Origin of the sequence: Rhizobium sp. BR 362, from assembly GCF_036528765.1 — a bacterium.
Classification (GTDB): Bacteria; Pseudomonadota; Alphaproteobacteria; order Rhizobiales; family Rhizobiaceae; genus Rhizobium.
Genome location: NZ_JARWGH010000002.1, coordinates 1 through 56,771, shown reverse-complemented (window position 1 = coordinate 56,771; position 56,771 = coordinate 1). Strand labels below are relative to the sequence as shown.

Annotated in this window: 53 protein-coding genes, 2 tRNA genes and 1 pseudogene (1 of these 56 running past the window's edge); 37 read left to right on the top strand and 19 right to left on the bottom strand. The window is 59.7% G+C overall.

What is annotated here, in order from left to right; all coding sequences use genetic code 11:
- Both ilvA and QDY28_RS02410 read left to right on the top strand, forming a co-directional pair.
- On the top strand, positions 1-477 hold the 3' end of the coding sequence (gene ilvA / locus QDY28_RS02415; RefSeq protein ID WP_331380123.1) for a threonine ammonia-lyase. Its footprint begins 774 nt before the window's first position; only the last 477 of its 1,251 coding nucleotides appear in the window; its start codon lies beyond the left edge, outside the window; it ends in the stop codon at positions 475-477.
- Between the two features lie 38 nt (positions 478-515).
- On the top strand, positions 516-857 hold the full coding sequence (locus tag QDY28_RS02410; protein WP_331380122.1) for an HlyU family transcriptional regulator: 342 nt from the start codon (positions 516-518) through the stop codon (positions 855-857).
- Positions 858-934: 77 nt separating this feature from the next.
- On the opposite strand, the gene QDY28_RS02405 is transcribed toward QDY28_RS02410, so the two are convergent.
- Positions 935-1,711, bottom strand: a complete 777-nt coding sequence (locus QDY28_RS02405; protein WP_331380121.1) for an SDR family NAD(P)-dependent oxidoreductase — start codon at positions 1,709-1,711, stop codon at positions 935-937.
- A 106-nt stretch (positions 1,712-1,817) separates the two neighbouring features.
- Here QDY28_RS02405 and QDY28_RS02400 point away from each other — a divergent pair, with 106 nt between their 5' ends.
- Complete coding sequence (locus tag QDY28_RS02400; protein ID WP_331380120.1) at positions 1,818-2,405, top strand: TetR/AcrR family transcriptional regulator; 588 nt, start codon at positions 1,818-1,820, stop codon at positions 2,403-2,405.
- A 53-nt stretch (positions 2,406-2,458) separates the two neighbouring features.
- Here QDY28_RS02400 and QDY28_RS02395 read toward each other — a convergent pair whose 3' ends face one another.
- Positions 2,459-3,073 (bottom strand): FMN-dependent NADH-azoreductase, encoded by a 615-nt coding sequence (locus QDY28_RS02395; protein WP_331380119.1) that lies wholly within the window; start codon positions 3,071-3,073, stop codon positions 2,459-2,461.
- Between the two features lie 138 nt (positions 3,074-3,211).
- On the opposite strand from QDY28_RS02395, the gene QDY28_RS02390 reads away from it, so the two are divergent.
- Positions 3,212-4,180: a LysR family transcriptional regulator gene (locus tag QDY28_RS02390; protein ID WP_331380118.1), complete on the top strand. Its 969-nt coding sequence runs from the start codon at positions 3,212-3,214 to the stop codon at positions 4,178-4,180.
- Positions 4,181-4,270: 90 nt separating this feature from the next.
- Here the strand turns inward: QDY28_RS02390 and QDY28_RS02385 are convergent, their stop codons facing one another.
- Together QDY28_RS02385 and QDY28_RS02380 are read right to left on the bottom strand one after the other, a co-directional pair.
- Positions 4,271-6,259 carry a bifunctional 2',3'-cyclic-nucleotide 2'-phosphodiesterase/3'-nucleotidase gene (locus QDY28_RS02385; RefSeq protein ID WP_331380117.1) on the bottom strand — a complete coding sequence of 663 codons (1,989 nt, stop codon included), beginning with the start codon at positions 6,257-6,259 and terminating at the stop codon, positions 4,271-4,273.
- Between the two features lie 138 nt (positions 6,260-6,397).
- Positions 6,398-6,757, bottom strand: coding sequence for a PilZ domain-containing protein (locus QDY28_RS02380; protein WP_331380116.1), 360 nt, complete (start codon positions 6,755-6,757; stop codon positions 6,398-6,400).
- A gap of 174 nt (positions 6,758-6,931) precedes the next feature.
- Between QDY28_RS02380 and QDY28_RS02375 the strand changes: the two genes are divergently transcribed.
- Complete coding sequence (locus QDY28_RS02375; RefSeq protein WP_331380115.1) at positions 6,932-7,741, top strand: endonuclease/exonuclease/phosphatase family protein; 810 nt, start codon at positions 6,932-6,934, stop codon at positions 7,739-7,741.
- 15 nt (positions 7,742-7,756) lie between these two features.
- On the opposite strand, the gene QDY28_RS02370 is transcribed toward QDY28_RS02375, so the two are convergent.
- Positions 7,757-8,218 (bottom strand): Lrp/AsnC family transcriptional regulator, encoded by a 462-nt coding sequence (locus QDY28_RS02370; protein ID WP_107107856.1) that lies wholly within the window; start codon positions 8,216-8,218, stop codon positions 7,757-7,759.
- A gap of 152 nt (positions 8,219-8,370) precedes the next feature.
- Between QDY28_RS02370 and ald the strand changes: the two genes are divergently transcribed.
- Positions 8,371-9,489, top strand: coding sequence for an alanine dehydrogenase (ald, locus tag QDY28_RS02365; protein ID WP_331380114.1), 1,119 nt, complete (start codon positions 8,371-8,373; stop codon positions 9,487-9,489).
- Positions 9,490-9,554: 65 nt separating this feature from the next.
- On the opposite strand, the gene QDY28_RS02360 is transcribed toward ald, so the two are convergent.
- The 5 genes from QDY28_RS02360 to QDY28_RS02340 all read right to left on the bottom strand — a co-directional run bounded on the left by QDY28_RS02360 (position 9,555) and on the right by QDY28_RS02340 (position 13,361).
- The gene (locus QDY28_RS02360; RefSeq protein ID WP_331380113.1) at positions 9,555-10,025 is read right to left on the bottom strand and encodes a DUF1203 domain-containing protein; all 471 of its coding nucleotides are present in this window, start codon (positions 10,023-10,025) and stop codon (positions 9,555-9,557) included.
- Positions 10,026-10,097: 72 nt separating this feature from the next.
- Complete coding sequence (locus QDY28_RS02355) at positions 10,098-10,610, bottom strand: GNAT family N-acetyltransferase (protein WP_331380429.1); 513 nt, start codon at positions 10,608-10,610, stop codon at positions 10,098-10,100.
- A 59-nt stretch (positions 10,611-10,669) separates the two neighbouring features.
- A complete protein-coding gene (gene sseA / locus QDY28_RS02350; RefSeq protein ID WP_331380112.1) occupies positions 10,670-11,527 on the bottom strand; it encodes a 3-mercaptopyruvate sulfurtransferase in 858 nt (285 codons plus the stop codon).
- A 52-nt stretch (positions 11,528-11,579) separates the two neighbouring features.
- Complete coding sequence (locus tag QDY28_RS02345) at positions 11,580-12,317, bottom strand: alanyl-tRNA editing protein (RefSeq protein WP_331380111.1); 738 nt, start codon at positions 12,315-12,317, stop codon at positions 11,580-11,582.
- Positions 12,318-12,320: 3 nt separating this feature from the next.
- Positions 12,321-13,361 (bottom strand): cysteine synthase A, encoded by a 1,041-nt coding sequence (locus QDY28_RS02340; RefSeq protein ID WP_331380110.1) that lies wholly within the window; start codon positions 13,359-13,361, stop codon positions 12,321-12,323.
- Between the two features lie 296 nt (positions 13,362-13,657).
- On the opposite strand from QDY28_RS02340, the gene QDY28_RS02335 reads away from it, so the two are divergent.
- Both QDY28_RS02335 and ugpC read left to right on the top strand, forming a co-directional pair.
- A complete protein-coding gene (locus tag QDY28_RS02335; RefSeq protein WP_331380109.1) occupies positions 13,658-14,488 on the top strand; it encodes an SDR family NAD(P)-dependent oxidoreductase in 831 nt (276 codons plus the stop codon).
- A 133-nt stretch (positions 14,489-14,621) separates the two neighbouring features.
- On the top strand, positions 14,622-15,734 hold the full coding sequence (gene ugpC / locus QDY28_RS02330) for a sn-glycerol-3-phosphate ABC transporter ATP-binding protein UgpC (protein ID WP_331380108.1): 1,113 nt from the start codon (positions 14,622-14,624) through the stop codon (positions 15,732-15,734).
- Between the two features lie 230 nt (positions 15,735-15,964).
- On the opposite strand, the gene QDY28_RS02325 is transcribed toward ugpC, so the two are convergent.
- From QDY28_RS02325 to QDY28_RS02315, 3 genes are all read right to left on the bottom strand, one after another.
- Complete coding sequence (locus QDY28_RS02325; protein WP_331380107.1) at positions 15,965-16,879, bottom strand: ABC transporter permease subunit; 915 nt, start codon at positions 16,877-16,879, stop codon at positions 15,965-15,967.
- A gap of 7 nt (positions 16,880-16,886) precedes the next feature.
- On the bottom strand, positions 16,887-17,771 hold the full coding sequence (locus tag QDY28_RS02320) for an ABC transporter permease subunit (protein WP_331380106.1): 885 nt from the start codon (positions 17,769-17,771) through the stop codon (positions 16,887-16,889).
- Positions 17,772-17,968: 197 nt separating this feature from the next.
- Positions 17,969-19,321 carry an extracellular solute-binding protein gene (locus QDY28_RS02315; protein ID WP_331380105.1) on the bottom strand — a complete coding sequence of 451 codons (1,353 nt, stop codon included), beginning with the start codon at positions 19,319-19,321 and terminating at the stop codon, positions 17,969-17,971.
- 240 nt (positions 19,322-19,561) lie between these two features.
- Between QDY28_RS02315 and QDY28_RS02310 the strand changes: the two genes are divergently transcribed.
- On the top strand, positions 19,562-19,687 hold the full coding sequence (locus QDY28_RS02310; RefSeq protein WP_331380104.1) for a hypothetical protein: 126 nt from the start codon (positions 19,562-19,564) through the stop codon (positions 19,685-19,687).
- Positions 19,688-19,783: 96 nt separating this feature from the next.
- Positions 19,784-20,341: a sugar O-acetyltransferase gene (locus QDY28_RS02305; RefSeq protein ID WP_331380103.1), complete on the top strand. Its 558-nt coding sequence runs from the start codon at positions 19,784-19,786 to the stop codon at positions 20,339-20,341.
- Positions 20,342-20,351: 10 nt separating this feature from the next.
- On the opposite strand, the gene QDY28_RS02300 is transcribed toward QDY28_RS02305, so the two are convergent.
- Positions 20,352-20,666 (bottom strand): hypothetical protein, encoded by a 315-nt coding sequence (locus QDY28_RS02300; protein ID WP_331380102.1) that lies wholly within the window; start codon positions 20,664-20,666, stop codon positions 20,352-20,354.
- 117 nt (positions 20,667-20,783) lie between these two features.
- Here QDY28_RS02300 and QDY28_RS02295 point away from each other — a divergent pair.
- Both QDY28_RS02295 and QDY28_RS02290 read left to right on the top strand, forming a co-directional pair.
- Positions 20,784-20,858, top strand: a tRNA-Asn gene (locus QDY28_RS02295).
- Between the two features lie 259 nt (positions 20,859-21,117).
- Positions 21,118-21,300, top strand: coding sequence for a hypothetical protein (locus tag QDY28_RS02290; RefSeq protein WP_331380101.1), 183 nt, complete (start codon positions 21,118-21,120; stop codon positions 21,298-21,300).
- 744 nt (positions 21,301-22,044) lie between these two features.
- On the opposite strand, the gene QDY28_RS02285 is transcribed toward QDY28_RS02290, so the two are convergent.
- Positions 22,045-23,148: a porin gene (locus QDY28_RS02285; RefSeq protein ID WP_331380100.1), complete on the bottom strand. Its 1,104-nt coding sequence runs from the start codon at positions 23,146-23,148 to the stop codon at positions 22,045-22,047.
- A gap of 393 nt (positions 23,149-23,541) precedes the next feature.
- Between QDY28_RS02285 and QDY28_RS02280 the strand changes: the two genes are divergently transcribed.
- The 6 genes from QDY28_RS02280 to exoR all read left to right on the top strand — a co-directional run bounded on the left by QDY28_RS02280 (position 23,542) and on the right by exoR (position 31,884).
- Positions 23,542-23,615: transfer RNA gene (locus tag QDY28_RS02280), tRNA-Cys, on the top strand.
- A 287-nt stretch (positions 23,616-23,902) separates the two neighbouring features.
- On the top strand, positions 23,903-24,574 hold the full coding sequence (locus QDY28_RS02275; protein WP_331380099.1) for a protein-L-isoaspartate O-methyltransferase family protein: 672 nt from the start codon (positions 23,903-23,905) through the stop codon (positions 24,572-24,574).
- Positions 24,575-24,815: 241 nt separating this feature from the next.
- On the top strand, positions 24,816-25,751 hold the full coding sequence (locus tag QDY28_RS02270) for a DUF2497 domain-containing protein (RefSeq protein WP_331380428.1): 936 nt from the start codon (positions 24,816-24,818) through the stop codon (positions 25,749-25,751).
- A 121-nt stretch (positions 25,752-25,872) separates the two neighbouring features.
- Positions 25,873-28,716, top strand: coding sequence for a valine--tRNA ligase (locus QDY28_RS02265; protein WP_331380098.1), 2,844 nt, complete (start codon positions 25,873-25,875; stop codon positions 28,714-28,716).
- A gap of 410 nt (positions 28,717-29,126) precedes the next feature.
- Positions 29,127-30,380 (top strand): OmpP1/FadL family transporter, encoded by a 1,254-nt coding sequence (locus QDY28_RS02260; protein WP_331380097.1) that lies wholly within the window; start codon positions 29,127-29,129, stop codon positions 30,378-30,380.
- Between the two features lie 700 nt (positions 30,381-31,080).
- Positions 31,081-31,884, top strand: a complete 804-nt coding sequence (exoR, locus tag QDY28_RS02255) for an exopolysaccharide production regulator ExoR (RefSeq protein ID WP_331380096.1) — start codon at positions 31,081-31,083, stop codon at positions 31,882-31,884.
- Positions 31,885-31,893: 9 nt separating this feature from the next.
- Here exoR and xth read toward each other — a convergent pair whose 3' ends face one another.
- Positions 31,894-32,685 carry an exodeoxyribonuclease III gene (xth, locus tag QDY28_RS02250; protein ID WP_331380095.1) on the bottom strand — a complete coding sequence of 264 codons (792 nt, stop codon included), beginning with the start codon at positions 32,683-32,685 and terminating at the stop codon, positions 31,894-31,896.
- 130 nt (positions 32,686-32,815) lie between these two features.
- Positions 32,816-33,148, bottom strand: a complete 333-nt coding sequence (gene erpA, locus QDY28_RS02245; protein ID WP_331380094.1) for an iron-sulfur cluster insertion protein ErpA — start codon at positions 33,146-33,148, stop codon at positions 32,816-32,818.
- Positions 33,149-33,452: 304 nt separating this feature from the next.
- Here erpA and QDY28_RS02240 point away from each other — a divergent pair, with 304 nt between their 5' ends.
- From QDY28_RS02240 to QDY28_RS02180, 13 genes are all read left to right on the top strand, one after another.
- Positions 33,453-34,670, top strand: a complete 1,218-nt coding sequence (locus QDY28_RS02240; protein WP_331380093.1) for a deoxyguanosinetriphosphate triphosphohydrolase — start codon at positions 33,453-33,455, stop codon at positions 34,668-34,670.
- A gap of 54 nt (positions 34,671-34,724) precedes the next feature.
- Complete coding sequence (gene argS, locus QDY28_RS02235; RefSeq protein ID WP_331380092.1) at positions 34,725-36,485, top strand: arginine--tRNA ligase; 1,761 nt, start codon at positions 34,725-34,727, stop codon at positions 36,483-36,485.
- Between the two features lie 60 nt (positions 36,486-36,545).
- Positions 36,546-39,431 carry an SPOR domain-containing protein gene (locus QDY28_RS02230; RefSeq protein ID WP_331380091.1) on the top strand — a complete coding sequence of 962 codons (2,886 nt, stop codon included), beginning with the start codon at positions 36,546-36,548 and terminating at the stop codon, positions 39,429-39,431.
- A 113-nt stretch (positions 39,432-39,544) separates the two neighbouring features.
- Positions 39,545-40,558 (top strand): beta-N-acetylhexosaminidase, encoded by a 1,014-nt coding sequence (gene nagZ, locus QDY28_RS02225; protein WP_331380090.1) that lies wholly within the window; start codon positions 39,545-39,547, stop codon positions 40,556-40,558.
- A 24-nt stretch (positions 40,559-40,582) separates the two neighbouring features.
- The gene (locus QDY28_RS02220; RefSeq protein WP_331380088.1) at positions 40,583-41,428 is read left to right on the top strand and encodes a segregation and condensation protein A; all 846 of its coding nucleotides are present in this window, start codon (positions 40,583-40,585) and stop codon (positions 41,426-41,428) included.
- A gap of 38 nt (positions 41,429-41,466) precedes the next feature.
- A complete protein-coding gene (scpB, locus tag QDY28_RS02215) occupies positions 41,467-42,162 on the top strand; it encodes an SMC-Scp complex subunit ScpB (RefSeq protein ID WP_331380427.1) in 696 nt (231 codons plus the stop codon).
- Positions 42,163-42,417: 255 nt separating this feature from the next.
- Positions 42,418-42,621: a twin-arginine translocase TatA/TatE family subunit gene (locus QDY28_RS02210; protein ID WP_331380087.1), complete on the top strand. Its 204-nt coding sequence runs from the start codon at positions 42,418-42,420 to the stop codon at positions 42,619-42,621.
- A 55-nt stretch (positions 42,622-42,676) separates the two neighbouring features.
- Complete coding sequence (gene tatB, locus QDY28_RS02205) at positions 42,677-43,366, top strand: Sec-independent protein translocase protein TatB (protein WP_331380086.1); 690 nt, start codon at positions 42,677-42,679, stop codon at positions 43,364-43,366.
- A complete protein-coding gene (gene tatC / locus QDY28_RS02200) occupies positions 43,363-44,190 on the top strand; it encodes a twin-arginine translocase subunit TatC (protein ID WP_331380084.1) in 828 nt (275 codons plus the stop codon). Before tatB ends, tatC begins: the two co-directional genes overlap by 4 nt.
- Positions 44,191-44,290: 100 nt before the next feature.
- Positions 44,291-45,574 (top strand): serine--tRNA ligase, encoded by a 1,284-nt coding sequence (serS, locus tag QDY28_RS02195; RefSeq protein WP_331380083.1) that lies wholly within the window; start codon positions 44,291-44,293, stop codon positions 45,572-45,574.
- A gap of 71 nt (positions 45,575-45,645) precedes the next feature.
- Positions 45,646-46,419, top strand: coding sequence for a 5'/3'-nucleotidase SurE (gene surE / locus QDY28_RS02190; protein ID WP_331380082.1), 774 nt, complete (start codon positions 45,646-45,648; stop codon positions 46,417-46,419).
- On the top strand, positions 46,416-47,069 hold the full coding sequence (locus tag QDY28_RS02185; RefSeq protein WP_331380081.1) for a protein-L-isoaspartate(D-aspartate) O-methyltransferase: 654 nt from the start codon (positions 46,416-46,418) through the stop codon (positions 47,067-47,069). The genes surE and QDY28_RS02185 overlap by 4 nt, the downstream gene beginning before the upstream one ends.
- Positions 47,070-47,239: 170 nt before the next feature.
- Entirely contained in the window at positions 47,240-49,033 is a 1,794-nt protein-coding gene (locus tag QDY28_RS02180; RefSeq protein WP_331380080.1) for a LysM peptidoglycan-binding domain-containing M23 family metallopeptidase, read from the top strand.
- Between the two features lie 77 nt (positions 49,034-49,110).
- Here QDY28_RS02180 and QDY28_RS02175 read toward each other — a convergent pair whose 3' ends face one another.
- A complete protein-coding gene (locus QDY28_RS02175) occupies positions 49,111-49,983 on the bottom strand; it encodes an ATP-binding protein (protein WP_331380079.1) in 873 nt (290 codons plus the stop codon).
- Positions 49,984-50,189: 206 nt separating this feature from the next.
- Here QDY28_RS02175 and yajC point away from each other — a divergent pair, with 206 nt between their 5' ends.
- From yajC to QDY28_RS02150, 5 genes are all read left to right on the top strand, one after another.
- Positions 50,190-50,537: a preprotein translocase subunit YajC gene (gene yajC / locus QDY28_RS02170; RefSeq protein ID WP_331380078.1), complete on the top strand. Its 348-nt coding sequence runs from the start codon at positions 50,190-50,192 to the stop codon at positions 50,535-50,537.
- A 165-nt stretch (positions 50,538-50,702) separates the two neighbouring features.
- Complete coding sequence (gene secDF, locus QDY28_RS02165; protein ID WP_331380077.1) at positions 50,703-53,240, top strand: protein translocase subunit SecDF; 2,538 nt, start codon at positions 50,703-50,705, stop codon at positions 53,238-53,240.
- A gap of 4 nt (positions 53,241-53,244) precedes the next feature.
- A complete protein-coding gene (locus QDY28_RS02160; protein WP_331380076.1) occupies positions 53,245-53,631 on the top strand; it encodes an Mth938-like domain-containing protein in 387 nt (128 codons plus the stop codon).
- A gap of 17 nt (positions 53,632-53,648) precedes the next feature.
- Entirely contained in the window at positions 53,649-54,509 is an 861-nt protein-coding gene (locus tag QDY28_RS02155) for a phytoene/squalene synthase family protein (RefSeq protein WP_331380075.1), read from the top strand.
- Between the two features lie 75 nt (positions 54,510-54,584).
- A complete protein-coding gene (locus QDY28_RS02150) occupies positions 54,585-55,046 on the top strand; it encodes a hypothetical protein (protein ID WP_331380074.1) in 462 nt (153 codons plus the stop codon).
- 6 nt (positions 55,047-55,052) lie between these two features.
- On the opposite strand, the gene trmFO is transcribed toward QDY28_RS02150, so the two are convergent.
- A complete protein-coding gene (trmFO, locus tag QDY28_RS02145) occupies positions 55,053-56,489 on the bottom strand; it encodes a methylenetetrahydrofolate--tRNA-(uracil(54)-C(5))-methyltransferase (FADH(2)-oxidizing) TrmFO (protein ID WP_331380073.1) in 1,437 nt (478 codons plus the stop codon).
- 139 nt (positions 56,490-56,628) lie between these two features.
- Here trmFO and QDY28_RS02140 point away from each other — a divergent pair.
- A pseudogene (locus QDY28_RS02140) lies at positions 56,629-56,771 on the top strand (IS5/IS1182 family transposase); the annotation flags it as partial.

Here is a 56,771-nt window from a genome sequence, read left to right as displayed (position 1 = left end):
ATGCTGATTGCGGAAAATGCCATCTGCGTGACGATTACCGATATGCTGAATGTCGAAGGCGTCGTGCTCGAGCCCGCCGGCGCGCTGGCGATCACCGCACTCGAGGCGATGGATCGGGAGAGCATTCGCGGCAAGACGATCGTTGCCGTCGTCTCCGGTGGCAATTTCGATTTCGAGCGCCTGCCGGACGTCAAGGAGCGCGCGATGCGCTATGCCGGGCTAAAGAAATACTTCATCCTGCGGCTGGCACAGCGTCCCGGCGCCCTGCGCGATTTTCTCAATTTGCTGGGTCCGGAGGACGATATCGCCCGCTTCGAATATCTGAAGAAGAGCGCCCGCAATTTCGGCTCCATCCTGATCGGCATCGAGACGAAAAATCCCGACAATTTCAAGCAACTGGTTGAGAATTTCGAGCGCGCCGGCATGGGTTATGAGGACATTACCGAGAACGACATTCTGGCTAGCCTGATCATTTAACTTTGCCACCCCACGTCCTTCATGCTAAAGGCGAATTCATGGCTTCGATCTTGTCAAATATTCTCTCGATCTTCACCGGCGGCGGCGCATCGACGGCGGGTGCGGAAAAGACCGGCGATTCCTCCGTCACCGCTGAGCCGCAGGTGCATAACGGCTGCACGATCTATGCGACGCCGCAGCGCGAGGGCAATCAGTTCCGCCTGATGGGCCGGATCGAGAAGGAAGTGAACGGCGAGGTGCTGGTGCGCAATTTCATCCGCGCCGATGTTTTCACCTCATCCGACGATGCGCTTGAATCGACCTTCCGCAAGGCGCAGCAGATCATCGACCAGAACGGTCCGTCCCTGTTCGGCGATGGCGAGAAGGTGCGCCAGGTCTGACGCAGGATTTGGCCAGCAAATTGGAACGATAAAGGCCGCCGAATGGCGGCCTTGTTGTTTGTGGTCTTTGTTTGCGTTTACGCCGTGCGGAAAAGCTTGGCACCCGAGGGAGCGCTGGTCGCGCCGCCATCGACGGTGATTTCGATGGCCGTGACGTTTCGGGAGTCATCCGATGCGAAGTAGAGCGCAGCCCTGGCGATCTCGTCGGCTTCGCTCATGCGGCCAAGCGGGCTCAGGCTGCCGAAGCGTGCTTCCAGCGCATCCTTGGCCTCTTCCGTCATCGCCCGTGTGTTCCAGATCGGCGTCTTGGTGGCACCGGGCGTCACCTGGTTGACGCGGATGCCGCGCGGAGCGAGTTCGGATGCCAGGTTGCGGGTCATGGCGCGGACGGCACCCTTGGTGCCGGCATAAGCGGAATAGCCGGGGATACCGAGAACAGCGTGCACGGAGCCGTTCAGGATTACCGATGCGCCGTCGTTCAGATGCGGCAACGCAGCCTGCACCGTGAAGAAGACGGCGGTGAAGTTGGTGCGTACCACCGTCTCGAACTGCTCAAGCGTGGTCTTTCCAACGGCAGTTTCGCCGGCAATCCCGGCATTGGCGAAGACGATGTCGAAATTGCCGAGCTTTTCAGCGGCTTCGGCGAAAGCTTTCTCAGTGGCTGCAACGTCGGTGACGTCGACCTGCAGTGCCAAGACATCGCCGCCAAGCTCCTCAACGGCGGCGGCAAGGGTCTTCGGATTGCGGCCGGTGATGGCGACCTTGGCGCCTTCGGCGAGGAAGAGGCGGGCAGTGGCGAGGCCAATGCCGCTGTTGCCGCCGGTGATGATGGCAACCTTGTTCTTGAGACGCATGTTCGTAGCTCCTATTGGCTTTGACGGTGATCTGGATTATGATCGCTCGCTATAAGGATTATGTTTATAATCCAGTTTCGTCAAGTCGGATCGAGGAGATTTTTCGATGGGCCATTCTCAGTTGGAGAAGCAGAAGACGCATGAGCGCATCGTGACGCTTGCCGCCAAGCGCCTGCGGGAGGAGGGGCTCGAGGGTATCGGCGTTGCTGATTTGATGAAGGAAGCGGGCCTGACGGTAGGCGGTTTCTATAAGCATTTCGCCTCCCGAGACGAGCTGGTGGCCGAAGCCGTTCAGGCGGCGGTCGAGTCATGGCGGCGGCAGTTGGAAGAGAAGGGGATCGATCCGGCGGATATTTCTCTGGAGAACTATGCCGACGATTATCTCAGCACGCGCCATCGCGACCACCGCGGCGACGGCTGTGCCTATGCTGCGTTGACGGCCGATATCGCCCGCAGCGGCGATGCCGTTCGCGCGATCGCGACGGAAGGAATACGGAAAAACATCGCCTCGATGACGGCGCGCATGCCGCAAACCGATACAGCGGACGCGCGGCGCAATGCCATCATCGCCTCGTGCCTGATGACCGGCGCGGTTGGCCTTGCACGCATTGCAAACGACGAGGAATTTTCCCGCGAAATTCTGGAGGCTGCGCGGAGCTTCGTGAAGGAACTGGCAACAGACAACGGGAAATAAAAAAGCGGCCGGTGGGGACCGGCCGCTCACAAAGAATTGATCGTTTTGGAAGCTTAGGCTGCCAGTGCCAGCTCGGTTGCGCGAGCCTGGGCAGCACCGATTGCCTTTTCAGCGGCTTCCGGACCGAAGGCGAGGCCCTCGACATAGACGGTCTCGACGTCGGAGATGCCGATAAAAGCGAGAACGGACTTCAGGTAGGGAACGGCATGGTTCAACGGAGCGGCCGGGCCTTCGGAATAGACGCCGCCGGAAGCAAGAACGATGTAGGCCTTCTTGCCGGTTACCAGACCCTTCGGACCGGTTTCCGTGTAGGTGAAGGTGCGGCCGGCGCGGGCGATGTTGTCGATCCAGCTCTTCAGCGAGGAATAGATGTTGAAGTTGATCAGGCCGGTGCCGATGACGACGGTGTCGGCAGCAAGCAGCTCGTCCACCAGTTGGTCGGAAATCTTCACGGCTTCGGTCTGTTCAGGCGTGCGAGCCTCGGCCGGCGTGCGGATGGCGGCGGTGAAGAGTTCATCGATATGCGGCAGGCCACTAGCGGCGAGATCGCGATGGACGATCGTCTTGCCCGGGTTCTGGGCCTTAATCTTGTCGGCAAGCTCGCTGGCGATCTTGGTGGAGAGCGAGTCGGAGCGCGGGCTGGACGTCAAAAGCAGAATGGAGGACATGGTCGTGTTCCTTTTCAATGGGTTGCGAGAGCCAGGTAGGGGGCCGGCCATCGTTCGAGAAGAGAAATAAGTCTGCAGTGCCATCGAAAAAACTGTGATAATATGGATTGGAATTATCGATAGAATGGATGGCCACAAATGCTTCCCAATCCGACCCTCGACCAGTTGCAGGTCTTTTTGACCGTTGCCGAATCCGGCAGCTTTTCCGCAGCCTCGCGCACGCTCAATCGCGCACAATCGGTCATCAGCTACACGATCGCCAATCTTGAGGCCCAGCTTGAGCTGCCATTGTTCGAGCGTTCCGGCTCCCGTCAGCCGACGCTAACGGATGCGGGCAGAGCGATGCTGGAGGATGCGCGCCGTATTCTCGCCGATCTCGGCGTGATGCGAGCACGTGTCAAAGGCTTGAAGGCGGGGCTCGAAGCGGAAGTGGCGGTCGCCATCAGCGTTATGGTGCCGACGAACGCGACGGTCGACGTGCTGAGCGAGTTTCGCGATCGCTTCCCACTTGTCTCGCTACGGCTCGACACCGGCGAACTCGGCACGATGATGGAACTTGTCGCCAGCGGCAAGTCGACGATCGGCATTGGCGGCGCGGTGCCGAATCAGGATGATTCGCTCGTCATCGAGCGCATCGGCCACTCTTTCATGATTCCGGTAGCCTCGCCCCGTCATCCGCTCGCCCAAATCGGGCGACCATTGACACTTGCCGATGTGCGAGAGGAGGTGCAGTTGGTCGTGACCGATGCCTCCGGTCTCACGAGTGGCAAGGATTTCAACGTCCTGTCCTACAAGATCTGGCATGTCAGCGATATCGCGACCAAGCATCAGTTGATGCGTGGCGGCCTCGGTTGGGGCGGGCTGCCGGCGTCGCTCATTGTCGAGGACCTGCAGAAGGGCCGCTTGGTGCCTCTGGCCCTCGATGCGTATGACCAGAGCGAGTATCCGATCTATGCCGTTCACAAGCTTGCCAACCCTCCGGGTCCCGCCGCTGCCTGGATGATCGAAGCCTTCAGCTCGCGCCTTTCAAAGTGCCCGAACCAAACGGATTTCAAGGCCGCGTTCGAAATGTTTCATCCGAACGACAAGCAGTTGGCGGCGGAGTGATCAAGCTCCTTCGTCAGCAAATGCGGGAGAAGCTGGCCAAAGCTGTGCCTGGGCCTCTCCCCGCCATGCGGGGAGAGGGAGCGACCGGGACTAAAGAACCAGCCGGAAATTATGGAAGCCGTCGGTACCTTCGCCGGCCTCCTCGATCTTCACGCTTTTCACCTGGGCAAGGAAATCCTTGGCCTTGGGTGAGCTTTGGAAGAGGACCGTCGTGCCCGGCAGCGGCTTGAAGGTCCAGTTGCCGTCAGCGGTCGGATTGATCGTGCCCTGGTCATGCACATAGCGGACGATGACGTCGCGGTTGGTATCCGGAGCCTGGTAGACGACCTTATCGGAAGCGATTTCCGGGAAGTTGCCGCCGCCGCCGGCGCGATAATTGTTGCTGACCACCAGGAACTTCTGAGCCGGGTCGATCGGCTTGCCCTCGAACTGCAGGTTCTGGATGCGGTTGGCGTCGGCATTCAACACCTTGCCGTCGTCGCCGAAGCGGCGCGGCTGGGAGATGTCGATCTGATAGGTGACGCCGTCGATGACATCGAAGTTATAGGACGGGAAGCTGTTGTTGATCAGATCCGCATCCTTTGCGCCCGGCTGGACCTGATTGAACATTGCCGCCGACATTTCCAGCCAGTTCTTCACTTGGGCGCCGTTGATGATGACCGCCTGCACCGTGTTCGGATAGAGATAGAGGTCGGCGACATTCTTGATGGCGATATTGCCGGCCGGAACGTCGGTATAATAATCGGCGCCGTTGCGCCCGCCGCATTTGAAGGGCGCAGCCGCCGAAAGCACCGGCAGATCCTTATACTGCGTCTCTTTCAGCATGTTCTTGATGTACCAGACCTGCGCCTGGCTCACGACCTGCACCGACGGATCGTCGGCGACGAGCGCGAAGTAGGAGTAGAGCGGCGCGGAGGTTTTGCCGACCGGTGTGCGGACATAGGTCAGCGTCGCCTCATGCTCGGCCTTTGCGGCTTCCACGACTTCCTTCTTGTCGGCGACATCGGCGATGACCTTCTTCTTGTCGTCGCGATGATAGATCGGCCGCGCCTCGGAAGTGAAGTCGACTATCTTCCAGCTCTTGCCGTCCTTTTCCAGGAGCAGGTCGATCAGACCGAGATGCGAGCCCCAGAAGCCTGCCATGACAGCCGGCTTGCCATGCAGCGTGCCCTTGACCGGATCGGCATCCTTGATGCCGTCCCAGGTCTTCGGACCGGGGAAGACGAGGTGCTGGTGACCGGTGAAGATCGCGTCGATGCCAGGAACGGCGGCGACGTAGAGCGAGGCGTTTTCCATTTTGTCGGCCGGGCCGCTGCCGTCGATGCCGGAGTGGGAAAGCGCAATCACGATGTCGGCGCCTTGTTCCTTCATCACCGGTACCCAGGCCTTGGCAGCCTCGACGATATCACGCGTCTGTGCCTTGCCTTCGAGATTCTTGATATCCCAGAGCATGATCTGCGGCGGCACGAAGCCGATGAAGCCGATCTTGATCGTATTCTCATTGCCGGCGCCGGCCTTGATCTTCTTTTCGAGGATCAGATAGGGCTTGAAGAACAGGTCGTCCTTCTTCGGGTCGGAAGCGAGCTGACCCTTGGTCAGATTGGCGCAGACGAAGGGGAAGTTCGCACCGCCCAGCACCTTGAACATGAAGTCGAGGCCATAATTGAACTCGTGATTTCCGAGCGTGCCGACCTCATAGCCGAGCGTGTTCATCGCCTTGATGACGGGATGGACGTCGCCGTCCTTCATGCCGTGCTGATAGGCCATGTAGTCGCCCATCGGGTTGCCCTGCAGCACGTCGCCATTGTCGATCAGCAGCGAGTTGGTGGCCTCGGCGCGGATGTTGTCGATGATCGTTGCCGTGCGCGACAGCCCCATCGTGTCGTTCGGCTTGTCGGCATAGTAGTCGTAAGGGAAGACGTTGACGTGAATGTCTGTCGTTTCCATGAGCCGCAGATGCGCTTGGTTGCTGGCCGCGCGGGCTGCGAAAGGATGCAGCACGATCAGCGCGGCCGTGGCGCTAAGACCCTGCAGCAAAGAACGGCGCGACATGCTGGGCAATTCCAGAATGGAAGACATGAAACACTCCTTCAACAATGAATCCCTCATCCCTCGATCGTCTCGAAGGGTGAGGGAGATTAAGACGAATTTTGAAGGTGTGCACCACGAATATGACAGGCTTATTGTGGTCCCGGCCGCCCGAGAGCGAAGAAGCCGTCAGCGTTTGAGAACTGGCTGTATGTCCTTGTGGAAAAAGCGGAAATAGGAGGCGACCTGAGCCGCCGCATTGGACGAGGGATCGAATTCGATGCCGATCCGGCCGCTATGGGTCCATCGCACGATGCCGTCCAAGATGCCGATCTCGTCGCATTCGACACGGACCTTGCTGCCGGCGGCTGCATGGATCGGCGACTGCAGGTCGAGCGCAATGCCGCCGGTGGAAATATTGACAACGCGGCCGGTAACCGCCTTGGCGAAATACCGGACTCGACCCATCAGACGCGCACGCTTGCGCGGGGAACGCCTCGCTTTGATTTTCAGATTGCTCTCGGTGAGCGGTTTTGAAATCGGGTGCATGACTAACCTCAATGCATATACCTGACGACACCGGATAGCAGGCAGGCGTTGAAAGGTGCTTAGAACGATCGCTAAAATTGACATGATCCGTTCCGAATCGGGACCGGTTGCTTTTAAAGTTTTCAACTCTGGGCATTTCCGTGCGGATCGAGCGCGGGAATTGGGGAAAGAGCAATGACGTTGCGCATCGTTTCGCTGAATGTATGGGGCGGCCTGCTGTATGAGCCGCTGATGCGATATCTGGTCGAGGTCGACGCGGATGTCCTATGCCTGCAGGAAGTCGGGCGCACCGCCGGTGCGCAGTCCGAATGGTTGATTTATCGCGATCATGACGTCGAGCTTGCGCAACGGGCCAATCTCTTTGAAGAGATCAGCGCAGCGCTTCCGGCATACGACGCCTTCTTCAGCCCGACGGCGCGGGGTGATCTCTTCGATGGCGATCGGCGGATCGCGTCCGAATTCGGCCTGGCAACCTTTGTGCGCAGATCCTATCCGGTCATCGGTCAGGCCTCGGGTTTCGTGCATGGGACATTCTCGGCGGACGGCTGGGGTCCGCATCCGCGGTCGCGCAATGCCCATTGCATTCGCATCTTCGATTACAAAGGTGGCTTCCCCGTCACCATCGCGCAGATGCATGGCCTGCGTGATCTTGAAGGCAAGGGCGATACACTGGCGCGTCGTCATCAAGCGGACGCGTTGGTGGAACTCATCCGGCATGTTCACCAAGGCGATGAGCGGCTGGTCGTATGCGGCGACTTCAATGTACTGCCGGGGAGCGTAACCTTCGATGCCCTGAGCGCATTCGGGCTTTCCGACCTCGTCACCTCGCGCGGCCACCGCGACACGCGGACCTCCTATTATCGCAAGGAGCCGCGTTTTGCCGACTATATGCTGGTGACATCGGCCGTGGAGGTGATTGCATTCGACGCTGTCGCTGAGCCCGAAGTCTCCGATCACCGCGCCTTGCTGCTGGATCTGCGATAGTTCGGCCTTCCGCGCTTAGAGCCCGACATTCGGCCGGTCGATGATTTCGCGCAACGCAAAGCTGGAATTGATCTTCACCACATGCGGCAAGGCGGAGAGCCAGTCGCGGTGTATGCGTTCGTAGTCTTCGAGGTCGCGCGCGGCGACGCGCAGGATATAATCATATTCGCCGGACATGAGATAGCAGACGAGCACGTTTGGACAGCGTTTCACCGCCGTTTCGAATTCCGATAGAGTCTTGGCGAACTGGCCGGACAACGAGATGTGCACGATGGCGATCATCTTGTAGTCCAGGGCCTTGTGCGACAGCCGTGCATGATAGCCGCCGATCACGCCGTCCTTCTCCAGAATGTCGAGCCGGCGCGAGCAGGCGGAGGGCGATAGGCCGACCTTTTCGGCAAGCTCGGCATTGGTGATCCGGGCGTTCTGTTGAAGCACGCGCAAAATCGAACGATCGATGGTGTCTATGTCAGGCATTCGAAGATCCTTCGAAAAATTTCGCTTTGACGCAATAATCCACGAAAAAAGCCGGTTCGGCAAATTGTCTTTGCAAGGACATTTCAGAGCGAAGGTGGTCTCATTCGTACCGGAACAGTTGCAAACCGAATAAGCATTCAGGGAGAAGCAAAATGCGCGTTGGTTGTCCGAAAGAAATCAAGAATCATGAATATCGTGTGGGTCTGACGCCCGCATCCGTTCGCGAATATGTTGCCCACGGTCATGAGGTCTGGGTCGAGACCAAGGCCGGCGCCGGCATCGGGGCCGATGATTACGCCTATATTGCTGCGGGCGCCAAGATCGCCGCCACCGCCAAGGACATTTTCGAAAAGTGCGACATGATCGTGAAGGTGAAGGAGCCGCAGCCCTCCGAATGGGCGCAACTGCGCGACGGCCAGCTTCTCTATACCTATTTGCATCTCGCGCCCGATCCGGAACAGACCAAGGGCCTCATCGCCTCCGGCGTTACCGCCATCGCCTATGAAACCGTCACCGATGAGCGCGGCGGCCTGCCGCTGCTTGCGCCGATGTCGGAAGTCGCGGGCCGTCTGTCCATCCAGGCGGGCGCCACCGCGCTGCAGAAAGCCAATGGCGGTCTAGGCATCCTGCTTGGCGGTGTGCCCGGCGTCCTGCCGGCCAAGGTCGCCATCATCGGCGGCGGTGTCGTCGGCCTTCATGCCGCTAAGATGGCGGCGGGGCTTGGCGCCGATGTCAGCATTCTCGACCGTTCGCTGCCGCGCCTGCGCCAGCTCGACGATATCTTCAACGGCCGCGTTCATACGCGCTATTCCAGCATCCAGGCCTTGGAGGAAGAGGTCTTTGCCGCCGATCTCGTCATCGGCGCCGTGTTGATCCCCGGTGCAGCGGCGCCGAAGCTCGTCACGCGTGAAATGCTCTCCGGCATGAAGAAGGGCGCCGTCATCGTCGACGTCGCCATTGACCAGGGCGGCTGCTTCGAAACCTCGCATGCCACCACCCATTCCGAACCCACCTATGAGGTCGAAGGCATCGTGCATTATTGCGTCGCCAACATGCCTGGCGCGGTTCCGGTCACCTCGGCGCATGCGCTGAACAATGCCACCCTCCATCACGGTCTTGCCCTCGCAGATCGCGGCCTGCGCGCCATCACCGAGGATAAGCACCTGCGCAACGGCCTTAACATCCACAAGGGCCGCGTCACCAACAGGCCCGTCGCCGAAGCGCTCGGCTATGAAGCCTTCGCTCCGGAAAGCGTCTTGAACGTAGCGTAAATCCCATCGCGCTGCGTTGGATGGAAGCGCCGGCATTCTGAGATGCCGGTGCTTCTTCTATTGAGCTACGCCCGATCGATCCGGCACTGGTAGCAATTGTTGCGTGCCGAGCGGACATGCACATAGGCGATGCCTTCACGGCTCAGGAGTTCGGCCGCATAGACTTTGATGTCGCCGGTCGGCGTCACGGCGCCGGTGCCGTAGACGATGCGGTTGTTTTCGCCATAGCCCCGCACGACAAAATCTGCGCTTGTGGTTAGTATGGGCGGCAGGACTTCCACGGCTTCATAACGCCGGCAGGGCGCTTTATGCAGGAAAACCGGCCCCGTCTCGGCATAGGGCTGCAACTCCGGAAAGGGCCGATAGGCGAAGACATAGAGCTCTTGGCTGGCATCGATGTTCCGCAGACAGTGGCGGCAGGGATGACCCGGACCATCAGAGATCGTTGTCTCCGGCCGGTGATCATAGGCATCCACGCCGCCGTTCCAGAGTGTTTCGGCATCCGCCGTTGGCATGGCGGCAAAAGCGATGGACATGACAAATCTCCTTCTTTGCGATTTGTCATGTGATGCGCCGCGATGGCGGGAGAAGCCACCCGATTCCTGCGGCTAGCCTTTCTTCGCCAAGTCCAGCAATTCCTTGTCGCTCAGCGGCCTAACGATGCCTTCGCCGGTCGAGACGGGGGAGAAACCGAACATCTGGTAGAGCTGAAGCGCCCGCGGATGGTCGAGATTGTTGGTGGTCGTGGTGATGCGTTGCGGGCTTAGCGTCCACATGGCGTAGAGCGCCTGCAACAGGAACCATTTGCCGATGCCGAGCCCGAGAGCATGCTCGATCAGGCCGAAATGGCTGAGCTCGATCGTTTCCTCATCCTCGCGGAAATATTCGAAGAAACCGGCCGGCGCGCCGTTGACATAGAGCACGCTGATATCGTTGCGCTGGTCGTGCAGAACGGCCGCCAACTCCTCGTCGTGCATACGAAGCCGATCGACCCAGTGCCAGCGCGCGCCGACCTGGCGGTAGAGATAGCGGTAAAAGGGCAGGGGAATGCCGGGCGAGCGCATGATCGCCGTCTGGATGTTGACGGGCACAGGTAAGCTCGCCTTGGGCGGCGCGGTCATTTCCAGCCGGGTGATATGGACTTTGAGCGAAGATGGCGTTTTCACGGGGACGGTGCCGCTCAGTCTTTGCCGGTGACGATAGGTGTATCCGGCCGGCTGCCCCATTCCGACCATGAGCCGTCGTAGAGCCGGTTGGCGCCATGGCCGAGCGATTCCAGCGCCAGCGTGATGATGGCGGCGGTAATCCCGGAGCCGCAGGTCGTCACGACAGGCTTTTCAAGATCGATACCAGCCTTCTCGATCGTTTCGCGTAGTTCCGGCAAGGACTTGAACTTGCCGTTCACCGCAAAGCTGCCAGACGGCAGGCTTTTGGCGCCGGGCATGTGGCCGGAGCGCATGCCTTCGCGCGGCTCCGGTTCGGTCGCGGCGAAACGGCCGGCGCTGCGGGCATCGGCGATCTGAAGCAAGCGCTTATCAACAATCTCGCGCATCTCATCGAAGGGGACAATGCGGGCTGCATTGAAATTCGGCTTGAAGGTGGCAGATGCATGTGCGGGCAGGGCGGTTTCCAGCGGTCGTCCTTCGGCCTTCCAGCCGTCCAGGCCGCCGTCGAGCACGAAGACATTCGCAGCGCCCATGACCACATGAAACAGCCACCAGACTCGCGGCGATGCGAAGATGCCCGGGCCGTCATAAACCACGATGCGATCCGTCTCGCTGATGCCGAGCTTGCCGACCTCGGCTGCGAAGACTTCCGGCGAAGGCGCCATATGCGGCAGGCCGGCGGAGTGATCGGCGATCTTGTCCTGATCGAAGCGGATCGCGCCGGGAATATGGCCGCTGGCATATTCGGCATCGGCATCGCGCTTTTGCGCGGGCAGATAGAAGGATGCATCGAGGATCCGCAGATCCTTGGCGCCCAATTCGCTCTGCAGCCAATCGGCCGATACGACGAAACGGCTCTTCTCCGCTGTCATGATGATCTCTCCCTGATTTATATCGGGCCTTGTTTATTGCAGAAAGCGCGGCTCAAACTTCGTCGGTGGGCGTGCCGAAACGGATGCGGAAGCGGCGGTTCTCCTTGCCCTTTTTCTCAATCTTGGCGATGTAGATGGCCCCGACTTCCTGCGTCTCCGACACATGTGTGCCGCCGCAGGGCTGGCTGTCAATGGCGGAGTTCTCGCCGATGCAGACTAGGCTGACGCGGCCAAGTCCGATCGGCGGGCGCACATTCTTCGACTTGACGATACCCGGATTGGCTGCAAGCTCCTCATCCGTGATCCATTGGACGAAAACCGGATGGTTCTCGTTGACGAGTGCCATCATCTTCGCCGTCACCTCGTCCTTGTCGATCGTCTCGCTCATGTCGAAATCGACGCGGCTTTCGTCTTCGCCGACCGCAGCACCTGTGATCGGATATTGGCAGACGACCGAGAGCAGATGGCAGGCTGTGTGCATACGCATCAGCCTGTAACGGCGCGGCCAGTCGACATGCATCACCAGCTTCTCGCCAACAGCGGGCGACGCTTCGCCTCCCTGCGGCACATGGATGATGATATCCTTTGTCGCCCCATGCTTGGTCTGGCCAAGCGCAATTTTCGAACCATCGGCGCGCTCGAAAAAACCGGTATCGCCCGGCTGTCCGCCGGACGTCGCGTAGAAGCAGGTTTGATCGAGCTCGATGCCCCCATCCTCGTGAATTGCGGTTACGACAGCTTCGGCGGTCGAGAGATAGAAATCGTCACGATAAAGGGCATTCACCGACATGGATCACGCGAGGTTTTCGTAAGGAACAGGAATATCGGACGTCGTCGTCAGATATGCCGGCAGCGGCAGCCCCTTCGACCTCAGGAAATCGGGATTGAAAAGCTTGGACTGATAGCGATTGCCATAGTCGCAGAGGACGGTCACGATCGTATGGCCGGGGCCGAGATCCCTTGCAAGGCGTACGGCGCCGGCAATGTTGATTGCCGTCGAGCCGCCGAGGCAGAGACCTTCGTGTTCGACCAGATCGAAGACATAGGGAAGGGCTTCGGCATCGGTGATCTGATAGGCGAAATCGGGCTTAAAACCTTCGAGATTCGCCGTCACGCGGCCCTGGCCGATCCCTTCGGTGATCGAAGAGCCGGAGGATTTCAGCTCGCCGTTTTTGTAGAATTCGTAAAGCGCGGCCCCTTCAGGATCGGCGATGCCAATCTTGATGTCCTTGTTGAAGCCATGCAGGCCCATGGCGACACCCGCCAGTGTACCGCCGGAGCCGACCGAGCAGATGAAACCGTCGATCTTGCCATTGGTGTCGGCCCAGATTTCCTTGGCGGTCGTTTCGATATGCGCCTGGCGATTGGCGACATTGTCGAATTGGTTCGCCCAGATGGCGCCGTTCGGCTCGGTCTTAGCCAACTCCGCGGCAAGCCGGCCGGAAACTTTCACGTAGTTGTTGGGGTTCTTGTAGGGAACCGCCGGCACTTCCACCAGCTCGGCGCCGAGCAGCCTCAGCGCGTCCTTCTTTTCCTGGCTCTGTGTTTCCGGAATGACGATGACGGTGCGGTAGCCGAGTGCCTTGGCAACCACCGTCAGGCCGATGCCGGTATTGCCCGCGGTCCCCTCGACGATGACGCCGCCGGGCTTCAGCAGACCTTTCCTCTCGGCATCGCGGATGATGTAGAGCGCGGCGCGATCCTTGACCGACTGGCCGGGGTTCAGGAACTCCGCCTTGCCGAGGATGGTCGAGCCCGTCGCCTCGGAGGCACCCTTGAGTTTGATCAGTGGCGTATTGCCGATCGCTTCTAGGACGGAGGGATGGACGGTCATGGAATCTCTGCCTTCTGTTCAAGACTACTGTAAGAACGGTCTTTTCCCTTCACAAGGCGGCATAGGCAAGAAATTCTGTTCCACGCTCCTCTTCCACGCCGCAAAATTCAACTTGCGATATGAAACCAGTTTACAAAGCGCCGTGAAAACCCGCTCTTCCGCGCCGTCTGCGAGGATTTCGACCATGCCGCCTTACCTTGGCCGAAAGCGGCCACAATGATGCGCTAGTTCTAAAATGCTGAGGAAGATCGCCCGAAGGCTGCCTTGGGCAGGTCGCCAGCCAAGGAGAAAAAAACATGCGCCCATTCATTGCCCGTCCTGAACATGGAGCGATCTGGATCACAGGCGCCAGCTCCGGGATCGGCCGGGCGCTGGCATTGAAGCTCGCGGGCGAGGGTTACAAGGTTGCCGTCACCGCCCGCCGCCACGACAAGCTGCTGGAGCTGCAGGCGGAAGCACAGGAACTGCCTGGCAGCATCATCGTGCTCGACGGGGATGTCACCAATGCCGAGGATATGGAGCACACGGTCGCGGCGATCGAATATCAACACGGGGGTCTGGCGCTGGTGGTTCTCAATGCCGGCATCTATCTGCCGGCGCGGGGCGAGGATCTGAACCATGAGGTTTTCGACCGCAGCTTTGCCGTCAATCTCCACGGCGTCGTCAATTGTCTGGTGCCGGCCGTGCGCCACATGAGGGCGCGCGGATATGGGCAGATCGCCATCGTCTCCTCGGCGGCTGGCTATGGCGGGGTTCCCGCGGGCGCAGCCTACGGCGCCACCAAGGCCGCCCTGATCAACATGGCTGAAAGCCTGAATTTCGAACTTGACCGCATGGGCATTCATATGCAGCTCGTCACCCCCGGCTTCGTCGATACGGCGCTGACGGGGAAAAACAAGTTTTCCATGCCGGGGCTGATATCGGCCGAGGATGCGGCCAAGGCGATCGCCGCCGGTTTGAAATCGCCGGCGTTCGAAATCACCTTTCCGAAGAGCTTCACCTACCGGGCAAAATTGCTGAACTTCCTGCCCTATAGCCTTTATTTTCGTATCATCCGGCGTATCATCGACGGCCGTCGCCCGTCGCGCGCTGCCGGCCATCATCCCAATCCGCATCCGGCGGAATAGTCGCGAAGCGTCCACTTGCCGAAAAGCTTGTGCGCTGCACAATTCGCCGGGCCTTGTCACCTATTTGTAATGCAAGTTCGCTAGCAGTCCAGCGAACTGACAGGCCCAGAATTGACAGGCAGGAAAGCGCAAGATGGCAGAGATCCGGATCGAGCAAGTTCGCAAGGCCTATGGACGCAATCAGGTCGTGCATGGCGTCGATCTGACCTTCCGTTCCGGAGAATTCGTCGTCATTCTCGGCCCTTCCGGATGCGGCAAATCCACCCTGATGCGCATGATTGCCGGTCTCGAGGATATCACGTCGGGCGAAATCATCATCGATGGCAAGGTCGTCAATCAGCTCGAGCCGCGCGAGCGCGGCTGCGCCATGGTCTTCCAGAACTACGCGCTCTATCCGCACATGGATGTCGCCGCCAACATGGGCTACGCACTGAAAGTGGCCGGTGTGCCGCGCGAAGAACGTGAACGTCGCATCAGGGAAACGGCCCGCATCGTCGGCCTGGAAGACTTCCTCGCCCGCAAACCGTCCGAACTTTCGGGCGGCCAGCGCCAGCGCGTCGCCATGGGCCGCGCCATCATCCGCGAACCGAAGGTCTTCCTCTTCGACGAACCGCTCTCCAACCTCGACGCCAAGCTGCGCGTCCAGATGCGCGTTCAAATCCGCCGCCTGCACAAGCGGCTGTCGGCCACCTCGGTTTTCGTCACCCACGATCAGGTCGAGGCCATGACGCTCGCCGATAAGCTGGTGGTGATGTACAAGGGCAATGTCGAGCAGGTTGGCACCCCACTCGAGGTCTACAACGCGCCGCGCACCCGTTTCGTCGGTTCCTTCATCGGTTCGCCGGCAATGAATTTCCTTGAAGGTTCCTTCTCGGCAAATGGCGAGCAATTTATCTTCGACGGCCTGCCGATCGCCGTCGACGCCAATATCGGCAAGCGTCAAGCCGGCCTGCCGGTTACGCTCGGCATCCGCCCGGAACATGCGCGCCTCGTGCCGGCCGGCACGCCGGGCGCCGTTCCTGCCACGGTGGATTTCGTCGAAGAACTCGGCGCCGGCCGCGTCATCCACTGCGACATCAACGGCTCCAGCTTCGCCATTGCCGTTGCCGACCATACCACGGGACAGACGGGTGATGCCGTCGGCCTGGAGATTCCCCAACAGCATACGCATCTTTTCGCCCAGGACACCGGCCTGCGGCTCGATACTATTGCCTCGGTCACGCCTCTCAAGGTCGCCGCAAACTAATTTTCAAACATCAATTTTCAGCAGGAACGCCCGGAAATCCCTACCGATTTCCGGGCTTTTTATTGCCTGGAGCATCCCGCTTTCACATGGGATCACTTACAAGCGCTAAAATGCCCCAGATTCAAACGACGAGAGCGCTTGCGTTCAATGAACGCAAGCGCTCTCGTCAGTAGGCGGGCTGCTGTAAGGCTGCCGCACTCCTCCCTAAGGAAACGCGGCAGGCAATCCGATCATTTCTCGGTGGCGATGAGACCGCGAACGAACCAGCGCTGCATCAGCACGACGACGGCAAGCGGCGGGATCATGACGATCAGCGTGCCTGCCATGGCGATGTGCCATTCGGGAAGGCCACCGACGTTCGGGATGAGCTGCTTGAGTTCGGTGACCGCCGTCGCATGCGACGGATCGGTGGTGACCAGCAGCGGCCAAAGATACTGGTTCCAGGCCCAGAGGAACATGATCGTGCCGAGCGCGGCCATATTGGTGCGCGACAGCGGCAGCAGGATGTCGAAGAAGAAGCGCATTGCTCCGGCGCCGTCCATGCGCGCGGCTTCGGTCAGCTCGTCCGGTATCGTCAGGAAGAACTGACGGTAGAGGAAAGTTCCGGTCGCTGTAGCAACCAGCGGCAGGATCAAGCCGAGAGAGGAGTTAAGCAGCCCCAGATCCAGCGACACCTGAATGCCCGTGGCCTTCTCTATGAGCCAGGTGATGCCGGTGATGTCGAGAAGCCCCTGATAGGGCGACAGGACGTTTGCTATGACCGCATAGGTCGGCACGATACGCACTTCGAGCGGTAGCATCAGCGTTATGAAGACCAGCCAGAAGATGAAATGGCGCCCGGGATACCGGAAATAGACGAGCGAAAAAGCGGTGAGCGCCGAAACGATCACTTTGCCCGCCGCCACACCGCTGGCAAAGATCAGGCTGTTCAGCAGCTTGGGGCCAAGATTGGCAGTCGTCCACGCCGTTTTTATATTGATCCAGAAATCTGTGCCAGGGATCAACGACATTGGCACGCGATTGACGTCGGCAAGATTGTGGGAAGCAGCGATCGCCACGATGGCTATCGGTCCCACGGCCGCAATGAAGCCGATGAACAAGATCAGATGGGTGAAGAAATTGAGAATAGGTGTGCGCTCGACCATGTCAGCCTCAACGGTAATGCACGCGCCGCTCGATGAAGCGGAACTGGAAGATGGTGAGCACGATGATCAGCAGCATCAGAATGATACTTTGTGCTGCCGCGCCGGAAAAATCGAGGCCTTTGAAACCATCGGAATAGATCTTGTAGACCATGAGATTGGTTGAGTTATGCGGGCCGCCGGAGGTCATGATGTCGACGATGCCGAACGAATCCTGGAAGCTCTCGGTGATGTTGATCACCAGCAGGAAGAAGATCGTCGGCGTGATCAGCGGGAACTGAATATCCCAGAAACGCCGGATCACGCCCGAGCCGTCCATCGCCGCTGCCTCGATCAATGAGCGCGGAATGGCCTGAAAGGCCGCGAGGAAGAAAATGAAGCTGTAGCCGATATATTTCCACGTGAAGGCGGCAATGATGGTGGCCATGGCATCGGCACCGTTGAGACCCGGATCCCAGAAACCCGGCCAAAAGTGATTGACGACGGACATGAAACCGGCTTCCGGGGCCAGGATGAAGCGGAAGGCCATTGCCGAAGCGGGCGCCGCGATGCCGTAAGGCCAGATGAGCACGACGCTGTAGAACTTTGAGCCTCTAAGCTGCCGGTCCGTCAATGCGGCGAGCACCACAGCGACGCCCATGGAAAGACTGGTGCTGATCGCGGCGAAGATGATGCTGATCGTAACCGAGTTCCAGTAATCCGTATTGGCGAGAATCGATTTGAAGTTATCGAGCCCGACCCAGATATTGCCGCCGCCCCAGGGCTGCTGCAGTGTCAGCGACCAGAAGATCGCCTGACCAGCCGGCCAATAGAAGAAGGTGAAGATGAGGAGGAGTTGCGGCACTGCGAACAGGATGCCGACGCTCCACTTGCTGAAAGTCGTACGCTTTTCCATTGCTTCTTCCGGCTTGGACCCACGAGCGCCATGCGGTCATCGGAACACGCAAAGGACGCTCTACCTTTTGAATAGAGAACATCTTGTCCGCTTCAGATGAAACCAACTGAAAGCGGGATATTCTCATACCATTTGCGGTCATAGCGAACGTCCGCCGGGATTTCCCGGCGGACGTCGTCTATTCATGGGCTAACTGCTTACGGCAGTTGCTTGCCCTTGTAGGTAGCTTCGAAGCGCTCGAGAACAGCATTGCCGTTCTTGACGAGGTTATCGATGCCTTCCTGGACGCTGACCTTGTTGGCGAAGATGGCCTGCATCTGGTTGCCGAATTCGGCGCGGATCTGCGTGAAGTTGCCGAGGCGGACGCCGCGGGTGATCGGGGTCGGCTCGGAAGCGGTCAGGCTGGCGATTGCGACTTCGCGGCCCTTGTAGGGAGCCTTGTCGTAGAAGCCGCTGGCCTTCATGTAGTCGAAGCCAGACTTCTTGACCGGGATGTAGCCGGTGTTGGTCGACCAGAAGAGGGCGGTCTCGGGCTTGCCGATGAAATCGAGGAACGCTGCAGCGCCCTTGTATTCGTCAGCCGACTTGCCGGAGAGAACCCACAGCGATGCGCCGCCGACGAGCGAATTCTTGCGCTCGGTGCCAGCGTAGACCGGGAGTTCAGCAACATCCCAGTTCATGCCGGCCTTCTGCGTCTTGCCGACAGTGCCATGGTCGCCGACCGAGGTCATGATCATCTGGCAATCGCCCGCTGCAAAGGCCTGGACCATGTCCTGGCCGAGATCCTTCGACTTGATCTTGATGAGACCGGCGTCGTACCAGCTCTTGAGGTCGGTAACATATTTGACGAACTTGGTCTTGTTGACGGTCAGGCGGGCGTCGAGGCCGTCATAGCCATTGTTCTGGGTAGCGACCGGCTCATTATGGATGGCCGAGAACTGTTCCATCAACTGCCAGCTTTCGTTGCCGGAGATATTGATGGCCATCGGGCAATCATAGCCAACGCCCTTCAGCGCCTTCATGTCGTCGGCGGCTTCCTCCCAGGTCTTCGGAGCGGCGGTCTTGCCGATCTTGGCGAAGGCGTCCTTGTTCCAATAGAGCAGGGCGGTCGAGGAGTTGAACGGGAAGGAAAGCAGTTCACCCTTGGAGGTGGCGTAGTAGCGGGCGATACCCGGGAAATAGTCGTCCCAGTTAACCTTGTAGCCGTTTTCCGACATCAGCTTGCTGACCGGATAGTAGGCGCCAGAGAGCATCATGGTTGCCGTGCCGACGTCATAAACCTGCACGATTGCCGGCTGCTTGCCAGCGCGGAAGGCGGCAATGGTGTTCTGCAGAGCAGCGTCGTAATTGCCCTGGCTGACGCAGGCGACCTGGTAATCGGTTTGCGAATTGTTGAAGTTCGTGCACATCGTCTGAACGACACGCTCCAGATCGCCGGAAAGGCCGAACCAGAAATCGAACTTGATCGGAGCAGCAGCAACCGGCAGGGCCAGCGCTAAGCTCATGACGCCGGCGGCAGCCGCCGAAATGCAGTTATAAAATTTGGACATATCCCTATTTCCCTTTGAAAGCTCGGAACCGGTGGCCTTGGGCAAGTTCGCGGCAGCGGCGTTATAGACAAGCTGTGTGACAGTTTGTTTGTGGGCGGAAACCTCGCGTCCGCATGCAGTTTTGCGCCTTTGCGGTCGCTTTTAAAGGGCTACGACGGATTAATTCGTTAGGAGGGGGAGACGGCGCTTTAAGTGTAGAATAAGGTGCGCCTAATATTTCGATATCGAGAGGAGTCGCGCATGGATCATCGATCCCGGCGCCTCATCAGGATGGAACGATATATAATGAGGGAGCTGCTGCTGATCATGGCGGCGCTCACGGTGATGGCGCTCGGCCCTTTGGCGCTGCTGATCGCGGGATATTGAGGAGCGCAAACCAGTCGCGGGCTCTCCTTGCCGCGCACCCTGATCGTATGCATGATCATCCCGACATCGGTAACAAAGGCGTTGGGGAGCGGATCAATGGGCCGAAGCGAGAGACAGAAGATGGCGGCGGGAGAATGGTATTGCTGCCTTGATCCGGAACTCGATGGTTTGCGCACACTTGCCCGGGAAGCTGTGCATCAGCATAACACCATGTCCCCCGGCCAGCGCGCCGGGATCGGTCCTGCGCTGTCGGTGCTTTTTGCTGATGTGGCAGAGCGCGTATTCATCGAAGCGCCGTTTCATTGCGCCTATGGCATGAACATCTCGATCGGCCCGCGCGTCTATCTTAATGCCGGCTGCACCATTCTCGATACCGCCCCGGTGCGCATCGGCGAAGGCTGTATGCTGGGGCCGGGTGTTCATATATATTGTGCCGAGCACCACAAGGATCCGGCACAGCGGCGCGCGGGGCTGGAACTCGCGCGGCCGGTCGAAATCGGCAGCGATGTCTGGATCGGTGGCGGCGCCATCATCCTTGGCGGTGTAACCATCGGCGATGGTGCGATCGTCGGAGCAGGCGCGGTCGTCACTAAGAATGTCGAGGCGGGCACGACGGTAATCGGCAATCCCGCGAGAGCCTTGGTCGCAAAATAGGCAATGGATCTCAATCTATGGGGCGCTGCCGTTTCGTCCACCACACAGCAAGACGGCGTCGCCAGCGCCGTGCGATCGGCAGATCATGCGACAACACGATGAAGCCGAGCGGCAACATCCAGAAGCCGAGGATCGGGAGGAAGCCGAGAAGACCACCGAGGATCAACGCAAGGCCGATACCAAGGCGGGCAAGCCTCGATTGCGGAAGCGGAATACGAATGGAGCCAATGATGAGCTCATGTGTGGTATGATCTATTCCGAAACGCCGCGCTTTTCCGTTGCCCGCGCGATCGGTCTTTTCTTGGGGTCTGCCTTGATCGGTCATCCACAGGAAATGGTAAGGCGAGGAAATAATACAAGGGAAATGGATTTTTTTGAAAAAACTGCTTGGCAAATCGGGAAAGCATTTGTATTACCCCGCTCACACCGCGCCAAGCGGTATTCCCTGGTAGCTCAGCGGTAGAGCATTCGACTGTTAATCGACAGGTCGCCGGTTCGAATCCGGCCCGGGGAGCCAGTTTTTAAGAGCCACATTCACCTCGTCGGGAATGTGGCTTTTTCATTTTCAGCCATTTCAGTCCGTGCCGATTGGCTTCACGCGGCCCCGATGGCGGCTTTTTCTTGCGGCCAGGCATGGCCTTCTGACTCACATATTCGTGACATCCGGCCGCTCTCGAAAATGTGAGGACACATTCATGTACCGTTAATCTGAATCGGCGCATGTACGACATGCGCTATCGCGCAGCATATTCCCCCAAATGCTTTAGAGGTTCGAAATGAAAAATCTGATTCTTGCTTCCGCCGTTGCTCTGGCTTCCTTCGTCGGCATCAGCACGCAGTCCGAAGCGGCCACGATTGTGCATGTCGACAACCATCATCATCACCACTGCGTTGTGGAGGCCGTACGGCATCACGTTCACGGCCATTGGGTCGTCCGCAAGGAACGCGTCTGCCGTTGATCCGGTAGCAGTTTCGAGCCGCCGGCCTTTTTCGTCGGCAAGATAAGCCCGGCCGTTGCCGAATGTTCGGCAACGGCCGGATGTTTTTGGGCATAGGGACACTAATTCGCTCCGCAAGCGCCGCAGCGTTGGCGAGCCAGGGATTACCGGATTTCGAAGTAGATGCCTCCATGGCGATGGTGGTGGCGGCGGTAGCGCCAATCATCATCATCCCAATAGCGGCGGCGATCCCAGCGGCTATCGCGCCAATAGCGATGATGATAGTGACGATCACGCCAATATCGGCGTCCCTCGTACCAGTCCTGATTCCGTCGGGATCCGTGCTCCTGAACCAGAATCACGCCGGAAACGTTAGGCGAGCGCGAGTTTGTCAACGGCATTGCCGTTGTTGGAACCGCGGCTGCCAATACTGTTCCGATGGTAAGCGAGGCGGCCAGAGCTATCGAAGCAAAGTGTGTCAAAGCATCGACTCCTTGTTGGACAAAACGTCCCTTGACGACGTTAACGCCGAGGAGGCGGCAATGTTCCCCTTTAAGGTTGACCTGCCAGTCAATTATAACGTGTGATATGACGCCATGATGAAATTTTGCATTGTGCCTACCGGAAGTGGCGTGGCCGGCTGTGCGGGTGAGGCATTAGGGTGAGTCGAGCGGCTATGGTCGGGCGATGATGGGCATAGAAAAGGGGCCTAGCAGGGAAAGCTAGGCCCCTCTCTTCTCTGATCGGAGGTCAATTCAGATCAGGTCAGAAGTTGCGTTCGAAGCGGAGGATGCCCGAGACGGTATCGTCCTTGGCATAGTCATAGTGAACGTAGGTCACTTCCGGCTCGATCAGCAGATCCTTGACCGGATTGAACTTGAGGTTCGAGGTTGCTTCGAAGATCTTCGAGTCGGTGTAGGCGAGCTGCACGTTCCACTTCAGCTTGTCGTTGAACGGAACGCCCACGCCACCCCAAACAGCCCAGTCGCCCCAGCCGCACTTGGATTCGTTCACAGTGCCGTTTGGCGCGGTGCAAGCAGAAATATCCTGGTTGGTACCGGCATATTTGTTGAGCTTGTCGCCATCGGTGTTCCAGCCGCCCATCAAGAAGGCAGTAAATCCACCGAAGTCAGCATCGACACGAGCCTTGATGGCGCCTTCTTCGACGATGGAGTCATAACCACCGACGACCTTGAAGGACCATGCACCGGCCTTGTAGCCGGCACCGGCAACGACGTCCGGAGCGTAGTGATCGGCCTTGTCATCGGTCCACCAGCTTGCGCCATAGGAAGCGCCCGAGCCACTGGAGTTGGAGTCTTCGAGCGAGACCACCGCCGTAAAGCCGTTGCCTGCATCGTAGTTGTAGGTCAACTGGTTCAGTTCGTATGGACCGTCATAGATCACGTCGTCGTTGATGACGTCGCCGGCGTAACCGATGTAGAGGTTGTAAGCCGAGTCCTTTTTGCCGACGGTAAAGCCACCGAGGCTGATGTAGGACCACAGCAGGTTGGTGCTCGTGGAGTTACCGTCGTTCCAGTCCCAACGAACGATGGTTTCGGTCTTCAACGGACCATATTCGGTGTCCGTCGCGGTGTCGACATTCAGCTCAGCGCGGGTGTGCCACAGCGTGCCCTGGTTGCTGACACGGTTGTAAGCATTGTACCACTCACCTTCGGTACGAACCTTGCCGCCGATCTTGAGGCAGGTTTCGGTACCCGGAATGAAGAAGTAGCCTGCACCGTAGGCGTCGCAGATGCGAACGTATTCGAGCGGCTCCGGCTCAGCGGCGACGATGGCGTCGGCTGCGTGAGCGCCGGATGCTGCTGCAAGCGCGGCAGCGGAGCCGAGAAGAAGGCTCTTGATGTTCATAAATAACTCCAATCTGTTCTGATTGGGCATGAGATATCGCGCCGAAAAAAGACGTGCCCAACCCCATCCCGTTCATGTTCCCTATCAGTAGGTGCGAAGTAATAAGCTTCACGAACTATTTCCTGAACCTGTCGCGCTGATTTGACAAGATACTAAGACAGGCGAATTATTCGTGCCCTACTCGAAAAAAAATCTTGTTGCAAAAATGACGCAATCCGCCGGATGGCCGCCCCGAAAGCCTTAGCTGGCACTCATAAATTGTTACGGTTTGGCGGCGCTTGCGGGCCTCCATCGGTTAGAAACCAAGTTATTTGATCATCAGCCGCGATAGGTCTTGCGCTCCAATAAGATTCGTTCTAAACGCCCGCCATCACTCGCCTTTACAAATCGGATGGCCTCGTGGCGGAGTGGTTACGCAGAGGACTGCAAATCCTTGAATCCCGGTTCGATTCCGGGCGAGGCCTCCATCCTTCTCTTTGCATCGCTAAGTGCCTGAAGTTGAATCGCTTTTTCGAAGGCGTGGCGGTTTGTTCCCGCTTTACTCTTCTTTTGGCCTCTGGCTGAGTAGCACTTGGTTGACTGGCGCCGAGAAGGCGGTTGACCGACGCCCTAAGGAAACGGCTGTGGTCCGCCGCGACGCATTATCATGAATCTCTACGGCCGTTGCTGCGATGCCTTGAAAGCGCAGCCGCACGCGATTAAGACACGCTGAGCATAGCAGCAACCCCGGCTTTGCCTTTGGGCGCGAGAGGATATGATGGATTTCGAAGCAGCACGCGTGAAAATGGTCGAGAACCAGATCCGCACGACGGATGTCACCTCCCATTCCGTGTTGAATGCGTTTCTGACGGTGGCGCGCGAGAATTTCGTACCGGAGAGGTCGAAGCTCCTGGCCTATATCGATAATGACATTGAGCTCAGCCCGATGGCTGCGGGCAAGCCGGCGCGCTTCCTGATGGAAGCCTCGCCGCTGGCAAAGCTCCTGCAACTCGGTGAGATCACCAAGGAAGACAAGGTTCTCGACGTCGGCTGTGGCACCGGTTACGTCTCGGCACTGCTTTCGATCCTCGCCGGCACGATCATCGCGCTCGAATCCGACGAGGCGCTGGCCGCTGAGGCCAAGACCAATCTCGCCGCGCTCGGCCAGACAAACGTGACCGTCGTCACCGGCGAGCTGGAAAAGGGTTACGCCGCCAATGGCCCATATGACGTGATTTTCGTCAATGGTTCGGTGCAAGAGGTGCCGCAGGTGCTTCTTGATCAACTCGGCGAAGGTGGTCGGCTGATCGTGGTCCTCGGCTATGGCCATGCTGCGCGCGCCACCGTCTTTAGACGCGAGCGCGGCGCTCTTTCCGAAAACGTCTTCTTCAACGCTTCGGTCAAGCCGCTGCCGGGCTTTGCAAAAGCCAAGGAATTCGTGTTCTGACCGGTTAAGCGGCGGAACCATCCTTTGAAACGGGCGCTTCGGGCGCCCGTTTTTCGTTGGGCATTTGAGCGGAGAAGTCCACAATATCAGGTGATTCGCAGCCACCGTAACAAAACTGTGCATCAGGTGGCTTAGTGCTATCGCGGTGATTTTTTTCCCAAGGGTAGTATTCTACGCTGGCGCTGATTCGGGCGCTGCTTTGGCGGGATTCCGGTCGTTGTTTGGGAAAACGGGGATGAATATGGCTCAGCCAAGTGTAGTGCGTGAACCGTCCATGGAAGAGATTCTGGCGTCGATCCGCCGAATCATCGAAAGCAACGAGCCTGGCGCCGGCAAGTCTATTTCGCCGTCTCTGCCTGCCGTCTATACCGTTGCCGACGACGAGCAGGATGATGATATCCACCTGACTGTCGATGACCAATTTGCGGCTGCCGATCTGGATGACGTACCGCGGGCTGTAGCCGCTGCGCCCGAGCCGCGTTTCGTCGCCGCCAATTCACAGGTTCCCGCGCGAGAGCCGGAATCGCCCGCCCGCACCATGTCGCTGGCCGATGTTGCCGCTCGCGTTCGCGCCGCCTCCGAGCGCAATGCCGCACAACTGAATTCGGCACGCGAAGCCCAGCAACCGCGCGAATTGCCGCCGGCTATGGTCGCACGCCTTGCCGAGGCACGTGTCGAACCGGTCGCCGAGGTACCTTTGCGCAGCGCGATCGCCGAAGCGCCCGCGCCGGTGGTTACCTCGCCGGTCGTCACCCCGCCCGCAGCCGCCCTTCTCGCCGAGGCCGCGGTATTCCCAGTGAAGGTTGAACCGCAGCCTGAACCGGTGGAAGAGCACAAGGCTGCCGTTGCCCCTGCCTCGGCTGCGCCGGTCGAGATGCCGGTTTTCAATCAGCCTCCACAGCCGCCGTCTGCGCCAACGGCTGACCGGTACCTGCCGCAAGTGCAGGCTGAGCTGACATCCTCGCTGATGTCGGAAGCGGCCGGCGCGCAGGTGGCGCGCTCCTTCGACGAGCTTGCTGCGGCCATCGACGGCGGCGAGCGCCGTTCGCTTGACGAGATCGCCCAGGAAATGCTGCGGCCGATGCTGCAGGAATGGCTGGACGACAACCTGCCGACTCTCGTCGAGCGTCTCGTGCGTGAAGAAATCGAACGAGTGGCCCGCGGCCCGCGCCGCTGACCGCCTGAGCTCCGGGTAGAGGTCCGCCGCTCCGGCTTTCGGGGCGGCTTTTTTATTGACTTGCCCGCGGCCATCCTATTTACAACCCGCATCCACCGAACCCTCCAGATCCGGTCCCCAAATGCTCGACAAAACTTATGATTCCGCCGCCGTCGAACCGAAGATCGCCCAGAAATGGGATGAGGCCGACGCCTTTCGCGCCGGTGCGAACGCCAAGCCTGGCGCGGAAACCTTTGCAATTGTCATCCCGCCGCCGAACGTCACCGGCTCGCTGCATATGGGCCATGCGCTGAACAACACGCTGCAGGACATCATGGTGCGGTTCGAGCGCATGCGCGGCAAGGATGTGCTCTGGCAGCCGGGCATGGACCATGCCGGCATCGCAACGCAGATGGTGGTCGAGCGGCAGTTGATGGAGAGGCAGCAGCCTGGCCGCCGCGACATGGGCCGTGAAGCCTTCATCGAAAAGGTCTGGGACTGGAAGGCGGAATCTGGCGGCTTGATCTTCAACCAGTTGAAGCGCCTCGGGGCCTCCTGCGATTGGTCGCGCGAACGCTTCACCATGGACGAGGGCCTGTCAAAGGCAGTTCTTGAAGTCTTTGTCACGCTTTACAAGGAAGGCCTGATCTATCGCGACAAGCGCCTCGTCAACTGGGATCCGAAAATGCTGACGGCGATTTCGGATATCGAAGTCGAGCAGCATGAGGTCAGCGGCCATCTCTGGCATCTGCGCTATCCGCTCGAGGAAGGCGTCACCTATCAGCATCCGATCGCTTTCAACGAAGAAGGCAAGCCGACGGAATGGGAAACCCGCGATTATCTCGTGGTCGCCACCACCCGTCCGGAGACCATGCTTGGCGATACCGGCGTCGCCGTTCATCCGAGTGACGAGCGCTACAAGGCAATTGTCGGCAAGCATGTTATCCTGCCGATCGTCGGCCGGCGCATCCCGATCGTTGCCGATGAATATCCGGACCCGGCTGCGGGCACCGGCGCCGTGAAGATGACGCCGGCGCATGATTTCAACGACTTCGATGTCGGCCGGCGTCGCGGATTGCGCGTCGTCAATATTATGACGCCCGATGCCCGGATCACCATCAAGGATAACGAGGATTTCCTCGAAGGTCTCGACAATCCGGCGGCGCTGCACGGCGCTTGGGATGAGCTTGAGGGCAAGGATCGCTTCGAAGCCCGCAAGATCATCGTCCGCATTCTCGAAGAGGCCGGTCTGCTCGATAAGATCGAGCCGCACAAGCATACCATCCCGCATGGCGACCGTGGCGGCGTTCCGATCGAACCGCGTTTGACCGAACAATGGTATGTCGACGCCAAGACGCTCGCCGAACCGGCGATCGCCTCCGTTCGCGAGGGCCGCACCAAGCTCGTTCCGAAGAGCTGGGACAAGACCTATTACGATTGGATGGAAAACATCCAGCCCTGGTGCATTTCCCGCCAGCTCTGGTGGGGCCATCAAATTCCGGCCTGGTATGGCCCGGATGGTCAGGTCTTCGTCGAAAAGACGGAAGAAGAGGCGCTGCAGGCCGCTATCCAGCACTATCTGTCGCATGAAGGGCCGATGAAGGCCTATGTCGAGGACTTGCTGGAAAACTTCAGGCCCGGCGAAATCCTGACGCGTGACGAAGACGTGCTCGACACCTGGTTCTCCTCGGCGCTCTGGCCGTTCTCCACGCTCGGCTGGCCGGATCAGACGCCGGAACTGGCGCGTTACTATCCGACCAACGTGCTCGTCACCGGCTTCGACATCATCTTTTTCTGGGTTGCCCGTATGATGATGATGAGCCTGCATTTCATGGAAGACGAAAACGGCGAACCCGTCGAGCCCTTCCACACGGTCTATGTTCACGCCCTGGTGCGGGACAAGAACGGGCAGAAGATGTCGAAGTCCAAGGGCAACGTCATCGATCCGCTCGAACTGATCGACCAGTATGGCGCCGATTCGCTGCGCTTTACCCTGGCGATCATGGCGGCGCAGGGCCGCGACGTGAAGCTCGATCCCGCCCGCATCGCCGGATACCGCAACTTCGGCACCAAGCTGTGGAACGCCACGCGCTTCGCTGAGATGAACGGCGCCAAGAGCGATCCGCATTTCGTGCCCGAGGCTGCCGAGCTGACCATCAATCGCTGGATCCTGACCGAGCTTGCCCGGACAGAGCGGGACGTTACCGAAGCGTTGGAAGGCTATCGCTTCAACGACGCCGCCGGTTCGCTCTACCGTTTCATCTGGAACCAGTTCTGTGACTGGTATCTGGAACTGCTAAAGCCCGTCTTCAATGGCGAAGATGACAACGCCAAGGCGGAGGCGCAATCCTGCGCCGCCTATGTTCTCGAGGAAACCTATAAGCTGCTGCATCCCTTCATGCCCTTCATGACCGAGGAACTGTGGGCGCATACGGCAGGCGAGGGCAGGGAACGCGACGGTCTGATCTGCCATGCTGATTGGCCGGCACCTTCCTATGCCGACAATGTCGCGGCCGATGAGATTAACTGGTTGATCGATCTTGTCTCGGGTTTGCGCTCCGTACGTTCGGAAATGAACGTGCCGCCGGCCGCCACGGCACCTCTGGTGCTCGTCGGCGCCAATAGTCTGACGCGCGAGCGGCTGTTCCGTCATGACGCGGCAATCAAGCGGCTGGCGCGTGTCGAGACCATTTCGCTTTCCGATACTGCACCGAAAGGCGCGGCACAGATCATCGTCGGTGAAGCGACCGCCTGCCTGCCGCTCGGTAATCTCATCGACCTCGCTGCCGAAAAGGCCCGTCTCGAAAAGGGGATTGCCAAGAACGAACAGGAGATCGCCCGCATCGTCGGCAAGCTCTCGAATGAGAAATTCGTCGCCAATGCCAATCCGGACGTCGTCGCCGCCGAACGCGAGCGCTTGAGCGAACTCGAAGGCCAACTTTCGAGTCTCAAGGTGGCGCATGAAAGGGTCAGCGAAGCCGGCTGAAGAACCTGTAACAATCTTATCTTAAGGGTACGCAGCGAAAGCCAGCGTGCCCTTTTCTTTTTATTACTGATTCGATGGTAAGCATCAAAAAAATGCGTCGGTTTTTAGCTTGCTCCAGCTTCGCGCAGGCAAAAGAGGCTACCCCTAAATTGGTAGGGTTTCTTGAAAAGCCGGACTGTTGTCAGATGGTAACAGAACTGTTGCTATGAGGAATAAAAATCTACTTAGAGCCCCTGGTAAACATTAGAGAAGCAAAAATGCCTAAACTTGTCTGTGATTGGGCGTGCAGATCACTTTCTTACGTAAGTCAGTCAATACATCGCAACATTGTGGATAGCCGGCGCCGCATTGCCAATTCGGGTGATCGTCGCAACAATCGAATCAATGAATACGCAAGTGGGGGAGACACAATGGCATTTCGTATTGCGCTGAGGGGCGCATTTGCATTCGTTATCGGCTCGTCGTTCGCCAGCGCCGCTTTCGCGGGTGGGCTGGATCGGGCCGGCTACGATATCGATCTACTCTTCGATAAGGGGCGTTACGTTTTCGAGTCCGGCGTGACCTATGTGATGCCTGATCGTAAGCTGAAGAATGCAAGGGATATCAATCCGGCCGATGGCAACCTCAATGGCCGCCCGCATTCGGTCGATGCCACCGAAAATTACGCCGTACCCTATATCGGCTTCAAGATCGGCATCACGGACGACATCGATTGCATGGCGGATTATTCCGAGCCGTTCGGCGGCCACACCAACCCGGGTTTGAACTGGGCTGGCGCCAACAATGAAATCGAAACCAAGGTGCGTACGCACAATTACGCAGCCACCTGCTCCTACAAGTTCGATGCCGGCCCGGGTCAACTGCGCCTGATCGGCGGTGGCTTCTATCAGGAGGTCAGCGGCTACAAGTCCCGCTTGGTTTCCGTTGTTCCGGCTCCGTTTTCCGCCGTTTACGATGGTGTCGGCTCGCTGGATGTCGATGGCCACGGCTGGGGCTGGCGCGCCGGTCTCGCTTATGAGATCCCGGAATACGCCCTCCGTACCAGCCTCGTTTATAACAGCCGGGTCAAATACGATAACCTCAAGGGCACTGTCGATCTGACCGAACTGCCGCCCGTCCGCGCATTTTTCGGCAGCGCCACTTCCGTCTTCGGTTCCGCCGATGCACCGGACTCGCTGGAATGGAAGGTGCAGAGCGGCATCGCGCCGGACTGGCTGGCCTTCGGTTCGGTCAAATGGACCAACTGGAGCGTTCTGCAGAGCATCGCGCTTTGCCCGACCTCGACGCGGGGCATATCCTGCCATACGGGCGGTGCGACCGAGCTTACCTCCCTCGATCTGCTCTATCAGGATGGCTGGACGATTACCGGCGGCGTCGGCCACAAGTTCAATGACCAATGGAGCGGCGCTTTGAGCTTGAGCTGGGATCGCGGCACCAGCCAGGGCTACGGCTTGAGCTCGGATACCTGGACGCTTGGCGCCGGTCTTTCCTACAAGCCGACTGAGCATGTCGAGTTCACCTTCGCCGGCGCGCTGGGCCTGCTGACCAGCGGCAAATCCGGCACCATCACCTCCAATGGTATCACCTACGGCGATGACGCGACCTACAGCTTCGGCAACGATTTGGTCGCCGCGCTGTCGACGTCGATGAAGGTCAGGTTCTGACGTAAACCATTGAGCTGAAGCAAGTTCCGAGGTCTGATCCTTGTTGCTTCAAGCGATTCCACGCCGCGAGCCCTTTCGGTCTCGCGGCGTTTTAATACCCGATCCAGTGCCAAACCATTTCCACATACGACCCGCAAAACCGTCCCGCCTAGCGTTTCGTGGTTAACGAAACCTCAAGATCGGCAAACTCTTTGTGACGATTCAGCAACACTTTATTTCAACAGATTACGGGCGTGTATCCGCCGCCCAATTTGTCCATTTCCCGCCACAAATGGGGAGCAGCGATTATACGGGCGAAGGGGCAAGCCTTGGTGGAAAGTGCGTAAACAGTTGATGGGTCAGTTTACACTTCAAGAAAAAAAGCAATCCGGGATCGGAACGACGACGTTCGCGATGCAGCCGGAAACGCATTATTTCCCGAAGGAATCCGAAACTCATTCAATCGCAAGCCTCTCTCTTTCGACAGCGAAGCGGCGGACTGTTTCAAGAGCGATATGTGATCGTGCCAGCGTGGATGCTCGTTTGGACATAATTTCAGACTACGTTTGGAAATGTGGCGAACGGCGTTGGGCTGGTACCCGGCAGACTTCCTTAAGGGATGTCGCTGGTTCGCGCGCCGGTAGGGAATACATTCGCAGGCCTGACGGTGCATATGGGATCACCGTTGCGGATGCGAATGGAGCGAAAGAAATCGACTGTTATGTTTAAGTCCGAGTTCATATCAGCGAGAATGATGATGCTCAGCCTGTCGCTTGCCACTTCGGTGGCTCTCGCAGGTCAGGCCCTAGCATTCGATATCAATGCGGGTGTCACCAAGGAATCGGGGCCTTTCGATCTCTTCAAATTCGGCTTCCGCGCTTATAAGAACGGCCAGAAGGAAGAGGCGGTCGAAGCCTATCGTTACGCCGCCGAGAAGGGCCACACCGGCTCGCGTTGGGCGCTGGCCAACATGTATGCCGACGGCGATGGCGTGACCCGGGACGATTTCGAGGCTTTCAAGATCTATAGCGAGATCGCCCAGCAGGGTGTGGAGCCCGGCTCGGAGGATACCGGCTTCTTCATCAACGCGCTGCTCGCGCTCGCCAATTATTACAAGACCGGTATTGTAAACAGCCCAGTCAAAATCGATCTCAATCAGGCGCGCCAGCTTTATTTCCAGGTCGCATCGACCTTCGGTGTTCCGGAGGCGCAGTTCCAGCTTGCACAGATGATGCTGGCGGGTGAGGGCGGCGCCGCCAATGTGCAGCAGGCCAAGAAGTGGCTGAACCAGGCCCGCAAGAGCGGCCATCCCGGCGCAATGGCCGTTTTCGGCAATATTCTCTTCCAGGAAGGCCAGTCCGTGCGTGGCCTCGCCTTCATGACGGCGGCGCTCGACAAGTGCAAGCCGAAGGATTGTACATGGATGCAGGACCTGCAGGAGCAGGCCTTCTCGATCGCCAACGAGGACGACCGTCGCGTCGCCGTTTCCATGGCGCATCAACTGGACGTCGCAGGCGCCGAATAGTCGCCGATTTTAGGTCCGGAAATCGAAATGCGCGATGACCGGAACATGGTCCGACGGTTTTTCCCAGGCGCGCACATGCTTTTCGATTGCGGCAGAGGTCAGGCGATCGGCCGCTTCCGGCGATAGCATCAGATGATCGATGCGGATGCCGTTGTTCTTCGGCCAGGCCCCTGCCTGGTAATCCCAAAAGGAATAAAGCTTGATCCCATCGGTGGTGGCGCGCACCGCATCGGTGAAGCCGAGATGCTCGAGCTGTCGGAAAGCCTGGCGGGTTTGCGGCAGGAACAGCGCGTCGTTTTCCCAGACCTTCGGATCGAAACAATCATGCGGCTCCGGTATGACATTATAGTCGCCGGCAAGGATGGTCGGCTCCTCCAGTTCCAGGCGGCTGACGGCGAATTTCCGCAGGCGCTCCATCCAGGCGAGCTTGTAGGGGTATTTTTCCGTATCGATTGGGTTGCCGTTTGGCAGATACAGGCAGCAGACGCGAAGCGCGCCCTGTTCCGGCACGGAAAACACCGCTTCGATGAAGCGGGCCTGTTCATCCGCCTCATCGCCGGGCAAACCACGGGTCACTTCATCAGGCTTGATCTTGGAAAGGATCGCGACGCCATTGAAACCCTTCTGCCCGTGCGTTTCGACATGATAGCCGAGCGCCTCGATCTCAAAGCGCGGAAAGCCTTCGTCGACCGTCTTGATCTCCTGCAGGCAAACGATGTCGGGATCGGAGTCTTTCAGCCACTGGCACAGGTTCTCGATACGCGCCTTGACGCCGTTGATGTTCCAGGTGGCGATCTTCATGAAGGGATGGCTCCTCTGCTTCGGGTTTTCTTTTATCCGCAGCAAACGGCCTTGGCCACCCGTCCAAATGAAAACCGGCCGTAAAGCAACAGCTTCCGGCCGGTTGTCAACCTGTGGAAAATGAAGAGCCTTAGATCGAAAAACTCGTGCCGCAGCCGCAGCTTGCGACCGCATTCGGATTCTTGATCTGAAAGGACTGGCCGAGCAGATTGTCGACGAAATCGATCTCTGAGCCGGCCATATAGACCAGCGACAATTGGTCGATCAGCACCCTGGCGTCGCCCTTTTCGACCACGACATCATCGTCTTGCGGTCCGTCGACAAGATCGAATTTATAGGAAAAGCCGGAACAGCCGCCGCCCTCGACGGCGACGCGAAGCGCCCGCTTGCCGGCCTCGGCGCTGACGATCGCGGCGATTCGCTTTGCCGCTGCGTCCGATAGGGTTACACTTGTCTCAGTCATGCCTTCCTCCTGCCGGGGTCAAGATCCGGAGAGAACCGAATGGGCCGTTCCACTTTCAAACGGCTGATATCCATAGCCTTTATCATGAAAGTACAACGGTTGACAGCTATGGTTATATGGTTGAGCCATGCGCCATTTTGCTGTTTCTCTCCGGTATAGGTATGAAGGCTGTAAAGCGGCGTCAATGGGCCAGGGCATCCCGTATTGGAATGGCATCATTAAAATGCGGAGACGATGCTTTGGAATGGAGCGGCCTTTGAGCATTCAATCGAATGCGGCGCTCTGAAGCCGGAATGGATGGATAATGACGATCGACAGGCATGCATTGGGTTTCGGTTATGGCGAGCGGGCTGCTTATGCGACCGATCCCAGGGAATCCCGCGGACGGCTTTATGAGGAGGGATCGAGCCCGACGCGCTCGGATTTCCAGCGCGACCGCGACCGCATCGTCCATACAACCGCTTTCCGGCGGCTGAAGCACAAGACGCAGGTCTTTATCGCCCAGGATGGCGATCACTACCGTACGCGCCTGACGCATACGATCGAGGTGGCGCAGATTGCCCGCGCCTTGGCGCGTGCGCTGAAGCTCGACGAAGATCTCGCCGAAGGCGTGGCGCTCGTCCATGATTTCGGTCACACCCCCTTTGGCCATACCGGTGAAGACGCGCTCCACGAAATGCTGCTGCCCTATGGCGGCTTCGATCATAATGCGCAATCACTGCGCATCGTGACGAAGCTTGAGCGGCGTTATGCCGAATTCGATGGTTTGAATCTCACCTGGGAAACATTGGAGGGGCTGGTCAAGCACAATGGTCCGCTGCTGACGCCCGATGGCCAGGGCACGCGCGGTCCGGTGCCGCAGCCGATCCTCGACTATTGCGAAATTCACGATCTCGAAATCGCAACCTTTGCCAGCCTGGAGGCGCAGGTCGCGGCGATCGCGGACGATATCGCCTACAATACGCATGACATCGATGACGGCCTGCGCTCCGGCTATTTGAATTTCGACATGCTGGAGGAGATTCCATTTCTTTCGGCGCTGATGGCCGAGGTGAGGGCGCTCTATCCGCATCTGGAGCCGAGTCGCTTCACGCATGAGATCATGCGCCGGCAAATCACCCGCATGGTGGAAGACGTGATTTCCGTTGCGCAGAAAGCGCTCAGCGAAATCAGGCCGGAGAGCGTTGCCGATATCCGCGCCGCCGGTCGCATCATCGCGACCTTCTCTCCGGACATGGCCGAGACCGACAAACAGATCAAGCAGATGCTCTTCAAGCGCATCTACCGCCATCCGGATATCATGCGCATCCGCGCCGGCGCCGCGCAGATCGTCACGGATCTGTTCCATGCCTATATGGACAATCCCAAGGAGATGCAGAGCCATTATTGGGTAGATCATATTGCCGGCCTCGCCGTTGCCGCCAAGGCTCGCCATGTCGGGGACTATCTGGCCGGGATGACCGATACCTATGCCATCAGCGCCCACAGGCGTTTGTTTGACCAGACTCCCGATTTGCGGTAGGCAGCGGCGGCGTCGGGCCGACAGGGCCTGCCCAAGCTATGCGTGGACACTATGATGAACCTTTTCACCGATTTCGAAGTCAGAATTAAGAACGCTCTTGAACAAATTGATATTGTGAAGGAAAAGCGATCCGAACTTGACTTCGGACGTGTCGGCGTGGAGCCGCCGCGAGACCCTAGCCACGGCGATGTCACCACCAACGCTGCCATGGTGCTGTCGAAGCCGCTCGGCACCAATCCGCGCGCGCTCGCTGAGATCATCATTGCCAAGTTGAAGGAAGATGCCGATGTTGCCGAGGTTTCGGTAGCCGGCCCCGGCTTCATCAATATTCGCCTTTCGGTCGGTTATTGGCAGCGCCTGCTGGCGACGATGATCTCCGAAGGCCAGAATTTCGGACGCTCGACCCTGGGTGCCGGCCAGAAGGTCAATGTCGAATATGTTTCCGCCAATCCGACGGGGCCGATGCATGTCGGCCATTGCCGCGGCGCCGTTGTCGGCGATGCGTTGGCCAATCTGCTCGGTTTTGCCGGCTATGACGTCACCAAGGAATATTACATCAACGACGCCGGCTCGCAGATCGACGTGCTGGCGCGGTCGGTCTTCCTGCGTTATCGCGAGGCGCTTGGCGAGCAGGTCGGAGACATTCCGGCGGGTCTTTATCCCGGCGATTATCTTGTTCCGGTCGGCGAAGCATTGGCAAAGGAGTTCGGCACCAAGCTTCGGGGCATGCCGGAAGACCAGTGGCTGCCGATCATCAAGGATCGCGCCATCGATGCGATGATGGCGATGATCCGTGCGGACCTGGAGGCACTGAACGTCCATCATGACGTCTTTTTCTCGGAGCGGACGCTGCACGCCAATGGCGCGGCCCTGATCCGCACTGCGATCAACGATCTGACCTTCAAGGGGTATGTCTACAAAGGCGCATTGCCGCCGCCGAAGGGACAATTGCCGGAAGATTGGGAAGATCGCGAGCAGACCTTGTTCCGTTCGACGGAAGTGGGCGACGATATCGACCGGCCGCTAATCAAGTCTGACGGTTCCTATACTTATTTCGCCGCCGACGTTGCTTATTTCAAGAACAAGTTCGACCGCGGCTTCAACGAGATGATCTATATTCTCGGGGCTGACCATGGAGGCTACGTCAAGCGGCTGGAAGCCGTGGCGCGCGGCGTCTCGGATGGTAAGGCGAAGCTGACGGTGCTGCTATGCCAGCTCGTCAAGCTGTTCCGGAATGGTGAGCCGGTTAAGATGTCGAAGCGCTCAGGCGATTTCGTCACGCTGCGCGATGTGGTCGACGAGGTCGGCCGCGATTCCGTCCGGTTCATGATGCTTTACCGGAAAAATTCCGAGCCTCTGGATTTCGACTTCGCCAAGGTGACCGAACAGTCCAAGGACAATCCGGTTTTCTACGTGCAATATGCACATGCACGCTGCATGTCGGTCTTCCGGCAGGCCAAGGAAGCCTTCCCCGATCTCGATATCGCTTCGCTGGATCTGGCGAAAGCGGTCAGCGGTGTGATCTCCGATCCGGCGGAATTGCAATTGATAGCCAAGATTGCGGAATTCCCGCGAATCGTCGAGGCTGCAGCACTGTCGCAGGAGCCCCACCGCATCGCTTTTTATCTTTACGATCTGGCAAGTTCCTTCCACGGACATTGGAATAAAGGTAAAGATTTACCTGAATTACGATTTGTTAACGATAAGAACCGAGAATTAAGCATTGCCAGACTTGGGCTGGTGTACGCTGTCGCGTCGGTTTTGAAGTCAGGTCTTGGTATAACCGGGACCGCAGCACCGGATGAAATGCGATAAACGTCACCATTTGCCCACATTGCGCTGGCATATCTGTAGTGTTTGCGAGTGGATTGGGTGATGGCAGAAAAACAGTTGGCGTATCGCGCAAGCGGAAACGACGAGTTCTTTGCGGATGATGATCCGCTTGCCGAACTCGCCCGCATCGTCGGTTTCGAGCCGCGGCCTGCCGCCCAGGCGGCGCCAGCAGCTCAGCGGCAAGAGCCGGCCTTCGATCTCGAAGACGAACTCTTGCGGGAATTCGAGCGTTATGATGCGCCACGTTTGAGTCCTGCTGATGACATTCCGGTCTCGCCGGAAGATCAGCCTTTTGCCGGCGAAGCTCAGCTCTCGCATACGGTCGAGCCGGTGCGCACTGAACCCCAGTTCGTCGAGTTGCCGCAGCCGGTGGCGCCAGCCAAGCCGGTGGTCGGTGCACGCGATCTGATCGACGAACTCGAAATGTCGATCGCGCCGGCCTTGCAGCCCACACCAGCGCCGCAGCCCACACCGGCTCCGCAGCCTGTTCCTACCCAGCAGGCCGCAACTCCGGCTCCGAAGCCGGCGGCAGCACCGATACCGCAGTCCGCGGCCGCCACCGTGCGCTTGCCGCTGGCCAATTTCACTGTCGCGGCTCCGTCGCAAGCAAAGCCTGTGGCCCAAGCTCCGGTCGCTCCGCCCGTTGTTCAGGCGCAGCCCCCTGTCGAAACGGCGCTCGATTTCGATCTGCCGGTGATGCAGGACGCGCCTCAGTCCCGCCACGTCGTTGCTCAGCCGGAAGTGCCGGTCGCCAAGGCGCCCGAGCCGGTCATGCCGGGCCGGATGGACGCAGCGGCTCTTTCCGCCGAAATCGACGATCTGCTGGCCGATGTCGACCGTTATCCGGTTCCGGCGAGAGGCGCCGCGCCGGCAGCCAAGGTCGAGCCCGGCTTCGATATTTTCGACGCGCAGCCCAAGGCGCCGTCCGTGTCCGTTGAAGCCCCCGCTGCTGTTGCGGCTGCGCCGGTTGCTCCAGTTCAGCGGCGCGAGGAGCCAAAGCCGATAGTTCTGGAAGCCGATGATCCCTTCGCCGGCCAGGATTTCGAGTTCGATCTCGCGGATATCGAGATGGAACTTGCGGAGCTCGATTTTGCCGAAACGAGCAAGTCCGCTCCGGTCTCCCAGCCTGCGCCCGCTCCGATCGCTGCGCCGCAGCCTGCTCCGGTTGTCAGTCGGGCGACGCCGGTGGCGCCACCGCCGGCTGCGCCTGTCGCCACACCGGCCGCCGTGATCGCCGCAGCCGCGCCTCGCGCCGTGCAGCCCCCGCGTCCGGAGCCCGTTCCGGAGCGTCCGGCTCAGCCGGTTGCCGCCGCAGCGCCGGTCGCACGCAAAGCTGCGCCTGTTCTCGATGCCGATCAGGCTCTGCCATTCGATCCGTCCGAAATCTCCGATACCGAAGATCGCGTCGAGAATTTCGAAGGCTCTCATGTTCCGAACCTGCCGCCGGTCGAGCCGGAAGAGCCGATTGTCGTGCCGCCGGAATATGATTTCGACATTGACTCGGAGATGGCAAGCCTGTTCGGCACGCCAGCTAAGGAAGCGGCCCCCGAGCCGATCAAGCCGACTGCTGCTGCCGCTCTCGGCAGCGCGATGGCTCCGTCCTGGTCCAAGAATGCGGTGGCAAAACCCGCTCCGACGGTCAAACAGCCTGCCGAAGAGTTCGACGAGTTCGAACGGGCGTTGGAAGAGGACTTCCGCCGCAGCTACCGTGAAGCGTCCAATCCGGTCGAGAACGTCGCTCGCATGACGCTGAACCCGGCGGCTGTAGCCGGCCGTCGTCAGGCGCGCTCGTTCCGTGGCATGGCGACGGCCGCTGCCGTCATCGCGGTTCTGGGTCTTGGCGCCTATGGCATCTACGGCTGGGTTCGCCACGGTTCGCCGATTTCGAGCTTCTCCGGCGAGCCGCGCGTCATCACGGCCGATGCCGATCCGGTGAAAGTCGCTCCGGAAAATCCGGGCGGCACGGTAGTTCCCAATCAGGACAAGGCTGTCTACGACCGCGTCGCTGGCGACAGCACCGCCGCGCCGAAGCAGAAGGAATTGGTTTCCTCCAACGAACAGCCCGTGGATGTCGTCCAGAAGACCTTGATCCCCGAATCCGTGTCACCTGACGACGGCAGCGACGATCAGGTCACGCCGACGCCGGTCGGCGAAACCGAGGATCCCCGGCTGCTGCCGAACCAGAACGGCAGTAACGCCAATACGGCTGCGAACGACGATGCCCAGGTTCCGTCGGTGTCGCCGCGCAAGGTGCGCACGATGATCGTCAAGCCGGATGGCTCGCTCGTTGCTCGTGAGGAGCCGGCTGTCGACAATACGACGACGGCAGCATCTCCGGCATCGACGCCGAAGACCCCTCCAGCAAGGCCGGCGACCGGCAGCCAAGTTGCCTCCGCCGATCTTCGCCCCTCGACGGCAGACGCGCAGGCCTCGCAACCGGCCACCGCGCAGCCCGACGCTGGCGACGCAGCCAGTGCTGAAAGCACGCCGATCCGTGTCGTGAAGACGACCCCTGTTCCGACATCGCGTCCGGCGCAGCAGCCGGCAAGGCCCGCTGTTGTCGCCCCTGCCGCGAACAATGGTGCTGCCGCTCATCCGGCTCCGGCCCAGCCGAAGCCTCAGCAGGTTGCGTCGGCAAGCCCGGCGGCGACCCAGCCGGCTCCCGCGGCACCGGCAAGTGCTGGCGGTGCTTACGGCGTGCAGATCGCTTCGCTGCCGTCCGAAGCCGAGGCGCAGAAGTCTCAGGCCAATCTGAAGGCCAAATTCGCCAGCGTCATTGGTGGTCACCCGCTCGAAATTCGTAAGGCCGACATCGCCGGCAAGGGCACCTATTACCGCGTCCGCGTCGTCGCCGGCTCCAAGGATGAAGCCGCCGACCTCTGCCAGCGTTACCGCGCCGCAGGCGGCACTTGCCTGATCTCGAAGTAAGAGATTGAGGCTGAACGATTGTGGAAAACGGCGGGCAGAGGCTCGCCGTTTTCTTTTGTGTATCTCGGTTCGAGGTTATTCGCATTTCGCGAGGCGGCCTTTATGATTCGAACATGACCGAATCAAAATCCATGATCCTCGGCTGTAGCGGCCATTCCATCACGCCCGAAGAGCGTTCCTTCTATCAGTCGGAACAGCCATGGGGCTTCATTCTCTTTGGACGCAACATTTCCGAGCCCGCGCAGATCGCCGATCTTGTTGCTTCGTTGCGCGACAGCGTCGGCCGCGATGCGCCGGTATTGATCGACCAGGAAGGGGGCAGGGTGCAGCGCATCCGTCCGCCGCTTCTGCCGCATTATCCGTCCGGTCAGGCGCTAGGCGACATCTATCGTCACGACCGCGAGCGCGGCCTGCGCGCCGCATGGCTGATGTCCCGGCTGCATGCCTTCGATCTGCTGAAGTTCGGCATCAACGTCGATTGCCTGCCGGTGCTCGATGTGCCGGTCGAAGGCTCGAGCAATGTCATCGGCAATCGCGCCTATGGCGGCGATCCCGTAACGGTAACGGAGATGGGACGTGCAGCCGCCGAAGGTCTCAAGGCCGGCGGCGTGTTGCCAGTGATGAAGCACATGCCGGGCCATGGCCGCGGCTTTGCCGATTCGCATCACGAATTGCCGGTTGTCACGGTTCCGCGCGCAGAGCTGGAAGCGCACGATTTTCCGCCCTTTGTCGCGCTCAAGGACGAGCTGATGGCAATGACCTGCCATGTTGTCTTTACCGACATTGACCCCACCAATCCGGCAACGACGTCACGCAAGGTCATTGACGAGATCATCCGTGGCCATATCGGCTTCCAGGGCTTGCTGCTGTCGGACGACACCTCCATGAACGCGCTTGCCGGCACGATCGGCGAGCGCGCGGCTAATATTGTTGCGGGCGGATGCGATATCGTGCTGCACTGCAACGGCGTCATGGACGAAATGCGGCAGGTGGTGCGCAATGTTCCGGCGTTGACCGGGAGATCGCTGACGCGTGCAAAAGTGGTCGAAGCGGCTTTCGGCCGCAATGACGGTGCTGACGAGGCTTCGATCCGCGCCGAATTCGACGCGATGTTTGCAGTGGCATAGGACCGAGCTCCAGGGATCTGACGGGTGAACAAGGTGGACGGCACGGAAAAGAGCCTGCAGGCGGAAGCGCCGATGGACAAGCTATGGCAGGACAATGGAGCCGAGCGGGGCATGCATGAGCCGGCATTGGTCGTCGACATCGCCGGCTTCGAAGGCCCGCTCGACCTGCTGCTGCACCTTGCCCGCAATCAGAAGGTCGATCTGTCGCGCATCTCCGTGCTGGCGCTTGCCGAACAATATCTGTTGTTCATCGAGCGCGCCCGTCGCATCCGCATCGAGCTCGCCGCCGATTATCTCGTGATGGCCGCATGGCTCGCCTATCTCAAGTCGAAGCTGCTCATTCCGCAGCAGAGCAAGGAAGACGGTCCGACCGGCGAAGAAATGGCCGCGACGCTCGCTTTCCGGCTGAAGCGGCTGGAAGCCATGCGGGACGCGGCGACCGGCCTCGTCAACCGCAATCGTCTCGGCCGTGATGTTTTTGCGCGCGGCGCGCCCGAACATATTCCCGACCGCCGCCAATCGGCCTATGACGCCAGCCTTTACGATCTTCTGACCGCCTATGCCGGCCTGCGCCAGCGCCAGGCGATCACCCAGGTGACGATCGAGCGCCGTCGGGTCTGGTCGCTGGTCGACGCCCGCACGATCCTCAGCCGTATGATTGGCGAGATCACCGACTGGACTGTTTTGGAACACTATCTTTTGGACTATATGACCAGTGCGAGCGAGCGGGTCACAGCTATTGCCAGCGCCTTCGCCGCCTCGCTGGAACTCGTCCGCGAGGGCAAGCTGGAAATTCGCCAGGAGGGCGCCTTCCAGCCGCTTTATATGCGCCGCGGGCCGAACCATATGGAACTCGAGGCGGCGGAATAACAGGAGCGAATGTGAACGGCCCGGACGACGATCACCGCATGGACGATGAAGCGGCTGCGGCAGCAGCGCCAGTCGACACTCACCTCAGCCGTGAGGCCGAACGCATCGCCGAGGCCCTGGTCTTCGCTTCCGCCCAGCCGGTATCCGAAGGCTTCATCGCCGATCGCATTCCCCGCGGCGTCGATGTCCGACCCGTCATGCAGCGCTTGAAGGCCGATTATGCGACGCGCGGCGTCAATTTGATCCAGGTCGACGGCGCCTGGGCGTTTCGCACGGCCGCCGATCTTTCCTTCGTCATTCGCCGCGATGACAACGAGGTGCGCAAACTCTCTCGCGCCGCGCTTGAAGTCCTGGCCATTATTGCCTATCACCAGCCGGTGACGCGCGCGGAAATCGAGGATATCAGAGGCGTGCAGACATCCAAGGGCACGCTGGACGTGCTGATGGAATCCGGCTGGGTTCGCTTTCGCGGTCGGCGGCGCACCCCAGGCCGGCCGGTGACGCTGGGCACGACGCGGGATTTTCTCGACCATTTCGGGCTGGAAGAGCTGCGCGATTTGCCCGGTCTCGAAGAATTGAAGGGGGCAGGGCTGCTCTCGGGCCGTATTCCCGCCAATTTCAATATTCCGTCGCCATTGATGAGCGACGAATTGACCGAGGACGAAGATCCGATCACGCAACTGGATCTGGAGGAACTCGGTCTTTTGGCGCCAGGTGGCGCTTCGGACGATTAAGCCGAAATTTGCGCTCTCCCGGCGCATCTGCGGGCCGCTTGGCTGCGGTAAAGCTTTTTTCCAGGCAGTGACGTCAAGTCTCGCTTTCGCCATTAGCGGATGCGAATATAGAAGTCGTTCTCCTTAGTTGGAGATGCTCGGCCGTGGCTTTGGCGCTCGCTATCCCCATGTGCGCCGATGCAGTACATTTTGGTGTTTGAAAAACATCTGTAAACGTCTTACATCGGGAAGACGTTGAAATTGGGAGTTATCGCAATGGGTTCTCTAAGCATATGGCACTGGCTGATTGTCCTGGCCATCGCGCTGTTGTTGTTCGGCCGTGGAAAGATCCCGGAGCTGATGGGTGACGTAGCCAAGGGCATCAAGAGCTTCAAAAAAGGCATGAGCGACGAGGAAGAGACGCCGTCTCAGACGACAGCGTCCCGCACGGTTGAACACAAGGCCGACGAATCGAAATAATCATGTCGGGTGCGCAGGGAGCTGAGACGCTCGCTGTCGGCCCAGGAGCCTTTTCATGTTCGACGTAGGCTGGTCTGAGCTGCTGGTTATCGCCGTTGTGGCGCTTGTGGTCATTGGCCCTAAGGAACTGCCGGCAACGTTGCGGACAATCGGTAAAATGACCGCGCGGGCGCGAAAAGTGGCGGGTGAATTCCGTTCACAATTCGATGAGGCCATGCGCGAGGCGGAGCTGGACGATGTGCGCCAGACGATCTCCGATGCGCAAAAGCTCAATCCCGTCAATTCATTGCGGGAAGCAATGAACCCGCTGCGGCAGATGGGCAACGAGATCAAGGCCGACCTGCAACGTTCGACGGCGACTGACAAGCCTGCTGTGGCGACATCCACGCCGGCGGAACCCGTTTCCGAGCCGTCCATGGGACTGCCGGAAATGCTTCCAATCGCTCCTGCCTCCAGTGAGGCAGCGCCGGTCGTTTCGCCCGCGCCGGTGACGACGCCGCAACCGGCCGTCGCTGCAGAAGTGCCTGCAAAGCCGAAAGCCGTTCGCAAGCCTCGGGCAAAAGCACCAGGCAAAACGGACGAGGTCGCCGCTGCGCTGGTCGACACATCGGTTGTCGCGGAAAAGCCGAAGCGGGCGCCTCGCAAGGTTGCCGCGGCCACTGCCGATGCTCCCGCCGCCGCTGCGGCTCCGAGGAAGCGCCCGACGGCTAGCAAAACAACGCCTAAGAAGAAGGACGAGGCATGACGGGTGATATCGACGATAAGCCGCAGCCGCTTATCGAACACCTCATGGAATTGCGCACGCGGCTGATCTGGTCGCTGGTGGCGTTTTTCATTGCCTTCATCGGCTGTTTCGCCTTTGCCAAGCATCTCTTCAATTATCTGGTCTATCCCTACAAATGGGCTGTCGTCTGGGCTCATCTCGATCTCGCGAAGGCCGAGCTGATCTATACCGCGCCGCAGGAGTTTTTCTTCACGCAGGTGAAGGTCGCCATGTTCGGCGCGTTGGTGATCTCTTTCCCGATCATCGCTGCACAGATCTATAAGTTCGTCGCGCCGGGGCTCTACAAGAACGAGCGTTCTGCCTTCCTGCCGTTCCTGATCGCATCGCCGATTCTGTTTCTGATGGGCGCCGCGCTCGTCTACTTCTTCTTCACCCCTATGGTGATGTGGTTCTTCCTGAAGATGCAGCAGGCGCCGGCCGAAGGTCAGGTAGGCATCGCATTGCTGCCGAAGGTCTCGGAATATCTGAGCCTGATCATGACGCTGGTCTTTTCCTTCGGTCTCGTTTTCCAACTCCCGGTCATCACCACGCTGCTTGCACGCGTCGGCCTGCTGACCTCGCAGTGGCTGGCGCAAAAGCGCAAGTTCGCGATCGTCTTCGCCTTCATCGTCGCCGCCGTGCTGACGCCGCCTGATCCGATGTCCCAGATCGGCCTTGCGCTGCCGACGATCCTTCTCTACGAGATTTCCATCTACGCGGCGCGACTCGTGGAACGCCAGCGTGCCCGGCAAGCGCTCGAAGAGAGTGGCGAAGGGTCCGATGTCGCCAAGACGGATAGCGTCTAAGGCGCCGGTCTGCATCGTCTTTTCATAGGGTTTTGCCGGTTCGATCTCCGACCGAAGTCTCGGTCGGAGCTATGCTCATGTGCAACGACCTGGAACGACGATGCTTGATATCAGATGGATTCGTGAGAATGCCGAGGCTTTGGATGCAGCGCTTGCCAAGCGCGGGGCCGAGCCTTTGTCGCAAAGCCTCATTGCGCTCGACGAGAAGCGCCGCTCCGTTATCCAATCCGTCCAGGATATGCAGTCCCGCCGCAACGCCGCTTCGAAGGAAATCGGCGCGGCCATGGCGCAGAAGAACACTGAGCTTGCCGAAAAGCTGAAGGCGGAAGTCGCCGAGATCAAGACGTCGCTGCCGGCAGCGGAAGAAGAAGAGCGCGTGCTGACGGCCGACCTTAACGACGCCCTATCGCGCATCCCCAATATTCCGCTCGATGATGTGCCCGTCGGCAAGGACGAGCACGACAATGTCGTCAAGCATGTCTGGGGCGCCAAGCCGACCTGGAATCACAAGCCGAAAGAACACTTCGAGATCGGCGAAGCGCTCGGCTACATGGATTTCGAGCGCGCCGCCAAGCTTTCCGGCTCGCGTTTCACCGTGCTGACCTCGCAGCTTGCGCGCCTGGAACGGGCGCTCGGCCAATTCATGCTGGATCTTCATACGGGCGAACATGGCTATACCGAAGTCAGCGCACCGCTGATGGTGCGCGACGAGGCGATGTTCGGCACCGGCCAGCTGCCGAAATTTGCCGAGGATTCCTTCAGGACCACGGACGGTCGCTGGCTGATCCCGACGGCGGAGGTTTCGCTGACCAATCTCGTTTCCGGCGAGATCCTCGATCAGGAAAAGCTGCCGCTGCGTTTCACGGCCCTGACGCCATCCTTCCGCTCGGAAGCGGGCTCGGCCGGCCGCGATACGCGGGGCATGCTGCGCCAGCATCAGTTCTGGAAGTGCGAACTCGTTTCCATCACCGACGCCGAAAGCTCGATTGCCGAGCACGAGCGCATGACTGCCTGCGCAGAGGAAGTGTTGAAGCGCCTTGGCCTGCACTATCGTATCATGACGCTCTCGACCGGCGACATGGGTTTCGGCGCCCGCAAGACCTACGACCTGGAAGTCTGGCTTCCGGGGCAGGATACCTATCGCGAGATTTCCTCCTGCTCCGTGTGCGGCGATTTCCAGGCGCGGCGCATGAATGCCCGCTATCGCGGCAAGGACGACAAGGGTACGAAATTCGTGCACACGCTGAACGGCTCCGGCACCGCCGTCGGCCGCTGCCTGATCGCGGTTGTCGAGAATTATCTCAACGAGGACGGTTCGGTCACTGTTCCGGACGCACTGCTGCCATATATGGGTGGTCTGAAGAGAATCGAGCGCGCAGCCTGATTTGACGTGACATGATCTTGTCCGAAAACCGCTTCGCACTTTTCGGGGTCATGTTTTGAGCGGTGGGGGCAATGCGGATACTTCTGACCAATGACGACGGCATTCATGCCGAAGGACTGGCCGTGTTGGAGCGCATCGCCCGCACGATGTCCGATGATGTCTGGATCGTTGCGCCGGAAACCGATCAAAGCGGCCTTGCCCATTCGCTGAGCCTTTCCGAACCCTTGCGTCTGCGCAAGGTTTCGGACAAGCATTATGCGCTGCGCGGCACGCCGACGGATTGCGTCATCATGGGTATCCGCCAGGTCATGGACATCAAGCCGGATCTGGTGCTCTCGGGCGTCAATTCCGGCTCCAACGTCGCCGACGATGTCACCTATTCAGGCACGATCGCCGGCGCGATCGAAGGTACGCTGCAGGGCGTGCGCTCCTTCGCGCTGAGCCAAGCCTATGTGCACGAGAACGGGACACGCGTCGTGCCTTGGGAAGTGGTAGAGGCGCATGCGCCGGCTCTTCTCGGCAAGCTGATTGATATCGATCTGCCCGCTGGCACCTTTCTCAACCTGAATTTCCCCAACTGCCGGCCGGATGAAGTTTCCGGCACCGAAGTCACCGCGCAGGGCAATCTCGCCTTCAACCTTCAGGTTGAGGAGCGTGCAGACGGTCGTGGATTTCCCTATTACTGGTTGCGCTTCGGCGAACGCAGTAGCGTGTTTCGCCCAGGCACGGATATTCACGCCTTGAAACAAAATCGTATTTCGGTAACTCCTTTGAAACTCGATTTGACGGATTATTCGGCGCAAGACCGCGTGGCGCGGGCGCTCGGGTACGGAGTAGCGGATTGACAGCTCGTTTGGTCGAGAAGGAAGGCTTTGCAGCCGTTGTGCTGCGGCTGCGGGCCGAAGGAATTTTGGATATCGATCTGATGACGGCCGTCGAACAGACGCCGCGCCTACCCTTTGTACCCTTGCAATTTGCCGATGATGCCTATTCCAGCCGAACGATTCCGATCGAATGCGGCGCCTTCATGGAAGGCATCGATCTTGTCGTCCGCATTTTGCATAGCCTGAAGGTCAAGCCCGGCCACCGTGTTCTCGAGGTTGGCACCGGCAGTGGCTTCACCGCGGCCGTCATGGGCCGCATCGTCGAGCGGGTTCTGACCGTCGATCGGTATAAGACCCTGACAACGGCAGCGCAGCAGCGCATGGATACGCTCGGCCTGCGCAACGTCATCATCCGCCAGGCTGACGGCAGCGTCGGGATGCCGGGTGAGGGCACTTTCGATCGCATTCTGGTGACCGCGGCCTTCACCACCATGCCGCGCTTCTTTGCCGAGCAACTGGTTTCCGGCGGATCGATGATTGCGCCCTTGATACTGTCGGACAATGTTTGCCGCATGGTGCGTCTCACCAAGACCGGCAGCCGCTTCGAGCGCGAGGAACTGTTCGACGTTCCCTATCAGCCGATCGTGCCGATGCTCGCCTCCTATCTTTGAGGCCTAATTTAGATTGAAATCCCCGGAAGTACCCCGCAAGCGCGGGGATTCATCTTCTATGGTTAGCAATTCCTCAAAAAAACACATGCGACACCAGTGCTTTAACCGCATGGTAAGATTAACGCGCTTTAATCGACCCATAAACGGTTGCGTCTCAAGTGGGTCGAGTCATGGGTTTCAGTCTTTCGTCAAACTTCGGTAAATCGGCAGGGAAAGTCCTGGTGGCCATTCTCCTGGCGAGCACCGCGACAGCTTGTAGTTCGGACACGACGCGCTTCGGCGGGCTCTTTGCTGGCTCACCGGATCAGACGACGACCGGTTCGATCAATCGTCGCGGCTTGAATGGGTCGGACGGTGATCCCGTGCCGCGCGCCGACCTTGCCCAGAGCGGCGGTTATCAGCAGCAGGATTACTCGCAGCAGAACGCACCGGTTACGCGGCCCTACCCGAATTCTCCGGCTCGTTACAATCCATCCTATTCGAGTGCCCGCGCATCGACCGCTCCCGTTGCGATCCAGCGGACAGAGCTTGCTGCGCCGACGGCCTCTGCAGCGCCGGCGCGTACGCACGTCGCCTCCAGAGGTGAAAGCGAAGCGCTCGCCCAGCCGTTCCCCGCATCGCGTGGCAAGGCCACGGCTTCTCGCGCAGAACCGGCTCTTGCCCCAGATACGATGCCGACCGGCACAATCAAGGCGGCACCCGCTGCTGCATCTTCATCCGGCTGGACGGCGGTCAATGCGCCGAGCGTAACACTGCGTCCGGGCGAAGACATAAGCCTGCTGTCGCGCCGCTACGGCGTTCCGGAGAAGGAAATTCTGCGGGCCAATGGCCTGAAGAACAGCGCCAGCGCTCAGCCGGGCCAGCAGATCATCATCCCGACCATGAACGGTGCCGGCGCCCCGAGCCCCGCTAAAATGGCCTCGGAAGCAACGGACCTTTCCAAGGGCGGCAAGATGCCGGCGCCGGTCAAGGCTCCGGAGCAGGACGCGGTCGTGCTGCCTTCCAACGGTCAGATGCGCGGCAAGTCGCAGGCCGGCCTTGCCGATCCCAGCAAGCTCGCTGCCGGCAACGGCAAGGGTCCGCAGCCGAAGGGCGACGGTACCTATGTCGTCAAGCCGGGTGACTCGCTCGCCCGGATCGCAAAGAACGCCGGCGTCAGCGTCGATGCGCTCAAGCAGGCAAATCACATCCAGTCGGGCGGCGGGGTCCGCATTGGCCAGACGCTGAAACTGCCACATGGTGCGGTCGCTGAAGCCGAACCGGTCAGGCCCGATCCGGTGAAAACCGCCTCGATCGAGCCGCAGAAGTCCGCCGTGAAGTCGGTTGCCGTGCCGGCCATGGAGCCGAAGCACGCCGCCGCTGAGCCGACCGTAAAGCCGGCCGCGAAAACCGCCGCTGCGAAGACTGTGCCTGCGACGAAGACCGCCGCCACCGAACCGGCAGCAAAGGCAGCGCCCAAAGCCGCGGCCGCGGCCACGGAATCCGATGCCGCCAAGCCGCAAGCGGTTGCAGCCGCAGCGCCGACGCAGTCCGTCAGCGACGCCGCTGCCAAGGCAGACGTGCAGGCTGATGCACCAGAAGCGACCGGTATAGGCAAATATCGCTGGCCGGTCCGCGGTGCGGTCATTGCCGGCTATGGCTCCAACGTCAACGGCAGCCGCAACGACGGTATCGACATCTCGGTTCCGGAAGGCACGCCGATCAAGGCCGCTGAAAACGGCGTGGTCATCTATGCGGGCAACGGCCTGAAGGAGCTCGGAAACACGGTCCTCGTCCGTCATGACGACGGCACCGTCACGGTCTACGGCCATGCCGATGCTCTCAGCGTCGCTCGCGGCCAGAAGGTTCAGCGCGGCCAGACGCTCGCCACCTCCGGCATGAGCGGCGACGTCAAGCAGCCGCAGCTTCACTTCGAAGTCCGCAAGAATTCGGCTCCGGTCAACCCAATGACGTTCCTTGAATAGGTAGTGCGTCTCAAGGAGTCTGCAAAAAGCCCGGTCACCACCGGGCTTTTTGTCGTTCTGAACCTGAGGATGCGCGCTTAATCCCGCTCCAGCAAGATCCGCTGCCGCCCGGCGAGGTCCTGGATATACTGCCACGCAACGCGCCCGGAGCGGGCGCCGCGCGTCGTTGCCCATTCCAGCGCTTCATGGTGCATCTCTGCGCGGTCGAGGGTGAGTTTGAAGTAGTCGGCATACCCGTCGATCATCAGCAGATAATCTTCCTGGCTGCACTTGTGGAAGCCGAGCCAGAGGCCGAAACGGTCGGAGAGCGAGACCTTTTCTTCGACCGCTTCCGACGGATTGATTGCCGTCGATTGCTCGTTTTCCATCATGTGGCGCGGCAGCAGGTGGCGGCGGTTCGATGTGGCATAGAACAGCACATTGTCCGGCCGGCCTTCGACACCGCCATCCAGCGCCGCCTTCAGCGACTTGTAGGCGGTATCGTCGTGATCGAAGGAAAGGTCGTCGCAGAAGACGATGATGCGGTGTGGAGCGGCTTTCAGAATATCGAGCAGCACCGGCAACGAGGAAATATCCTCTCGATGCACTTCGACCAGCTTCAGCGAGACGCCAGTTGCGCGGCGCACATCCTCATGCACGGCTTTGACGAGCGACGACTTGCCCATGCCGCGCGCGCCCCAAAGCAAAACGTTATTGGCGGCGAAGCCTTCGGTGAAGCGCAGCGTGTTCTCGTGTAGAATGTCGCGCACATGGTCGACGCCGCGGATCAGGGCCAGCGCCACGCGGTTCGGCCGGGCAACGGGCTGCAGATGGAGCCGGGCAGGCGCCCAGACGAAGCAGTCGGCAGCGTTCCAATCGTTGACCGCCGGCGCCGGGCCTGCGAGGCGTTCAAGCGCGTCGGCGAGACGGCGGACTTCAGCAAGGATCAGCGTGTTTTGATCTTCGGTCACCGTTTTTCCTCCAGAACGTTAGTCGGGAAAGGAGTAAAATGCTCCTGTGCTGCCGGGTACCATGCTCCTTCCGGGCCTGAAAGGCTAAGAGGCCTGGAAAACAGTACGGTCTGCGGCTGTTTTTGTTGCATTCGCGATGATCACAACTATATTCCGGCCACCTGACGCGGGGCCCCGTTCCCGCAAGGAGTTGAAGGGAGTTCTCGATGTTTATCACCAACGCATATGCGCAGAGCGCGACAGATCCAGCCGCAGGCGTCTTTGGCGGTTCCGGCTTTGAAATGATCATCCTGTTTGTGCCGCTGATGGTGGTCTGGTATTTCCTTCTGATCCGGCCGCAACGCGCGCAGGCGAAGAAGCGTGAGGAAGTCCTGAAGAACATCCGCCGCGGCGACCAGATCGTCACGAGCGGCATCGTCGGCAAGGTTACCAAGGTTGTCGACGACAAGGAACTGGAAGTCGAAATCGCCGAAGGCGTTCGCATCCGCGTTGTTCGTAGCGCTATTTCCGAAGTCCGCGTAAAGGGCGAGCCGGTCAAGGCTGACGCGGCGTAAGGCTTGCCGGGGAGGTGGGTCGAAACGGCTTGCCACGCTAGCGCGCAGTTTCGAAAATCCGATTCGACTTTCGAAGAGAGCTGTGCGCAAATTCAAAGTGTTACTGCGCCTTTATGTGCCCGGTGGTTGTGAGGGCGCAGTGAGAAGCCAAAACTCGAGAGAGCGATGCTGCACGTCTCCTGGTGGAAGACCGTCCTGATCTGGTTCGCCGTTCTCTTGAGCGTTCTCCTTGCCGTGCCCAATCTGCTTAGTGATCAGCAGCTCTCCTCCTTTCCAACCTGGTTTGCGCAACGGAAAGTCGGGCTCGGGCTCGATCTTCAAGGCGGCTCGCATATCATGCTTAAGATCGAGCGTGGCGATGTCGTCAGAAACCGGCTGGAGACGGTGGTTGGAGATATCAGCGCTAGGCTGCGCACGGTCAATATCAGCTATTCCGGTCTGACCGGTACCGGCCAGAAGATCCAGCTCCGCATCAATGATCCCGCTCAGGTGCAGGCTGCTGTAAACGCCTTGAAGCCGATCACCAGCGGCAAGGCGGAAGCGGTCTTGTCGCAAGGCGACAATGGCGCGCTTACCATCGATATTACCGATGCCGGCATCAATGAGCGTGTCTCCGCATCCATGACGCGCTCGCTTAAAGTCATCCGCAATCGTATTGCTCAGTTGGATGTCGGCGAGCCGCTGATACGCCGACAGGGCGCGGACCGTGTCGTCATTCAGGTGCCAGGCCTTGCCGATCCGCAGCGCCTGAAGAACCTTCTGAACCAGCCTGCCCAGCTCAGCTTCCGTTTGGTCGATCAATCCACGCAGGTGCAGGATGCCATCAATGGGCGCCCGCCCGCCGGTTCGGAAGTACTGTTTTCCGAAGATGACCCTCCGGTCGGCTATCTCGTGCAAAAGCAGCCTCTCCTTTCGAATATCGATTTTGCCGATGCCGTGGCGGTATCCAATGCCCAGAACAATGACGGCAATATCGCCGTCAAACTGACCGCCGAAGCGACCAGCCGTTTTGCGCAGGCGACGGCTGCCAATCTCGGCAAGAATATCGTGGTCGTGCTTGACGATCAGGTCATTTCGGCCGCTGCATTGAAGACCGCAATAACGACCGGCGATATCGATATTCCCGGCGATTTCACGGCCCAGGGCGCACAGGATCTCGCCGTCATGCTGAAGTCCGGACCCTTGCCCGCGACGCTCACGACGGTCGAAGAGCGAACCATCAAGCCTGGCCTCGGCAATGAAACGATGCGCTCCGGCGTAACCGCGTGTATTGCCGCCGGCATCTTCGTTGCCGCATTGATGATCGGCTTCTACGGATTGCTCGGTGTCGCCGCGACGATTGCGCTGGTCATCAACATCATCATGGTTCTGGCCATCATGGGCCTGTTCGGCATCACGCTGACCCTGCCGGGGATTGCCGCCATCGTTCTGGTTATCGGCATCGCGCTCGATGCCAATGTGCTGATCTACGAGCGCGTCCGGGAAGAAGAAAAGAAAACCCATCTTCTCGTCAATGCGCTGCGCCACGGCTTCAACCGGGCGGCGGCCACCGTAGCCGATGCCAATCTCACGGTGCTCATCGTCGCCGCCATCCTTTTTTATGTCAGCAGCGGCGCGGTTCGCGGCTTTGCGGCCACTTTGATTACCGGCGTTTTCACCACCTTCTTTACCGCTTGCTTCGTCACGCGTTCGCTCGTCGATGCCTGGATTTCGCATCGCAAGCCGCGTGTGCTGCTTGCGGGCGTGCGAAGCGGCATCTTCGACGGAGCAAACATTCGCTTCATGGGTATCCGCCGCTATTCCTTTACGGTATCGGCGGCGCTGTCGGTCGCAACTCTGCTTGCCTTCGCAACGGTCGGCATGCATCTCGGCATCGATTTTACCGGCGGCTCGATCATCGAAGTTCGCGCCAAGCACGGCGTTGTCGATCTGGCCAATATTCAATCGCGCCTGCAGAATATCGTTCCGGGCGATGTGCAGGTCGAACGACTGGACGATCGGCTGAGTGCTGTGATCCGCGTGCATGCGCAGCAGGGCGGCGAGAATGCCGAACAATCTGCCGTGACCCTCGTGCGCGACGAACTGGACAGGGACTACGACTTCTCCCGCGTCGAGGTCGTCGGCCCTGCCGTGTCGGGCGAAATCAGCACGACGGCTTCACTTGCGGTTCTTTCGGCCCTCGCTGCGATCCTCGTTTATATCTGGCTGCGTTTCGAATGGCAGTTTGCCGTCGGCGCGATTGTCGCCACGCTGCATGACGTCATCCTGACGCTCGGCCTCTTCGTGCTGACTGGTATGGAATTCAACATGACGGGCATTGCTGCACTTTTGACGATCGTCGGCTATTCGCTGAACGATACGGTCGTGGTCTATGACCGGATGCGGGAGAATCTGAAACGCTATTCGCAGATGCCGTTGCCGATTCTGATCGATGCTTCGATCAACCAGACGCTGTCGCGGACGGTTCTCACCTCGGCGACAACTTTGCTGGCGCTCTTCGCGCTCTATATATTCGGCGGCGAGGTGATCCGCTCCTTCACCTTCGTCCTACTCTTCGGCGTCGCGGTCGGCACCTTCTCGTCGATCTATATTGCGGCCCCGGTCCTGATCGTCTTCAAGCTGCGCCCGGATAAGTTCCAGGCCGGCGGCGAAAACAAAGGCCAGGCAGGCGACCACGTGCAATCAAGTAAACCAGCGGTGTGACAGAGTGGCAAAAGGCATAGAAATACGGAACGCGCATTTTCCCGGCCGCGCACCGATCGACGCTTATGGTAATGGTGGTTTCCGATTTGCCGACATGTCGCATCGCGGCTCTCTGCTCTGCCTGCCCTCCGGCATCTATGGCTGGGACATGACGGCGGAGGATGCGCTGACGCCGGCGCATTTCCAGAAAGTACTCGATGAGGCGGCCGGGATCGAAGTGCTGCTGGTCGGCACCGGCATGGAACTGCGGCCCTTGCCCTCGGAGTTGCGGGCGGTGTTACGTGCCAAGCAGATTTCTTCCGATTCGATGAATACGGGAGCGGCAGTGCGCACATTCAACATCATGCTGGCTGAGTCGCGCGCCGTGGCTGCGGCGCTGATCGCCGTTTGACGAGGATCAGGCTGGGCATGACGACATTAGCTGCGCCCCGTAGCAACCAGGATCTTTGCCTCGCGACGCTTCGCGACACCGATCGCGACCGCTATCTCGCCTGCCTGCTGGCACCGGAGGATAAGCGTGGCGCTCTCGCCGCACTTTATGCCTTCAATGCCGAGCTGGCGCGCATCCGCGATCTCGTCCACGAGCCGCTGCCGGGCGAAGTGCGCATGCAATATTGGCGCGATCTGCTCGAAGGACAGGCGCATGGGTCGAGCGCAGCCAATCCCGTGGCTGCCGAGCTGCTCGCCGCGATCGAACACCATCGCCTGCCGCGTCAAACGCTGATCGATATGATCGACGCCCGCATCTTCGATCTCTATGACGATCCGATGGAAACGCGCGGCACGCTGGAAGGTTATGCCGGCGAGACGGCCTCGGCGCTGATTCAGCTCGCGAGCCTGGTGCTGTCGCCGGAGGATGCCCGTCGCTCGGCCGACGCCGCCGGCCATGCCGGTGTGGCGCAGGCAATCGCCGGGCTGCTGTTGTTGATGCCGCTGCACCGCCGCCGCGGGCAGCTTTATCTGCCGTTGGAAATCCTGACGGCAACCGGTCTCGATCGTGATGCCTTCCTCGCCGGCGAGGACAGGGCGCGCATTTCTGCCTCGATCGAAGCTTTCGCCGGACTCGGCCGCGAGCATCTGGCAAAGGCGAGAGCCGCCGGCAATATTTCGCCGACGATATTTCCGGCTTTCCTGCCGGTGGTCTTGGCGGAGCCGGTGCTGAAGCGCGCGCAGACGCTGGGCGCCGATTTGTTCGATCAATCTTTCCTGCAGCCGCAATGGCGCCGACAGATGCGCATGGCGCTGGCGTCCATAACCAGGAAAATCTGAAATCGACCACGCTCGCGCAAGTCTCGGCGTCTATAGAGACTGCTGAACAACTGTCCGCATCCCAGGAGAGCCGCTATGGGCATCATCGTCTGGTGCATACTTTTTGCGATCGTCGTTTTCTTTGCCTTCTTCGCAACGCGCATGGCGTCACAGAACAAGGAAGATGGCTTGCACGATACCGGTCTTGCCATTCTTGAATTCGGCCGCGCGTTTCCGACGGAGGCGATCCGGCAATTGCAGACGACGGCAAACGGTCAGGCGGTCTTCGTGCGCCTGCATGACGACAAAGCCGGCTTCATGCGGAGCCTGCGCAATCACTTTGCCGTGCATCTGATCGAGCCGGGTAGGGCGCGTGCCAAGGATTCGGGAACCGGTCGCGGTTTGACTGTCGATTTCCTGGACGCTCCTCACCATAACGCCACATTCGAATTCGCAACGCCCGCCGAGGCCGCCGAAGTCTCGCTCTGGCTGCTCGGCAATTATGTTGCGAGCGAGGATCCGAAGCCTTCGGCAACGAAGCCGGTCGCAAAGGCCTGAAAAGGCTCAGGCGCTTTTGGCGGCAGCCGGCGCCCGAACGCCCAACCACTCAGCGCAATCCGCCAGCGCCCGCTTGGCGATCAGTTGCCGTTTCATGATCGTCTTGTCCTTGCCGCGGAAGCGCTTGACGCCCTCCGGCTTGACAATCGAACCCGGTTCCAATTCCGGAAACAGGCCGAAATTGATGTTCATCGGCTGGAAGGAGCGCTTGCCCGGCTCTTCATCGGAAACAATATGCCCGCCGGTAATGTGGTTGAGCAGCGAACCCAGCGCCGTCGTATCCGGCGGCAGGGACCGGGACTCGCCTTTGCGCTCGGCAGCGGCAAAGCGACCGGCGAGCAGGCCGATGCTGGCGCTCTCCACATAGCCTTCGCAGCCGGTGATCTGGCCGGCAAAGCGCAGCCCCGGCCGCGATTTCAGCGTAAGCGAGCGATCGAGCAAAGTCGGCGAATTGATGTAGGTATTGCGGTGCAGACCGCCGAGCCGTGCGAATTCGGCATTCTCCAGGCCTGGAATCAACCGGAAAATCTCCGCCTGCGCGCCATATTTCAGCTTCGTCTGGAAGCCGACCATGTTGTAGAGCGTGCCGAGCGCATTGTCCTGGCGGAGCTGGACGATTGCATAGGCTTTGACGGTAGGGTTATGGGCATTGGTCAGGCCCATCGGCTTCATCGGCCCATGGCGCAGCGTCTCGCGCCCGCGCTCGGCCATCACCTCGATCGGCAGGCAGCCATCGAAATAGGGCGTGCCTTCCCATTCCTTGAAACCGACGGCGTCGCCGGCGATCAGGGCGTCGACGAAGGTATTATATTGGGCTTCGTCCATCGGGCAGTTGATATAGTCCTTGCCCGTGCCGCCCGGCCCGACCTTGTCGTAACGGGACTGATACCAGCAAATATCCATATTGATGCTGTCGCGATAGACGATCGGCGCGATGGCGTCGAAAAAGGCAAGCGCGTCCGCACCGGTCTCAGTCTGGATGGCACTGGCGAGCCCGGGCGCCGTCAATGGGCCGGTGGCGATGATCGCCTGGTCCCATTCCTTGGGCGGCAGGCCCTGGACTTCCTCGCGCACGACCGTGATCAGCGGGTGGCTTTCGATCTGCAGAGTGACTGCTGCGGAAAATCCATCGCGATCCACCGCCAGCGCGCCGCCGGCGGGAACCTGGTGCTTATCCGCCGAAGCCATGATCAGTGAGCCGGCCAGACGCATTTCCGCGTGGATGACGCCGACCGCGTTGCTGGTCGCGTCATCGGAGCGGAAAGAGTTGGAGCAGACGAGTTCTGCCAGGCCATCGGTCTTGTGTGCCTCGGTGCCGCGCACGCCACGCATTTCATGCAGGATGACAGGCACGCCGGCGCTGGCGATCTGCCAAGCGGCTTCCGAGCCGGCAAGACCGCCGCCAATGACATGGATGGGAGAAAAGGAGCTGGTATTTGTCATGCGCGCGTCATTACCACGGGCAGGCCAGTGATCCAATTGCTTTACGCAAAAGCGGGAATCAAAAACGGCGCCGTAGGGCGCCGCCTCAGACTGCTGACAAACCCCTGGCTTCGTCCAGGGGTTTGTGATTCATAGGGACATGTTGAAGAAACCTGCTGCTGAACAGACGGCGCTCGAGATGGTAACACTCGATCAGCTGGTTCCGAAGGATCACTTGCTTCGCAAGATTGATGCGGTGATCGACTTTTCTTTCATCCATGATCGTGTTGCCGGGCTTTACTG

Coding starts and splice junctions, on each gene's coding strand:
- sseA (WP_331380112.1), bottom strand. CDS start 11,527: ATGACAGCGGAGAAGAGCCGTTTCGTCGTATCGGCCGATTGGCTGCAG.
- serS (WP_331380083.1), top strand. CDS start 44,291: ATGCTTGATATCAGATGGATTCGTGAGAATGCCGAGGCTTTGGATGCA.
- QDY28_RS02335 (WP_331380109.1), top strand. CDS start 13,658: ATGCGCCCATTCATTGCCCGTCCTGAACATGGAGCGATCTGGATCACA.
- secDF (WP_331380077.1), top strand. CDS start 50,703: ATGCTGCACGTCTCCTGGTGGAAGACCGTCCTGATCTGGTTCGCCGTT.
- ald (WP_331380114.1), top strand. CDS start 8,371: ATGCGCGTTGGTTGTCCGAAAGAAATCAAGAATCATGAATATCGTGTG.
- QDY28_RS02305 (WP_331380103.1), top strand. CDS start 19,784: ATGGGCCGAAGCGAGAGACAGAAGATGGCGGCGGGAGAATGGTATTGC.
- QDY28_RS02260 (WP_331380097.1), top strand. CDS start 29,127: ATGGCATTTCGTATTGCGCTGAGGGGCGCATTTGCATTCGTTATCGGC.
- scpB (WP_331380427.1), top strand. CDS start 41,467: ATGGACGATGAAGCGGCTGCGGCAGCAGCGCCAGTCGACACTCACCTC.
- QDY28_RS02360 (WP_331380113.1), bottom strand. CDS start 10,025: ATGTCCATCGCTTTTGCCGCCATGCCAACGGCGGATGCCGAAACACTC.
- QDY28_RS02395 (WP_331380119.1), bottom strand. CDS start 3,073: ATGTCCTCCATTCTGCTTTTGACGTCCAGCCCGCGCTCCGACTCGCTC.
- QDY28_RS02210 (WP_331380087.1), top strand. CDS start 42,418: ATGGGTTCTCTAAGCATATGGCACTGGCTGATTGTCCTGGCCATCGCG.
- tatC (WP_331380084.1), top strand. CDS start 43,363: ATGACGGGTGATATCGACGATAAGCCGCAGCCGCTTATCGAACACCTC.
- QDY28_RS02400 (WP_331380120.1), top strand. CDS start 1,818: ATGGGCCATTCTCAGTTGGAGAAGCAGAAGACGCATGAGCGCATCGTG.
- ugpC (WP_331380108.1), top strand. CDS start 14,622: ATGGCAGAGATCCGGATCGAGCAAGTTCGCAAGGCCTATGGACGCAAT.
- QDY28_RS02390 (WP_331380118.1), top strand. CDS start 3,212: ATGCTTCCCAATCCGACCCTCGACCAGTTGCAGGTCTTTTTGACCGTT.
- QDY28_RS02405 (WP_331380121.1), bottom strand. CDS start 1,711: ATGCGTCTCAAGAACAAGGTTGCCATCATCACCGGCGGCAACAGCGGC.
- QDY28_RS02300 (WP_331380102.1), bottom strand. CDS start 20,666: ATGACCGATCAAGGCAGACCCCAAGAAAAGACCGATCGCGCGGGCAAC.
- QDY28_RS02155 (WP_331380075.1), top strand. CDS start 53,649: ATGACGACATTAGCTGCGCCCCGTAGCAACCAGGATCTTTGCCTCGCG.
- QDY28_RS02150 (WP_331380074.1), top strand. CDS start 54,585: ATGGGCATCATCGTCTGGTGCATACTTTTTGCGATCGTCGTTTTCTTT.
- xth (WP_331380095.1), bottom strand. CDS start 32,685: ATGAAGATCGCCACCTGGAACATCAACGGCGTCAAGGCGCGTATCGAG.
- QDY28_RS02380 (WP_331380116.1), bottom strand. CDS start 6,757: ATGCACCCGATTTCAAAACCGCTCACCGAGAGCAATCTGAAAATCAAA.
- QDY28_RS02240 (WP_331380093.1), top strand. CDS start 33,453: ATGACGATCGACAGGCATGCATTGGGTTTCGGTTATGGCGAGCGGGCT.
- QDY28_RS02325 (WP_331380107.1), bottom strand. CDS start 16,879: ATGGTCGAGCGCACACCTATTCTCAATTTCTTCACCCATCTGATCTTG.
- QDY28_RS02285 (WP_331380100.1), bottom strand. CDS start 23,148: ATGAACATCAAGAGCCTTCTTCTCGGCTCCGCTGCCGCGCTTGCAGCA.
- erpA (WP_331380094.1), bottom strand. CDS start 33,148: ATGACTGAGACAAGTGTAACCCTATCGGACGCAGCGGCAAAGCGAATC.
- QDY28_RS02265 (WP_331380098.1), top strand. CDS start 25,873: ATGCTCGACAAAACTTATGATTCCGCCGCCGTCGAACCGAAGATCGCC.
- QDY28_RS02310 (WP_331380104.1), top strand. CDS start 19,562: ATGGATCATCGATCCCGGCGCCTCATCAGGATGGAACGATATATAATG.
- QDY28_RS02275 (WP_331380099.1), top strand. CDS start 23,903: ATGATGGATTTCGAAGCAGCACGCGTGAAAATGGTCGAGAACCAGATC.
- trmFO (WP_331380073.1), bottom strand. CDS start 56,489: ATGACAAATACCAGCTCCTTTTCTCCCATCCATGTCATTGGCGGCGGT.
- QDY28_RS02345 (WP_331380111.1), bottom strand. CDS start 12,317: ATGTCGGTGAATGCCCTTTATCGTGACGATTTCTATCTCTCGACCGCC.
- nagZ (WP_331380090.1), top strand. CDS start 39,545: ATGACCGAATCAAAATCCATGATCCTCGGCTGTAGCGGCCATTCCATC.
- yajC (WP_331380078.1), top strand. CDS start 50,190: ATGTTTATCACCAACGCATATGCGCAGAGCGCGACAGATCCAGCCGCA.
- QDY28_RS02355 (WP_331380429.1), bottom strand. CDS start 10,610: ATGACCGCGCCGCCCAAGGCGAGCTTACCTGTGCCCGTCAACATCCAG.
- QDY28_RS02340 (WP_331380110.1), bottom strand. CDS start 13,361: ATGACCGTCCATCCCTCCGTCCTAGAAGCGATCGGCAATACGCCACTG.
- surE (WP_331380082.1), top strand. CDS start 45,646: ATGCGGATACTTCTGACCAATGACGACGGCATTCATGCCGAAGGACTG.
- tatB (WP_331380086.1), top strand. CDS start 42,677: ATGTTCGACGTAGGCTGGTCTGAGCTGCTGGTTATCGCCGTTGTGGCG.
- QDY28_RS02315 (WP_331380105.1), bottom strand. CDS start 19,321: ATGTCCAAATTTTATAACTGCATTTCGGCGGCTGCCGCCGGCGTCATG.
- QDY28_RS02230 (WP_331380091.1), top strand. CDS start 36,546: ATGGCAGAAAAACAGTTGGCGTATCGCGCAAGCGGAAACGACGAGTTC.
- QDY28_RS02370 (WP_107107856.1), bottom strand. CDS start 8,218: ATGCCTGACATAGACACCATCGATCGTTCGATTTTGCGCGTGCTTCAA.
- QDY28_RS02375 (WP_331380115.1), top strand. CDS start 6,932: ATGACGTTGCGCATCGTTTCGCTGAATGTATGGGGCGGCCTGCTGTAT.
- argS (WP_331380092.1), top strand. CDS start 34,725: ATGAACCTTTTCACCGATTTCGAAGTCAGAATTAAGAACGCTCTTGAA.
- QDY28_RS02385 (WP_331380117.1), bottom strand. CDS start 6,259: ATGTCTTCCATTCTGGAATTGCCCAGCATGTCGCGCCGTTCTTTGCTG.
- exoR (WP_331380096.1), top strand. CDS start 31,081: ATGTTTAAGTCCGAGTTCATATCAGCGAGAATGATGATGCTCAGCCTG.
- QDY28_RS02270 (WP_331380428.1), top strand. CDS start 24,816: ATGGCTCAGCCAAGTGTAGTGCGTGAACCGTCCATGGAAGAGATTCTG.
- QDY28_RS02180 (WP_331380080.1), top strand. CDS start 47,240: ATGGGTTTCAGTCTTTCGTCAAACTTCGGTAAATCGGCAGGGAAAGTC.
- QDY28_RS02290 (WP_331380101.1), top strand. CDS start 21,118: ATGAAAAATCTGATTCTTGCTTCCGCCGTTGCTCTGGCTTCCTTCGTC.
- QDY28_RS02410 (WP_331380122.1), top strand. CDS start 516: ATGGCTTCGATCTTGTCAAATATTCTCTCGATCTTCACCGGCGGCGGC.
- QDY28_RS02320 (WP_331380106.1), bottom strand. CDS start 17,771: ATGGAAAAGCGTACGACTTTCAGCAAGTGGAGCGTCGGCATCCTGTTC.